The sequence below is a fragment of the Halomonas sp. 328 genome, assembly GCF_015645095.1.
Classification (GTDB): Bacteria; Pseudomonadota; Gammaproteobacteria; order Pseudomonadales; family Halomonadaceae; genus Bisbaumannia.
The window spans coordinates 1-55,387 of record NZ_JADOTW010000013.1; the positions used below are offsets into that span (position 1 = coordinate 1).

A 55,387-nucleotide genomic window follows, 5' to 3' on the forward strand; every position below is an offset into this window, starting at 1 on the left:
TGAAACCGCTCAGCGCCGATGGTAGTGTGGGGTCTCCCCATGCGAGAGTAGGTCATCGTCAGGCACTTATTCAGAAAAGCCCCGATCATCATCAGATGGTCGGGGTTTTTCGTATTTGGCTAACCAGGATAACGCTAGGGGCCGCTTCGCGGTCCGGCCCCTCGCTGGCTCGGGGCGTTCGACCGCCCTCGTGGCGGTGCCACGAAAGGCCGGGCGGTCTCACCCCCATGGAGAGTCCTGGAGTGCCGGCCACCGGAGCCCAGCGCGATCCTAGTCAGGCACGTATTGAGAGAAAACCCCAGCGTCGAAAGAGGCTGGGGTTTTTTCGTCTGGGACCGCCTGCGAGGTTTACAAAGCCATACAAAGGGTTGCCATCGAGTCGGTGTCCACTCTGCTAAGGTGAATGGCGGTATTGTCCTTGCAGTGATCTCAGGAGGAGACGATGAGCGGCATGATGCGTTTACTGGCGATGGCGGCCTTGGTGGCCATGATGGGACTGGGCCTGGCGGCATGTCAGGACGATCCGGGCCCGGCGGAAGAGGCGGGCCAGAATATCGATGAGGCCATGGAGGGGGCGGGAGAGAGCATCGAAGAGATGGGAGAAAGTGTCCAGGAGGCCGCCGAGGGCAATTAACCCTGGGAGAGAAGGGACATATGACAAAGGCCGGGCAGTTGCCCGGCCTTTGTCATTGGAGTCGATGAGGGGATTTTTCAGGCGGCGTTGTTCTGCTCGATGCCCTGGAGGTACCAGGGGGCCTCGTCACGGAGCTCGCGGATCAGGTGCCAGGTCTCGTTGAACTCGTTATGTTCGCCATTCTCGTCGATGATGCCGTGGAAGATCACCGTGGCCTCGGCCTGGCTACCGATTTCCTGGACGCTGCCCAGCTCGGCGAACAGGCGCACGATCTCGGTCCGGTTATTGGCGGGATGCTGGGCGCGCTCCTCGCGCAGCAGGTTATAGAGCTCGGGGGTGACGTAGTCCTGAATCTGGGCGAAGTCGTTGTTGTCCCAGGCCCGTTGCAGGGTCATGAAGTGCTCCTTGGCGCCACCGAGGAAGCGCTCTCGATCGAACCACTCCGGCTCGCTGGCCAGTCCGCCGAGGCTGCCGGCAGCCGGCATGGCATCGCTCTGGAAGGCGTGGGCCTGAGCCTGGTTCTGGGTCGGCTGCGCGGCGCCTGCGGCGACGGCGGTGCGGCGGCGAGCCAGCAGGCGGAATAGCAGGAAGGCGATGCCGGCGATCAGCAGCAGGTCCATCATGCGTAGCTCATCGAAGGCGCCGCCAAAGAACAGGGCGGCGAGCAGGCCACCGGCGAGCAGGCCGCCGAGCATGCCGCCCATGCCGCCGGCGCGTGGGGTGCCCGCCGCCTGGCCCTGCCGGGGCTGGCCCTGGGTCGCATTGGCGGTGGTGGGGGGCGAGGCGGAGCGCGAGACGCTGCCGACATTGCCCCCGCCGCCCATCCGGCGGGCCTCGGCATAGTCGACGGCCAGGCCGAAGCCGAGCACACCGACCAGGAGCATGATGAATAAGTGGCGCATGGGGTCTCTCCAGAGTTGAAGGATAGTGAGGTGTCAGAAAGTCTTGGGCCCTCTATTCTAGCCACTAGGCGTCGTGACGGAACCAATTATCGGGAGAGAGAGCATGCGCTTGGAGCATGAAGAGAGTCTTTTCTTGATCATCGACCTGCAGGCTCGCCTGCTGCCGGTGATTCATGGAGGCGAGCAGGCGGTGGAGGAAGCCGGTTGGCTGGGTGAGGTAGCCCAGAGCCTGGGGGTGCCGGTGTGGGTGACCGAGCAGAACCCGGAGGGCTTGGGCGGTACCGAGCCGCGGCTGGTGGAGCGCCTGCCGGGAGCTCGCTACTTCCAGAAGGTGCATTTCGGTGCCCATGACGAGGTGACCTTCGCCGAGGCGTTACGCGACGGCGGCAGGCGCCAGGTGGTGATCTGTGGCAGCGAGGCGCATATCTGCGTGATGCAAACGGCCCTGGGACTGCTGGATGCGGGTTATGAGGTCTATTGGCTGGTGGAGGCCACTGCCAGTCGACGCCCGGAGGAGGCGCGTCTGGCTCGGGAGCGGGTCACCGCCATGGGCGCGATTCCGGTGAGTGCCGACATGGTGGCCTACGAGTGGCTGCACCGCTGTGATGATGAGCGCTTCAAGGCCGTGCATCGGGCCTATCTCAGGGAGCGGTCGGACCGCTCCCTGCGCTTCTTCTGAGCGTCCTCAGGCCGCTCCTTCCGGGCGGGTGAAGACCAGGGTATCGCCCTCCGACAGGCCGGCATCGAAGCGATAGCCGGCCACGTCGAAAGCCTTGAGCTGCTCCGGCTCCTCCAGGCGCTGGCGAATCATCCAGGCGGCCATCAGGCCGCGGGCCTTCTTGGCATAGAAGCTGATGATCTTCAGCTTGCCGTTCTTCTCGTCCTTGAACACCGGGGTGATGATCCGCGCCTGCAGCTTGCGGCTGTCGATGGCCTTGAAGTATTCGTTGGAGGCCAGGTTGACCAGCACCGGGGTGCCGCTGGCGGCCACCGCCTTGTCCAGCTCGGCGGTGAGCAGCGGCTTCCAGAAGGCGTAGAGGTCCTTGCCCGCCCCGTTCTCCAGTTTGGTGCCCATCTCCAGGCGATAGGGCTGGATCAGGTCGAGGGGGCGCAGCAGCCCGTAGAGCCCGGAGAGAATGCGCAGGTGGCTCTGGGCGAAGGCGTTGTCCTCGTCGTCGAAGTTCGCCGCCTCCAGGCCCACATAGACATCGCCCTGGAAGGCCTGGGCGGCGGGCTTGGCGTTGTCGGGGGTGAAGGGCGGTGCCCAGTCGGCGAAGCGGGCGGCATTGAGGCCGGCCAGCTTGTCGCTGATCCCCATCAGCTCACTGAGGCGCTGGGGAGAGTAGTCGCGCAGGATCTCGATCAGTTCCTGGCTGCGCTCGAGGTAGTCCGGCTGGGTGTGGATGCCGGTGGTGGCCGGGGTCTCGAAATCCAGCGTCTTGGCGGGCGAGATCACGCTCAACATGGGGCGCTCCTGGGTCCTGATGAAGTTGTCGTCGAGTATATCAGGCGTCCGTCATGCCGGGGGCTATCGTGGCGATAGCCCCCACGCGGGTCTCAGGGGCAGGGGTTAGGCTGGCGCCGATGCACCGCCTCGATGGCCTCCAGCACCGCCGGCTCGAGCTTCAGGGACTCACTGGCCAGGTTGCTCTCCAACTGCTCCATGGTGGTGGCACCGATGATATTGCTGGTCAGGAAGGGGCGGGAGTTGACGAAGGCCAGGGCCATCTGGGCCGGGTCCAGGCCGTGCTCTTGGGCGATCGCCACATAGGCGCGAGTCGCCTCCATGGCGCTCTCCGAGTTGTAGCGCTGGAAGCGCTCGTAGAGGGTCAGGCGTGCCTTGGGGGGCCAGTTGCCGTCGAGGTATTTGCCGGAGAGTACGCCGAAGGCCAGGGGGGAGTAGGCCAGCAGGCCGACGTTCTCGCGGTGGGCGATCTCGGCGAGGCCGACCTCGAAGGTGCGGTTGAGCAGATTGTAAGGATTCTGGATGCTGGCCACCCTGGGCAGGTCGAGTCGCTCGGCCAGGCGCAGGCTCTGCATCAGTCCCCAGGGCGTCTCGTTGGAGAGGCCGATGGCGCGGACCTTGCCGCTATCCACCAGCTCCTTGAGGGCCGAGAGGCTCTCCTCCAGGGGCGTGGCGACTTCCTCCTCCTTGGGTTCGTAGCCCAGACGGCCGAAGAAGTTGGTGTAGCGGTCGGGCCAATGCAGCTGGTAGAGGTCGATATAGTCGGTCTGCAGGCGTTCCAGGCTGGTCTCTACCGCCTGGTGGATCTGCTCGCGGGTCAGGCGCGAGCCGCCGCGCAGGTAGTCCATGCCGGGGCCGGCGATCTTGCTGGCGATGATCACGTCATCCCGGGAGCCTCGCGCCTTGAGCCAGCTACCGATATAGCGCTCGGTACGTCCCTGGGTGTCGGCCTGGGGCGGTACCGGGTACATCTCGGCGGTATCGATGAAATTGATACCGAAGGCCACCGCCCGGTCGAGCTGCTCGTGAGCCTCGGCTTCGCTGTTCTGCTCGCCGAAGGTCATGGTGCCCAGGCACAGGCGACTGACGTCGATTCCGGTGTCGCCAAGCGGTCGGGTCTGCATGTATCCACTCCTGATCTCGCGAAAGTCTAGGCATGGTAGCCAGGCCCCGGGCCGGCGGCAAACTCGGTCGGGGTGGCCCACCGCCTTTCGAAGGGTTGAGTCGCCCTGCCGAGGGGCGTATGCTTGCGGCCCGTTCGCCAGAACAGCGGGTTCTGGCGATGCAGTGACGCTTGGCTGCTGGCCTATGCTGTAGGAGTGCCGGCCCCATTTCTTCGCTACCCAGGAACGCAAGGTTGTTTGCCATGCCGCAGGCATCTTCACTGTTCACGCGCCTTGAATATCGACTGGCGGAGCAGCTCTTCCACATGCGCTGGTTGCCGCGTTCGCCGCGTACCCAGCGGTTGACCATGCATCTGTTTCAGCGCTGTGCCGATGCGGGTCACCCCGCCGCCCTGTCGCTCTATGGACATATGCTGTTTCACCGTGGCGTGTCCCCCCAGGACAAGGCGCGGGGCGCACGCTACGTGCTCGAGGCCGCCCATAGCGGCGATGTGCGAGCCCAGTATCAGGCGGGCTGCATCTACGAGCATGGCTGTGCCCAGTATCCGCGTCGCGATGACAATGCCGTGACCTGGTACGCCCGGGCCGGCGAGGCGGGTCACCCCCTGGCCGCCGAGCGCCTGGCCGATGCCTACCGCAAGGGACAGCTTGGCCTGGCGGTGGACGCCGAACAGGCCGCCTATTGGCAATCCCTGGCCGATCGCCAGTTGGAGCCCGCCCTCTGGTCGTCCCCCGACCTGCCGGATGCCCCCGCCTCGCGGCACTGAAGTCGACCCGGCGCCGCTAACCCAGTAGGCTGAGAAAAATCTCCGGGCTCACCCTGAGCCCGGCCGCCCCTTGTTAACCAGAGGAAGCCCGAGTGACGCTGCCGACACTGCTGGATATCGAGGCGTCCGGGTTCGGGCGTGGTAGCTACCCCATCGAGGTCGGCATCGCCCGGGCCGATGGCAGTAGCTGTGCCTTCTTGATCCAGCCCTTGGCGGAGTGGGTTCATTGGGACCCCAAGGCCGAGTTGCTGCACGGCATTTCCCGGGCACGACTGGCCCGAGAGGGGCATCCGGTGGATGAGGTGGCGCGCTGGCTCAATGATGAGCTGGCCCAGGTGGGGGTGGCTTATAGCGATAGCTGGGGCTACGACAACACCTGGTTATCCCTGCTCTTCCACCATGCCGGGGTGCTGCCGCGCTTTCGTCTCGAGGCCCTGCGGCGCCTGCTCGACGAACGGCAGCAGGCGCTATGGAAGACCACCAAGGAGGCCCTGGTGGTGGAGCTGGGCATCCATCGCCATCGGGCCGGCGACGACGCCCGCCTGCTTCAGCAGACCTATGCCCGCACCCGCGAGCTCTCCCGGGGTGACGCCGCCGGCTAGGATTGGTCTGAAACGTCGGCGAGCGCACGGCCCATCCGTTTCAATACCCTAACCCGCCAGGCGGGTCTCCAGTGCCTCCAGCAGTGCCTCGGGCGTGGTCGCGGAGAGCAGTTGCTCGCGGGTGCGCTGATCCAGGAAGCCTTCGCCGACGATGCCATCCAGGAACTGCAGCAGCGGGGCGTAGAAGCCACCGCTGTCGAGGACGCCCAGGGGCTTGTCGTGGAGCCCCAGGTAGTGCCAGGTCCAGATCTCGAACAGTTCCTCCAGGGTCCCGATACCGCCGGGCAGGGCGATAAAGGCATCCGCATGGGCGGCCATGGTGGCCTTGCGCTCGTGCATGTCGGTGACCCGGATCAGTTCGCTGAGCCCCAGGTGGGCCTGCTCCCGGGCCACCAGATGACGCGGCATCACGCCGATCACTCGTCCCTCCGCTGCCAGGGCGGCATCGGCGAGACGCCCCATCAGGCCGACGCGGGCCCCGCCATAGACCAGGGTATGGCCGCGCCGGGCGATCAGCCGGCCCAGGGCCTCGGCGACCTCGCGGTGACGGGGGTCCTCGCCATCCCGCGAGCCCAGATAGACACAGATACTTGCCATGCCTCACTCCTTGCGTTGGGGGGCGGCCCCTGGCCGCCACGTCCTTATAGTGCCCGCAAAACGCGGAAGGGGCACCCGGCGGTGCCCCTTCCCGATCGCCTCGCCGGACTTAGCGGCTGCTGCGGCTGGCGTCGCGGCGCATGGCATCACGCAACAGCTTGATGCCGACGCCGCTGATGACGAACATGCTGCCGATCAGGACCAGGCTGGCGATCACATGGGTATCGAAGTACATGGTATGGGCTCCAATTAGGGGACAGGGGAAGGGAACTCAGGGCAGGCAGTCGGCGACGCCGTACTCGGCATCCAGCCACTGACCGATAATGTTGTCGCCACACAGGTGGTGGGCATACTGGGTATGCAGGCAGCGCACCTGGTCCCAGTTGGCGATGCCGCCGATACCGCGGCTGCGCAGCAGCTCCGCATAGCCCAGGCGCTCGGCCTCGGCCTGCTGGGCAGGGCTCATGGAGGCCCAGCGGCGTGCCACATAGTCCTCATGGCTGCGGTGGTAGGCGGCCAGGAAGTCGCGATCTTCCTGAAGGCGTGCCTCCAGGCGCTTGATCACCCCGGCAGCCTCGATATGCGAGAGCTCTACCTTGAGGCGCTCGGAACAGAGCCAGAAGAGGGTCGGAAAGGGTTTGCCGTCGACCAGCGAATGCATGCGCAGCACCAGGGGCGTGCCCTCGCCATCGGTGGCGGTCACGGCCTGAATGCCGCGGGGGGCGCGGCCGAGCTGTTCGGTGATGATCGCCAGTTGGCGCTCATCGGGAATCTGATCGGTGGGGATCACCATCTTGGGGGTCTCGCAGAAACTTGTTCGAGCGCCCCACGGCACGAAAGAAGGCTTGATTGAGCTGGGCCGGCGTGGGCACATAGCGCCACTGCCGTTCACAGTAGTCGAGGGCCCGGGCCATCAGCGCATCGTAGAGGCGGTTGAAAGGGGCATCATAATCGTAAGGGTCGGCCCCGAACAACCGGATATGGGGATAGTCGGCGAAACGCTCCACGAAGTAGCGTTCCAGATCCGCCTCCACGGCACGGTGGACGGCGCCGTTGTCGGGGTCGAGCCACAGGTTGTAGCGGATGGCCATGGTGGGCTCCCGTCCCGGGTCATATGCCTATGACAACATCGCGTTGGCAATGGCTCAAGGGCGCGCCAGTTCGACGAAGCGGGCCCGGCACAGCCGCGCCAGGTCGGCGGGGGCGAGAGCCACTTCCAGGCCGCGCTTGCCGGCGCTGATATGCAGCTCCGGGAGCGCCTCGGCACGGCGGTCGATCAGGGTCGGCAGGCGTTTCTTCTGTCCCAGGGGACTGATGCCGCCGACCACATAGCCGGTGGCTCGCTGGGCCTCCTCGGGGTCGGCCATCTGGGCCTTCTTGGCGCCGGCGGCCCGGGCCAGGGCCTTGAGGTCGAGCTGCTGGGCCACCGCGACCAGGGCCACCACCAGGCGGCCATCATCGAGGCGGGCCAGCAGCGTCTTGAAGACGCTCTCCGGGGGCAGCCCCAGGACCTCGGCGGCTTCCAGTCCGTAGGCGGGGGCGCGCGGGTCGTGGGCGTAGCTCAGCACCCGGTGGGGGATGCCGGCACGCTCCAGGGCGCGGATGGCCGGCGTCACGGCGTGGCCTCGGCGATGGCGTCCTGGAGGTGCGCCTCCAGGCGCTGGCGCAGTTCACCCTCGATGGGCAGCGAGCACTTGGCGGCGTGGTCATAGTGGACCATGACGGTATGACCACGGGCGCCGAGCCGTCCTCCCTGCCAGGCCTCCTGGGTCACGGTGAGGGAGCTGTTGCCCAGCCGGGTCAGGTAGGTACGAATCGTCACCGGCTGGCCATAGAAGAGCTCGGCCAGGTACTCCACCTCCAGCTTGGCCAGGATCAGGCGCCACTTGCGGGGATCCAGGTCCGGCGTGAAGAGGCGAAAGAGGTCGGTGCGTGCCTGCTCGAACCAGACCGGCAGCCGGGTGTTGTTGATATGGCCCAGCGCATCGGTATCGGTGAAGGCCGGGGTGAGGTCGGTGGTGAACATGGCGGTTTCCTTGGCGACGAAAGTGCCAGCATTAACCCGAGCAAACGCTAGGTCAAGTCGACATCAGGCTGAGGTCCGGCTAGATCAGGCGCAGCCCCTGGCGGTCGGTCCAGGCCGCCTTCAGGGCCTGGGCCAGGGGCTCCTGAAGGTGGGCCGGCAGGGCCGCCAGGGCGGTGTCGAAGTCGGCGAAGTCGCGGTTGCGCAGCCAGCAGTAGGCCCAGGCGCAGGCCTCGTCGAAGCTCTCCGGGGTGGGGCGGGCCGGCATCTGGATCAACAGGAAGGCGGCCGTCTTGGCGGCCCAGAGGGGAATGGCCTCGGCGGCTTCGGGGTGGCTCCAGGCGGCCAGTTCGTCGGCATCGGGCGTCGCCTCCGGCTCGCCGAGCTTGGCGACCCGGGCCGTCTCGGCGAGGATCAGGGCCAGGCGCTGGGGATCGCCCTGGCCCAGGCGACGCCACTGGTCGATCAGGGCGGGCAGGCCGCGACGGACCTTGGCGTAGAAGGGACTTTCCTGCATGGTCGAACCTTTATGAAATGGTGCGATGGCGCCAGCAGTGAACTGACGAGGAGCAGACATGGCCTTCGATTTTGCCACGCCCGTCGAGCGACGACACCCCGAGGTCCGGGGCGTCGACGCCTGGCCATCCCAGAAATGGCACCACTACGGCGAAGAGGCATTGCCGCTGTGGGTGGCGGATATGGACTTCACCTCGCCTCCGGCGGTGATCGAGGCCCTCCAGGCTCGGGTCGCCCATGGGGTCTACGGCTACGGGCTGGTGCCCGATGGCCTGCGCCGCGCCCTCTGCGACTGGAGCGCCGAGCACTATGGCTGGAGCATTCGACCCGACTGGCAGCACTGGCTGCCGGGGGTGGTGCCGGCGCTGCAGCTGGCGGCCCTGGCCCTGACCGAACCCGGCGAGGGCATCCTGACGGTCACGCCCATCTATCCCCCCTTCCTCAAGGTGGCCGAGCGTAGCGGGCGGCTGGCCCAGCAGGCCCGGCTCGCCGAGCCGGTGGCCCCCGGCGAGCCCTGGCGCCTCGACCTGGCGGCCCTGGAGGCGGCGATCACCCCGCAGACCCGCCTGCTGCTCTGGTGTCATCCGCATAACCCCACGGGCCGGGTCTGGTCCGACGCGGAGCTGGCCGGGCTGGCGGCGCTGGTGGAGCGTCACGACCTGCTGGTGGCCTCCGACGAGCTGCACTGTGACCTGCTGCTGGAGGCGGGTGGCCGGCACCGCCCCCTGGCGGCGGCCTATCCCGAGCTGGCGGCACGTATCGTCACCCTCTGGGCGCCCTCCAAGACCTTCAACCTGGCGGGGCTGACCACCGCCTGTGCGGTGATCCCCGACGCCGAGCTGCGTCGGCGCTTCGTGGCGCGTTGCCGGGGGCTGCAGCCGGACATGAATGTGTTGGGGATGGTGGCGGCGGAGGCGGCCTATCGCGAGGGGGAACCCTGGCGACAGGCGCTGCTGGCGGTACTGCGTGACAACCGTCGGCGCCTGGCAGCGGCGGTGGCCGAGTGGCCCGGCGTGGCGATGACGCCGCCCGAGTCCACCTACCTGGCCTGGCTGGATATGCGTGAGGCGGGGCTCGGCGAGTCGCCCCAGCAGGCGCTGCTGGAACGCGCCGGTGTCGCCCTCTCCGATGGTGCCGCCTTCGGCTGGCCGGGTTTCGTGCGGCTCAATTTCGGTACCACGCCGGCGCAGCTGGCGCAGGCCATCGAGCGCCTCGACCCCTTGCTGAAATAGACGACGGCCGCCCGAGGGCGGCCGTCCCGTCCTGGCCGGTGGCTCAGTAGAGCAGGGCGAAGAGCTTGCGGCGATAGGTGACGGTGAGAGGGTGCTCGGCGCCCAGGGCATCGAAGACCCGCAGCAGGGTCTGGCGTGCGGCATCGTCGCCATAGGCGCGGTCCTGCTTCATCAGCGCCAGCAGGGCCTCCAGGCCGGCTTCGTAGTCGCCGTCCGCGACCCGGCGCAGGGCGCGCTGGAACTGTGCCTCGCTGTCGTTCCGGTCACCGAGTGCGGCGAGGGCCTGATCGTCGGGAGCCTCCTGGCGAAACTCGAGGCTGGCGCGCACGCCACGGGCCTTGGGGGCATCGCGGTGCTCCGGGGGCAGGTTGTCGAGCAGGGCCCTGGCATCCTCGACGCGGCCCTCGGCGAGCAGCGCACCGGCCAGGTCGATCTGGTAGTCGTGGTGCTCGGGGTGCTGCTGTACCAGCTGCTCGTAGAGCGCCCGTGCGCCGGCCGCGTCGCCCGCCTCCAGGGCTGCCCTGGCCTGCTCCTCGGGGCTCGCCGGCGCCTCCGCCGGTGGCTGCAGGTACTGTCCCAGCCATTCGCGGATCTGTCCCTCCGGCAGGGCGCCCTGGAACTGATCGTAGAGCTGGCCCTGGAGGATCAGCTTGACGTCTGGCACGGAACGGATACCCAGCTGGGCGGCGATCTCCTGATTCTCGTCGATATTCAGCTTGGCCAACACGAAGGCGCCCTGATACTCCCGGGCCAGCTTCTCGAGGACCGGCATCAGGTTCTTGCAGGGCTCGCACCAGGGAGCCCAGCAGTCCAGCAGCACCGGCGTCTGCATCGAGCCCTCCAGCACCACCTGCTGGAAGTTGCTCATGTCGATATCGACGATATAGGCGCTGGGGTCGGCCTGAGATTGCGGGCTGGAGGCTTGCGGCTCGGAGGTGAGGGGGGCACCGCTGCGCGGGTCGACGATCTGCATGGGCTCTGCCTTGTGAATAGCTCGGGTTTCCTCACAAGATGCGGGTGACCGCGGCGGGATTCAAGGCCGGAGGGGAGGCAGGACGAGAAAAGCCGGGGCGAGGCGCGCGGCTCCCTGGGCGTCACGGATAGCGTGTACAAGGAATAAACGAAACAAGAGTGGGGATTCGGCAGCGGGGACCGGGCTGAGCCAGTGACCTTCCCGGGGTGGTGAAGAGCCGAGCCCGACGAGCTACCAGACCGTTCCACATCGGCAACGAAAAAAGCCAGCTCCCGTAGGAACTGGCTTTTCTCTATGTTTGGTAGCGGGGACCGGGCTGAGCCAGTGACCTTCCCGGGGTGGTGAAGAGCCGAGCCCGATGCTTTTCTCGCAAAGCAAAAAGGCAGTCACCTTGTTAGGTAACTGCCTTTTCAAAATTGGTAGCGGGGACCGCCGACCTGGAAACCAGAGTGAACCGATGACCGTCATCGGCTCGGCAACGAAAAAAGCCAGCTCCCGTAGGAACTGGCTTTTTTCTATGTTTGGTAGCGGGGACCGGATTTGAACCGATGACCTTCGGGTTATGAGCCCGACGAGCTACCAGACTGCTCCACCCCGCATCAACGTGAGGCACACTATACGGATTTTCTGACGCAGGTCAAGCGTTGAGAGGGCGCAGGCAATGAAACGCTCGTCCCGTTGCGCGGCGGCATTACATACTGACCGAGCGAGTCATCAACTTGACTCGTGGGTCGACGACACTGGCTCTGCCCCATGGGGTACCACGTCGTTCTCCAGGGCCACTTATATAAGGGAGTTACTCTATGACCGATACTGCACCCGTCGCTTGGGTCACCGGGGGCACCGGTGGTATTGGCACCGCCATCTGTCGCGCCTTGGCCAAGGAAGGCTATCGGGTCGTGGCGGGATATCACAACGCCGAGAAGGCCAAGGGCTGGCTGGCCCAGCAGCAGGCCGACGGCTTCGACAATATCGTCCTGTCGGGCATCGACCTGGTGGATTTCGCCTCCTGCGAGGCCGGGGTGCGCGAGATTCGTGAGCAGCATGGCCCCATCAGCGTGCTGGTCAACTGTGCGGGGATCACCCGGGACGGCACCCTCAAGAGGATGACCCCGGAACAGTGGCACGAGGTCATCGATACCAACCTCAACAGCGTCTTCAACACCTGTCGCAGCGTGATCTCGGACATGCTGGACCAGGGCTACGGGCGTATCGTCAATATCTCCTCGATCAATGGCCGCAAGGGACAGTTCGGCCAGGTCAACTATGCGGCGGCCAAGGCGGGGATGCATGGGTTGACCATGTCCCTGGCCCAGGAGACCGCCAGCAAGGGCATCACCGTCAACACCCTGTCGCCGGGCTATGTGGCCACCGACATGATCATGAAGATCGCCGACGAGATCCGTGAAGGGATCCGCCAGGGGATACCGGTCAAGCGGTTCGGCACCCCCGAGGAGATCGCCCGGGCGGTGGTCTTCCTGGCCGACAAGGAGTCGGGCTTTATCACCGGCGCCAACCTGGATATCAATGGCGGCCAATTTATGGGCTGAGCCCCGTCTTTTCCCCAACTGTCCGCGAAAACGCGAGGCCCAGGCCTCGCGTTTTGCGTCTGAACCGGGCGGCATCAGGGAGGCGGCAGGTGCAGCAGGCGGGCCAGCAGGGTATCGAGGTCATGGACCTCCCGCTGCCAGAGCTCGGCGGGCATCGGGCCGGTGGCGAGCAGCTCACGAAGCACAATATGCACCTCCTCGACCCGGGAGAGTTCGCGGCCGAGCCCCTCGTTGAGGCGCTCCACCTGGATCGCCAGGCGCAGCGGTTCGTCCTGCTGTCCCACCGGCTCGCCGGCGAGCAGGGCCAGGTGCACCCGCAGGCGAATCAGTCGTTCTTCCACCTCCTGGGGGGGCGATGGCTGGCGACGGGCGGCATTGCGTCGTTGATGGGCCTGGTGCATATCGCCCTCCAGGGACTCTGCCGGGACCGGGGGCGGTGATTCCCCGGCGAGGGCCGCGGCATCCGCCGCCAGGTGGGCATCCAGCAGCGGGCGCAGGGCTTGCCAGCGTGCCACCTCCTCGCTGACCGCCAGGCGCAGCAGGCGCTCGCGGCGGGCGCGTACGATGCCACTCCAGCGCCGGCGCATGCCTTCGCTACGCCGTCCCGGCGGGAGCGGCTCCAGGGCCTCGGCCTCGGCGATGGCCTGGTCCAGGGTGGCGGCATCGCCGCTGGCCTGGGGGTGCCAGCCATCGAGGCGATCGATCAGGGCCTGCATGCTGTCCAGGTGTGTCTTGGCACGCCGGGCGCGATCGTCCCGCTCCGCCTCCCGGTGAGCGAAGAGCTGGTCGCAGAGGCCACGGAATTCCCGCCACAGCATCTGCTCTTCGCCCTTCGGGGCCCGACCCAGGCTCCGCCAGCGTTGCTGGAGGCGCTTGGCCTCGGCGGTGCGACGATCGATGGGGGCCGCATCATCGAGCAACGCTCGAGCGGCGTCGATCACCTCGCGCTTGGCGCTGGCGATCTCCTGGGCACGGCGGTCGATCAGTCCCTGCAGGTCATGGCGGACGCGACCGAAGCGCCGCCCGATGGATTCCGCCTGCTCCCGGGGAACCGGGGCGTGGTGGCGCCACTGCTCCCGGGCCCGGTCACGAATCTCGCGCAGGGCATCCGGATCCGCCCCCGGATCGGGATGGGCCAGCAGGGCCTCGAGCTGCTCGCAGAGGGCCTCGCGGGCTTCCAGGTTGCGCTGGCGCTCGGCCTGCCGCGCCGCCTTCCAGGGGGCGAGTCGCTCGTGGATCCGGTCCGAGGCGGCCCGGAAGCGCTCGGCCAGCTCCCTGGTGGCGGCGGCGCTGCCCAGTTCCTTCCACTCCTTGACCAGGCGGCGGTGCTGGTGATCCAGCTCACGATCGCCGAGTTGCGTCTCCTCGGCCAGGGCCTCGATGGCCTGGCATAACTGATCGCGCTTGGGACCGGCCACGAAACCACGCCAGTCGCGCAGCTCCGCGAGCTGGGCGCCGAGTCGCCGGAAGCGGGCCAGGGCGGGTGCGTAGGCCTCCCCGGTGACCCCCTCCAGGCGGTGGCGCAGGCTCTGGTGCAAGCGGCTGGCGCCCTTGAAGGCGCCCCGCTCCAGCAGCTGTTGCAGCTCGTCGAGCTCCTTGTCGAGCCAGGCGCTGGAGGGGGGCAGGCTCGAGTCGGCGGTATCGGTGCGTTCCAGGGCGGCCCGGGCGCGCTGGAGCAGCGGGGTCGGGGGCAGGTGGTCGGGCCAGGGGCAATCGGCCAGGACCTCGGCCAGGGCCGCCGAGTCGGCCTGGCTGAGCGCCTGCTCGATGGCTTCCGCCGGCCCCCGCAGCGCCTCCCAGGCCTGGGTGATGGTGTCGTAGTCGCTCAATACCTGGTCGTAGCGGTGGCGCAGCTCGGCGTCCGGGGCGTGCTGATCGGAGAGTGCCTGCCAACGCGTGGCCAGCAGGCGCTTCTGGGATTGCAGGCTGGCGATATCCTGGGCGGTCAGCAGGTCACTGTTCTGCAGGGCCGAGAGGCTCTCCTCCAGGGCCTCGACCAGGTCGCGCCGGGCCTGGTCGGCATCGGCCTGGCGTTGGGTGGCCGCCTGGTGGGCCTGATGGCGTGCCTCATGGTCGCTGAGGGTCTTGCGGCAGCGTAGGCAGGCTTCCTGGTAACGCAGCTCCTGGGCCTTGCTGGGGGGCGCCTGGAGCGCCTCCCACTCCCGCTGCAGGTGTCGAAAGCGTCCGCCGAAGAGGGGCTCCCAGGGGGACTGAGCCTGCTGCTCGATGGTCTCCAGCAAGCGCTCCCGGGCGGCCAGGGCTTCCTGGGCCTGGCTTTCGCTGGCGCGTCGTTCGGCCAGCGCCTTGCGGGCCTGGCGGGCCACCTGCTTGTCACGCCGAGCCTCCCGTGCCAGACGGGTCAGCCCGGCCTCGCTGGTAACGCGTTCGGCGGCGGCGCGGCGCACGCCGGCGATGCCGTTGTCACAGGCCTGGCGAATCAGCCGGGATTCGTCGTCGATTCGCGCCAGGGCGGTCAGGCGCAACTGTTGGTTATCGCCCTCGAAGGCCAGGGCCTCCAGCAGGTCGGTGTCTTCGAGGCCCTCGACCAGGGTCAGGCGCTCGGTCAGGGGCAGGTCGCCGTCGCGACCGCTGAGCAGTTCCAGCAGACGGTGGCGTAACTCCGGACAGGCGGCCTCCGTGCTCAGCCAGGCGAGCAGAGGCCCGGGGGTATCGAGCCGAGACAGGGCCGCTTGTCGTACGCTGGGGGCCGGGTCACGGGCCAGTCGCTCCAGTTGCTGGCGCTCTGACGTCTTGCCGGGCTCGAGCCTGAGGGCGGCCTGGCGGCGTATCTCGGGGTCTGGATGCTGCCAGCGTGGTGCCAGCCAGCGGCGCAGCCAACCCGAAGCGATCCATCCTGACATAATGGGTGGGGTTCCTGAACGAGTCGGTCGCGGCCAGGTGGCCGCAACGCATCAAGGGGCAATGTCACTTAATCTAAGCATGCGATATGTCACGGCGAAAGTCTCCTTGCGCCAACGGCTTGGCGGCTTCCCGACGATCAACGTGGATATCATCGGTTGCAGGAGTCGGCGCACTCGCTTAGCTTTACTCCCATTATCCGATGCGGAGTCCGGCGATGAGTCTGAAGGCGGATCGGGCCAGCCTGGCCTTTTCCTTCAAGGGGGGCATGCTGCCCATGACGGTCATGGAGCTGACCAGTGCCGACCCCGAGCGCATTCGTGAGCAGCTGGCGGGAAAACTCAGCCAGTCTCCGGCCTTTTTCCAGCACACCCCGGTGGTGCTCAGCGTGGAGCGGCTCGAGGAGCCTCACCTGGCCCTGGAGCGCATCTGCGCGGTGTGTCGGGCCCACAAGCTGCTGCCGGTGGCGGTGCGCGGCGGCACCGACCCGGTAAAACAGTCGGCCTGGGCCCTGGGGCTGGGCTGGTTTCCCCCCCAGGAGGTCCGTGGGCGGTCGCTGGAGAGCGTGCCCGCCAGCGAGGCGGAGGTCGCCGATGTCCCCGTGGCCCCGGTCGACTCGCCGACGGCCGAATCGCCCCGCCCGATGGGGCGTATCTACCGTGGCACGGTGCGTTCCGGCCAGCAGGTCAGTGCCCAGGAGGGCGACCTGGTGGTGATCGGCGCGGTGAATGCCGGGGCCGAGGTACTGGCCGCGGGCAGCGTGCATGTCTATGGGGCCCTGCGCGGTCGTGCCCTGGCGGGGATTCATGGCAACGCCGCGGCGGGCATCTACTGCCGCGAGTTGCATGCGGAATTGCTGTCGGTGGCGGGGAACTACAAGCGGCTCGAGGATATCGACCCGCGCCTGCTGGGGGCCGCCGTGGAAGTGCACCTCAGCGATGATCAACTGGCGATCGCCGCCCTCGACTGACACGTCGAAGACGGCGGCGAGCCGATCGGAACCCAATCTGCAACAGGAAGCGTAACTTGGCCAAGATCATTGTAGTGACCTCAGGCAAGGGCGGGGTCGGCAAGACCACCAGCGCCGCGGCCATTGCCACCGGCCTCGCCCTGCGAGGCAACAAGACGGTGGTGATCGATTTCGATGTGGGACTGCGCAACCTCGACCTGATCATGGGCTGCGAGCGTCGCGTGGTCTATGACCTGGTCAATGTGATTCAGGGGGAGGCGGGCCTGGCCCAGGCGTTGATCCGTGACAAGCGGGTCGACAACCTGCATATCCTGCCGGCCTCCCAGACCCGCGACAAGGATGCCCTGACCCCGGAAGGGGTGGAGAAGGTGCTGGAGACTCTCTCCAGTGACTTCGACTATATCCTCTGTGATTCCCCCGCCGGCATCGAGCGAGGCGCCCAGCTGGCGATGTATTTCGCCGACGAGGCCATCGTGGTGACCAACCCCGAGGTCTCCTCGGTGCGCGACTCCGACCGCATCCTCGGCCTGCTGGCGGCCAAGACCCGCCGCGCCGAGCGGGGCGAGGAGCCGGTCAAGGAGCATCTGCTGATTACCCGCTATAACCCGGAGCGGGTCGACTACGGTGATATGCTCACCCTGGAGGACATCCGCGAGATCCTGGCCATCGACCTGATCGGCTTGATTCCCGAGTCCGAAGCGGTGCTGCGGGCCTCCAACCAGGGCATCCCGGTGGTCCATGATCAGAAGAGCGATGCCGGCCTGGCCTACACCGATACGGTCTCCCGGCTGCTGGGCGAGGAAGTCCCGCTACGCTTCCATGAAACTCAGAAGAAAGGTCTGTTGAGCCGTATGTTCGGAGGAGGTCGCCGTTGAAACTCCTGGATTTTTTCCGTGGTGAACGCAAGAAGAGTGCCTCGGTGGCCAAGGAGCGACTGCAGATCATCGTCGCTCACCAGCGTGGTCAGCGCGACCAGCCGGACTATATGCCGATGCTGGAGCGGGAACTGCTGGAGGTGATTCGCCGCTACGTCAAGGTCGACCGGGACGCCATCAATATCAGTCTCGACAAGGACGACGACTGCTCGATTCTCGAGCTGAACGTGACCCTGCCCAAGGGCTGATTGCCCCATCGATGGCGATGGACCCAGCCGATGCCGGGGGATGGGCTGAGCCCGGCGGGGGTCTATGCTAGGCTGGGCCCACTTTCGGCCCTGTCTGGAGATCGTTCATGGCGCAGTCCGACGCCGCACCGCGCACTTTCCTTTGGCATGACTACGAGACCTTCGGGGCCGATCCGCGCCTGGATCGCCCCTCCCAGTTCGCCGCCATCCGCACCGACGCCGAGCTCAATGAGGTCGGCGAGCCCCTGACCCTCTATTGCAAGCCGGCGGACGATTACCTGCCCCATCCCCAGGCCTGCCTGATCACCGGGATCACGCCCCAGGCGGCGCGACGTCGCGGCCTGCCGGAGGCGGAGTTTGCCGGCCAGGTCAACGCCGCCATGAGCGAACCGGGCACCTGTGCGGTGGGCTACAACAGCCTGCGCTTCGATGACGAGGTGAGCCGTCACCTCTTCTACCGCAACCTGCTCGACCCTTATGCCCGGGAGTGGCAGAACGGCAACTCCCGCTGGGACCTGATCGATGTGGTGCGGGCCTTCCACGCCCTGCGTCCCGAGGGCATCGAGTGGCCCAAACGAGAGGATGGCGCCCCCAGCTTCCGTCTCGAGGATCTCACCGCCGCCAATGGCATCGAGCATGCCGGGGCCCACGACGCCCTGGTGGACGTGCGCGCCACCATCGCCCTGGCGCGACGGCTGCGGGAGTGCAATGCGCGGCTCTTCGACTACCTGCTGGGGCTGCGCAGCAAGCGCGAGGTGGCGCGCCGTCTCGACCTGGCCTCCCGCAAGCCGCTGCTGCATATCTCCCAGCGCTACCCGGCCAGCCGCGCCTGCGCCGCCCTGGTGATGCCCCTGGCGGAGCACCCCAGCAACCCCAACGGGGTGATCGTCTATGACCTGGCGGAGGACCCGGAGCCGCTACTGACGCTGAGCCCGGAGGCGATTCGCGAGCGGGTCTTCGTGGCCGCCGACGAGCTGGCCGAGGGCACCGCCCGGGTCCCCCTCAAGGTGATCCATATCAACCGCAGCCCGGTGATCATGCCGGTGAGCTTCCTCAAGGACGTCAATGGGCCCCGGGCCGGCGAGTATGGCGAGATCGTCGCGCGCATGGGCCTCGACCTGGCGGCCTGTCGGCAGCATTGGAAGCGCCTCCAGGAGGCCCCGGAGGCGGCCCGCAAGGCGGCCCAGGTCTTCGCCGAGGCGCCGCCCGAAGGGCCTCAGGACCCCGACCTGATGCTCTACTCCGGGGGCTTCTTCTCCCCCGCCGACCGCCAGCAGATGCAGCGGGTGCGGGACAGTGATCCCTGGGACCTGGTGGAGGCGCGTTTCGCCTTCCAGGACCCGCGCCTGGAGGAGATGCTGTTCCGCTATCGGGCGCGCAGCTATCCGGAGACCCTGACCAGCGAGGAGCAGGCCCAGTGGGAGGCCTATCGCTGGAATCGCATGAATGATGCCCGCCTCGGTGGCCTGACCCTGCAAGGCTTCGCTCGGGAGATCGAGCGGCTCAATCAGGTCAGCCTGGACGATCGCCAGCGGCAGATCCTCGAGGAGCTGGTGATGCATGTGGAGGCGATCGTGCCGCCCCAGGCCTTCGGCTAGCCTGATCCGAACGCTGACGGCGCTCGCCGACGTTTCGGCGATAGCCTTAGGTGGGGTGCAGACACCAACGCCCGGCCAGGGAACCCTCCCTGGCCGGGCGTTTTTCTTGCGTCCGTCTACTCCTCGCCGTCGTGCTCCGGCAGCGGTGCCAGGGAACGGCTCAGGGCCGGGACATCGCTGGGCGCGTCGCCGGGATCGAAGGCCACGTTGAGCGGGGCGCGGCTGCGCAGGGCCTGCCAGGCCCGGCGCAGCCGTTCGCTATCCACTGCCATCACCTCGGCGGCCAGCCGCTCACGGCGGTCGAAGGTATCGTCGCCCAGGGCCAGGCCACGCCACAGCCGGTCGGTGAGCTGGCCGAGGGAGGTGTCTCGGGCCAGCAGCTGGTCGCGCACCGCCTGACGGTAGGGGGCCAGGGTATCGTCGTCCAGGCCCGCCAGGGTGGCATCGAAGGTCTCGAGGAAGGCGTCGATGCGCTCGCCGATGGCCTGGCTCCCGGTCTCCGGCGATTGCACCAGCAGGGCGATGCCCGGGGCATCCAGCAGCGGCCGGTAGCCGGCATTGACCACATAGCCCAGCTGCTCTTCGGTGCGCAGTCGCGTATAGAAGGGGGTGCTCAGCAGTTGGCCCAGCACCGCCAGCTCGGCCTGGCTGGCCAGGGAGCGGTCGGGGCCCTGCAGGTAACGCAGCAGCAGCGACTCCTGGCGCTGGCTATCGGGCCGCAAGGGGGGCAGCTGTCGGGCGGCCAGGGGCGTCAGGGCGGGAATGGCCTCGGCGTCCAGGCGAGGGGTCAGGGCGTCGAAGACCATCTGCGCCTCGCGGCTGGCCGGCTCGGCACCCAGGTCGCCGATGGCCATGGCCTCGATGCGCAGGGCCTCCAGGAAGTCGCGACGATAGGCACGCAGGGCGTCGCCGTCCAGCGCTTCCAGGGCCTCCAGCAGGGCGGTGGTGGGCCACTGGGGGCGAATCAGCGCCTCGCCCAGGGTGCGGTTGGCCTGCAGGTAGAGGGCCGCCTGGGGGGCGTTGCGCCACTCCCGGGCCAGGCGCTGCTTGACCCGGGCCAGGCTCTCCTCGGTGATCTCGCCTTCGATCAGCTGGGCCAGGGCCTCGCGCATCACCAGCGGTTGGCGATCCCGCCAGCCCGAGAAGCTCAGGGTCAGGCCGCGGGCGTGGGCGTAGGCCGTGAAGTGCTGGCCGGCCAGCCGCGCCGGGTAGAAGGCCTCGTTGAGGCTGTCGTCGAGCCAGCCCGCCAGCAGCTGGGTCAGCGCCGCCTCCCGGGGCGACTCGGCGGCGGCGGGGTGCTGAAGGCTGAAGCGCCACTCGACCTGAGGCGTGCGGAAGCCACTATGGGCCTGGTGCCAGAGACGGGCTCCCTGGGCCTCCAGGCGCAGTTCGGGGCGCGGATCCTGGTGTCCCAGCAGCTCGAGATCCTGGGCGATAAAAGGGTTGCGCTGGGGCAGGGCCAGGCCGTTCAGGGGCGTCGCCTCGGGCCACTCGACCCGGGGCTCGGCCCGATAGGGGGCGTGGAACCAGGGGGACGTCGCTTCGCCCTCCACCTCGGGGCCACTGTAGAGGCGGATCAGCCGCTCCGGCGTCAGGGCCTGCAGGTAGGGAGCCAGGCGCTCGGCGTCGAAGTCATCCATGCGGTAGGGGGCGTAGAGCACGTCCTCTGCCGGGTAGTAGGCCAGGTTCATGGCCAGGCGGGTCACGCCGCGGATCGGGGCGCCGTGCTGCAGGAAACGGAACTGCTGTTCCGCCAGGCGCGCCTGTTCCTCGTAGCGCCAGGCCTCCAGGCCCTGTTCGCGGATTTCCTCGATGGCGGCGAACAGGCTGGCCTGGAGGGTGTCGAGGCGTTCGGCGCCCTCCGGGGTCAGGCTGAGGGTCACCGCGAAGAGGGCCTGTTCGCCATCGCTGCGGGTCACGCCGGCGGAGAGGGCATCGGCCAGGCCCGCCTCACGCAGGACCGCCAGCAGGCTGCCCTCGCCCTCATGGCCCAGCAGGTTGGCCAGGAAGTCCACCGGCTTGAAGGGGTAATCGCGGATCGGGTCGGGGATGGGGAAGAGGAAGCGGACCTGCTGGCGATCGCGCAGCGACTGGGTCTCCAGGGCCAGCGGCAGGGGCTCATCGAGGACCAGGGGGACCCCGGTGGCGGTCGTCTCGAGGCCACGATCGCGAATGGCACCGAAGCGATCCCGGACCAGGGTTTCCAGCTCATCCAGTGGCTGGGGCGCGATCAGCGCCAGGTGCATCACCCGGGTGTCGTAGTGGCGCTCGTAGAAGTCGATCACCCGCTCGCGCAGGCTGGGTTCCCCGTCGGCGGGGTCGGCCAGGGTCTCGCGGCTGCCCACCGAGAAGCCGGTGCTCGGGTGCTCGGGGTTGAGGAACTGGTCGAGCACATCGAACTCGCGGCGCGCCTCGTCGCGAATCCGCGCCTGGTACTCGGAGTGCACGATATTGCGTTCGCTCTCCAGCTGATCGGCGTTGAACAGCGGGGCGATAAAGAACTGGCTGAAGCGGTCCAGGGCGCCGGGCAGCGCCTGGGGCTCGATATCGAAGAAGTAGTTGGTGTCATGGGGCGCGGTAAAGGCGTTATGGCTGCCGCCATGGCGGTTGATATAGCCCTGATAGGCATCCGCCTCGGGGAAAGGCTCGGTGCCGAGGAAGAGCATATGCTCGAGGAAGTGGGCCAGCCCCGCCAGGTCCTCGGGATCATCGGCGCTGCCCACGCTGACGTTCATGGAGGCGGCGGCCTTGTCCGCCTCGGGGTCGTGTACCAGCAGGGCGGTGAGGCCGTTGTCCAGGGTCAGCAGGCGATAGTCGCGGATGTCCTGGGGACTGGTATGGGGCGTGGCGACCTCGGCGATGGGCGGCTCGGGCGCGTCGGCCTGGACCAGTCCGAAAGCGCCGACCCATAGGCTGGTCAGCAGCGATAGTGCGCTGCGGTGGGCGGCGGTAAGCGAGATGGACATTAGCTCTCCTGTGCGGGGGTCTCGCGCAGCATGGGGCCGGTGGGGTAGCCACAGGCCCACTCCTGGTGCTTGGGATCGTTCACTCGTCTTGATACCGGAAAGGCGCCCAACAGTTCCCCGGGGGCCGGGGCCAGCAGGGCCCGAGCCCGCTCGAGGGGCGTGGCCGGGTCGAGCCATTCGAGGGCCAGGGCGGCATCGATCACCGCCGGGAGGCGGTCGCTCAGGGGGGCCAGCAGCGGTGGCGTGGCCACCGTGATCAGGGCGCAGGAGTCGGCATGCTCGGTGAGACTGGTGTGGTAACGGCACCATAGCCCGGCCAGCAGCAGCGGGCCGCGGTCGGCCCGGGTGACCAGGAAGGGCTGCTTCATGCGCGGCTGGGGCTTCCACACATAGACGCCGCTGGCCGGGATCAGGCAGCGGCGGGTGGCGAAGGCCTCGCGGAACATGGGGCGCGACTCCAGGGACTCCGCCCGGGCGCAGTGGGGGGCGTGGTCGAGCACCTCGAGCCAGGGCGGGGTCAGGCCCCAGAAGGCGGTCGCCAGGGTCGGAGCGCCGGCGCTAAGACGTAACATCGACAGCGGCCGGCGAGGCGCCAGGTTGGGGCTGGTGATCGGGGGCGCCTCGAGGCGCAGGCCCGGCAGCAGACGTTCCAGGTCCAGAGGGGCGATATGCAGGCGGCCTGCCATGGTGGCTCCTGAGCGGCGGAGGGCCTCAAGGGTAGCGACTTCACCGGGCGCTGAAAAGCGCTCATCCCCGCGCCAGGCTTGCGTTTGTGGCCGGTAGCGATATGCTGGTCGGAAACAGTGTTCGATTCTACCTTTCCACCCATCGCGACGAGGAAGCCCATGGCACGTCCCAGACAGCATGCCCCCGAGGCGCTGCATGCCCAGGTGATGGCGGCCTGTGACGCCTGGCTGCAGGAGCGCCCGGTGCATGAGCTGTCACTGCGCGCCCTGGCTCGCGATGTGGGCTGTGCCCCCAGCACCCTGCTCAAGCTCTACGGCAGCTTCAACAACCTGCTGCAGCACGTCAATCTCGAGACCCTGGCGCGGCTCAAGTCGGCCATGGAGCCGGCGGAGACCACCGCGACCCTGGAGTCCCAGCTGCGCACCCTGGCCCTGGCCTACTGGCGCTTCGCTCGCCACGAGCCCTACCGCTGGCAGCTGCTCTTCGACTATCCCCTGGCTCAGGAGGGGGAGCTGGACCGGCGCCAGAGCGACATGATCGAGGCGCTTTTCCTGCGCGTGGAGACCGGCCTCAAGGCCTACCAGCCGGGGCTCGGCGACCTGGAGGCGCGGCGCATGGCCCGCACCCTCTGGGGCAGCGTGCATGGCCTGGTGCAACTGGGCCTCAACGAGCGCCTGGGGGTCTGGCAGGGCCAGCCCCTGGAGGTGACCGAGCTGCTGGAGCAGCTGCTGGTCACCATCCTCGCCGGCCTGCGTCATGGTCCCTACGCTCCGTGAGCCGTGAGCGTCACCCCCTCAAGGGGCCCTGTCTCGGCCTGGCGCGTCACCTGATCCTCCTGCTGGTGCGGCTCTGCTATCGACTGCGGGTCGAGGGGCGCGAGCACCTGCCAACCCGGGGGGCGGCCCTGGTGGTCTGCAACCATGTCAGTTTCGTCGATGCCCTGGTCCTGGGCGGCGCCAGCCCGCGTCCGCTGCGTTTCCTGATGGACCGGCCCATCTACGAGTCCCCCTGGCTCAACTGGTGGTTCCGCCTGGTGGGGGCGATCCCCGTGGATGCCGATCGTCGCGATCCGGGCAGCGTGCGGCGTGCCCTGGAGGAGATTCGCTGCGCCCTGGACAGCGGTGAGGTGGTGATGCTCTTCCCCGAGGGGCGCCTCACTCCGGATGGTGAGATCCACCCCTTCCAGCGCGGCCTGGAGCGGATCCTGGCCCGCAACCCGGTGCCCGTGGTGCCCGCCGGCCTGGGCGGGCTCTGGGGCTCCTGGACCTCCCATCAGGGCGGGCGGGCTCTGGCCAAGTGGCCGCGGCGCTTCCGTGCCCGGATCGGACTCTGCTTCGGCACGCCCCTGGCGCCGACGGAGGCCAGCCTGGCACGCCTCGAGATCGAGGTGTGCGATCTCAAGTCCCGGGCCGAGGCCTGGGTCGAAGCGCCGACCTCGGCTACCCTTAGAAAACACTGAGTTCCCGCGCTCCATGGCCCGGCCAGGCGACGGGATTCCGACGCTGGACCCTGATGAGAACCGATCCATGAGCAAGCAGCCGCTGATTATCTTCGATACCACCCTGCGCGATGGCGAGCAGTCGCCGGGTGCCTCCATGACTCGCGACGAGAAGGTGCGCATCGCCCTGATGCTGGAGAAGATGCGCGTCGACGTCATCGAGGCGGGTTTCGCCGCCGCCAGCCCTGGCGACTTCGAGGCGGTGAAGGCGGTGGCCGAGAGCGTCAAGGGGAGCCGCGTCTGTTCCCTGGCCCGGGCCCTGGATCGGGATATCGAGGCCGCCGGCGAGGCCCTGGCCGGCGCCGCCCAGGGGCGTATCCACACCTTTATCGCCACCAGTCCCATTCATATGCAGTACAAGCTGCAGATGACGCCGGATCAGGTGGTGGAGCGGGCCGTGGCGGCGGTGACCAAGGCCCGTGGCCTGTGCGACGACGTGGAGTTCTCCTGCGAAGATGCCGGCCGTTCCGAACTGGACTTCCTGTGCCGCATCGTCGAGGCGGCCATCGACGCCGGCGCCTCCACCATCAATATTCCCGACACCGTGGGCTACGCCCTGCCGGTGCCCTTCGGCGAGATGGTGGGGGAGCTGATCCGCCGGGTGCCCAACAGCGACAAGGCGGTCTTCTCGGTGCACTGCCATAACGACCTGGGGCTGGCGGTGGCCAATTCCCTGGCCGCGGTGAATGCCGGGGCCCGCCAGGTGGAGTGCACCATCAACGGCCTGGGCGAGCGGGCCGGCAACGCCTCCCTGGAAGAGATCGTCATGGCGGTGCGTACCCGCCAGGATATCCTCGACGTGGAGACGCGCATCGACGCCACCCATATCGTGCCCACCTCGCGGCTGGTCTCCACCGTCACCGGCTTCCCGGTGCAGCCCAACAAGGCCATCGTCGGCAAGAACGCCTTCGCCCATGAGTCGGGGATCCACCAGGATGGGGTGCTCAAGCACCGCGAGACCTACGAGATTATGCGTGCCGAGGACGTGGGCTGGCACACCAATGCCATTGTGCTGGGCAAGCACTCGGGGCGCAACGCCTTCCGCTCGCGGCTGGGCGAGCTGGGCATCCAGTTTGCCTCCGAGGCGGAGCTCAACGATGCCTTCGTGCTCTTCAAGCAGCTGGCCGACAAGAAGCACGAGATCTACGACGAGGACCTCCAGGCCCTGGTCACCGACACCCGGGCCGCGGCGCGGGCCGAGCGGTTCCGGCTGGCGGCCATGGAGGTCACCTCCCGGACCGGCGAGACCCCCCTGGCCCGGGTCGTGCTCAGCCACGATGGCCAGGAGCACCGCGTCGAGGCCCAGGGCAGCGGGCCGGTGGATGCGGTCTACAAGGCCATCGAGCAGATCGCCGACAGCCAGGCGGAGCTGGAGCTCTACTCGGTGAACGCCATCACCAGTGGCACCGATTCCCAGGGCGAGGTCACGGTGCGCCTGCAGAAGGGCGGCCGCATCGTCAACGGCCTGGGGGCGGACACCGATATCGTCATCGCCTCCGCCAAGGCCTATATCAATGCCCTGAATGCCCTGGCCAGCCGCGGCGAGCGCACGCACCCCCAGGGCGTCCACGAAGGGCCCTGAGGCCGCTCGCCGAGCCGAAGCAGAAACGCCGACGGCGCCCCGAGGGGCGCCGTCGGCATTGGTGGGGCGAGCCTAGCGGCGGCGGGCCGGTCGCCGGGCGTGCTGCCAGCAACGCGCCGAGGTGATCAGCTTGTCCTTGACCTGGAGGATCTCCATGCGGGTGGTGCCCACCTGCAGGCAGGCGGGGCCGTCGGGGAAGGACTCCAGGTGCTCGAGGATCAGGCCGTTGAGGGTCTTGGGGCCATCGGTGGGCAGCTGCCAGCCCAGCGACTTGTTGATCTCGCGAATATTGGCGGTGCCCTCGATCAGGTAGCTGCCGTCGTCCTGAAGGTGGATCTCCTGGTGCATGCCCGCCACGTCGGTGGTGAATTCGCCGACGATCTCCTCGAGGATGTCCTCCAGGGTCACCAGGCCCTCCACGTCGCCGTACTCGTCCACCACGATGCCGATGCGCCGCTTCTGCTTCTGGAAGTTGAGCAGCTGGGTGTGCAGGGGCGTGGACTCGGGAATGAAGTAGGGCTCCCGGGCCTCCTGGACGATGGCCGCCTTGGTGACCTCCGGCTTGGCCAGGAAGCGCGCCGCATTGCGCAGGTGCAGCATGCCGATGATGTTGTTGATATCGCCCTTGTAGACCGGGATGCGCGTGTGCTGGCTGGTGCGGATCTGGGTGAGGATGCTCTCCAGGTCATCTTCCAGGTCGATGCCGACGATCTCGTGGCGGGGCACCATGATGTCGTTGACGGTGACATTCTCCAGGTCGAGGATCGATAGCAGCATCGCCTGGTGGCGCTGGGGGATCAGGGTGCCCGCCTCGTGGACGACGGTGCGCAGTTCGTCCCGGGTCAGGCTGTCGGCGCTGCCGTCGATCTGCTTGACCCCGGTCAGGCGCAGCAAGCCATTGGAGATGGCGTTGGTCAGCCATACCAGCGGATAGAGCAGCTTGAGCAGCGGCTCCAGGATCACCGAGGCGGGGTAGGCAATGCGCTCCGGCTTGACCGCCGCATAGGTCTTGGGGGTCACCTCGGCGAAGATCAGGATGACGATGGTCAGCACCAGGGGGGCGATGGCCGGGCCGGTCACCTCGCCGAAGAAGTGGATCGCCAGTACGGTGGCGATGGCGGCGGCGAGGTTATTGACCAGGTTGTTGCCGATCAGGATGACGCCGATCAGGCGATCCGGACGGGCCAGCAGACGCAGCACCCGTTGGGCCCGACGCTCGCCGCCGTTGGCGCGATGACTGAGGCGGTAGCGGTTGATGGACATCATGCCGGTCTCGGAGCTCGAGAAGAAGGCCGACAGCAGGATCAGCAGCGCCAACAGGCCGAACAGCAATCCCACGGGGAAGTCGTCGCTCAAGATGGAAGAGTCCTTTATGGCGTTTCAGGCACGTTTGTAGAGAAACGGCGCGTGGCCTGTCAAGGCGGCTCAGGGCCCCCGGAAGATCACTTCCAGGGCGAACTTGCTGCCGAAATAGGCCAGCAGCAGCAGTGCACAGCCCCCCAGGGTCCAGCGCACCGCCTTGAGGCCACGCCAGCCGAGCCAGTGGTGGCCGGCCAGCAGGATCGAGAAGATCACCCAGGCGGCCAGGGAGAGCAGCGTCTTGTGGGCCAGGTGCTGGGCGAAGAGGTTGTCGAGGAAGAGGAAGCCGCTGAGGATCGCCAGGGTCAGCAGGCCGACCCCGGCCCAGACCAGCTCGAAGAGCACCCGCTCCATGGTGGTCAGGGGAGGCAGGGCCTGGACGATGCCACGCGTATGGTGGTGGCGCAGGGCCTGGTTCTGCACGCCGAGCAGGATCGCCTGGACGGCGGCGATGGCCAGCACGGCGAAGGCCAGGGCGGAGCTCACCACATGCAGGGCGATGCCCGGGGTCAGGCCGGCGCCAGGGGGCGGGCTGGGCAGGCCCACCGCCAGTAGCAGGGTCGCGGCGGCCAGCGGGAAGAGTCCCACCGCGCCGTTGAGCACCGGCTTGAACAGGCTGATGGCCAGCAGCAGGGCGGCGATCAGGGCGCCGGCCACGCTGGCGGTGGCTCCCAGGCCCAGGCGCAGTGACTCGGCATCACCGAACAGCGCGCCCAGTACCAGCAGGTGGCAGGCCACGGCCAGGCCGCCCAGGGTCAACACCAGGGGCGGACGCTGGGGGACGCGCCGCGCCAGGGCCAGCGCCTGCCAGGAGGCGGCGCCGCAGTAGAGGATGATGGCGATTAAGGCAAAGGGAAGCGCCTGCATAGCGTTGCTGTCCATGGGCCGCCCGGGGCGGCGAAGTGGCGAGAAGAAGAGCCGCGATCCTGGCGTTACTATACCGAAGCCCCGGGGCGCCGCCCAGCCATGCATGGAGACCGGAGCCATCAAGGCGTATAATCGCGCCAAACGCCAAGGCACCCTTGCCGGAGAGGCCCATGTTCGAAAGTCTATCGGAGCGTCTATCGCGGACGCTGAGGTCCATCAGCGGTCAGGCCAAGCTGACCGAGGACAATATCAAGGAGACCCTGCGCGAGGTGCGCCGGGCGCTGCTGGAGGCCGATGTCGCCCTGCCGGTGGTCAAGGCCTTCATCGATGCGGTGCGCCAGCGCGCCGTGGGTCAGGAGGTCTCCAAGAGCCTGTCGCCGGGGCAGCAGTTCGTCAAGATCGTCCAGCAGGAGCTGGAAGCGGTCATGGGCGAGGCCTTCGATGGCCTCAGCCTCAAGGGCTCGCCGGCGGTGATCCTGATGGCCGGCCTGCAGGGGGCGGGCAAGACCACCTCCGTGGCCAAGCTGGCCCGCTACCTCAAGGAGCGCGAGAAGAAGAAGGTGTTGGTGGTCTCCGCCGACGTCTATCGTCCCGCGGCCATCGACCAGCTGGAGACCCTGGCCGGGGAGATCCAGGTCGACTTCTTCCCCTCCTCCAGCGACCAGCGCCCGGTGGCCATCGCCGAGGCGGCCATCAAGCACGCCAAGATCCAGTTCCATGACGTGGTGATCGTCGATACCGCCGGTCGCCTGCATGTCGATGCCGACATGATGGACGAGATCCAGGCCCTGCATCGCGCGGTGACGCCGCAGGAAACGCTGTTCGTGGTCGATGCCATGACCGGCCAGGACGCCGCCAACACCGCCAAGGCCTTCCACGAAGCTCTGCCGCTGACCGGGGTGATCCTCACCAAGGCGGATGGTGATGCCCGCGGCGGGGCGGCGCTCTCGGTGCGCCATATCACCGGCAAGCCGATCAAGTTCATGGGCATGGGCGAGAAGACCGATGCCCTGGAGCCCTTCCACCCGGATCGGGTGGCTTCGCGGATCCTCGGCATGGGCGACGTCCTGTCGCTGATCGAGGAGGCCGAGCGCACCGTCGACAAGGGCAAGGCCGCCAAGCTGGCCAAGAAGGTCAAGAAGGGCGAAGGCTTCGACCTGGAGGACTTCCGCGACCAGCTCCAGCAGCTCAAGAAGATGGGCGGCATGGGCGGCCTGCTCGGCAAGCTGCCGGGCATGGGGCAGATGGCCGAGATGGCCCAGGGCCCCGGCCCGGAGAAGGAGCTCGGCAAGCTCGAGGCGCTGATCAACTCCATGACGCCCCAGGAGCGCCGCAAGCCGGAGATCATCAATGGCTCCCGCAAGCGGCGCATCGCCGCCGGGGCCGGCCTGCAGATCCCCGACCTCAATCGCCTGCTCAAGCAGCACAAGCAGATGCAGAAGATGATGAAGAAGGCGGGCAAGAAGGGCGGCATGCAGAAGATGATGCGCGGCATGTCCGGCATGATGGGCGGCGGTGGCCCGGGCGGCCCCGGCGGAATGGGCGGGCCCGGTGGCATGGGCGGCCCGGGGGGCATGGGTGGCCCCGGCGGCTTCCCCTGGCGTTGATGCCGGGGGCTGTCAAGGAAAAAGGTTCCCAAACGGTGCCGCTTTCCGTAGAATGTCGCGTCTTCATGACTGGGTCGTGAGTCCGCTCGCGCCCTGAAGACCCCAATATTTCAGCAATCCAACCGAAGGACTGTTTAACGCCATGGTTACCATTCGTCTGGCACGTGGTGGCGCCAAGAAGCGTCCCTTCTATCACCTGACCGTGACCGACTCTCGCAAATCCCGCGACGGTCGTTTCCTGGAGCGCGTCGGCTTCTTCAACCCGGTGGCCCGTGGTCAGGAAGAGCGTCTGCGCGTCGACCTGGAGCGCGTCACCCACTGGCAGGATCAGGGTGCCCAGCTCTCCGACCGCGTCGCCGAGCTGATCAAGGAAGCCCGCAAGCAGGCCAGCGCCTGATTGTGAGCCCGGTGCAGGAAACCGCCATGACCTCTCCCCAGGGCCGCGATGAGGCTCAGCATGTCGTGCTGGGCAAGCTGACCAGCTCCTATGGGGTGAAGGGGTGGCTCAAGGTGTACTCCTACACCAGCCCCATGGAGGGCATTCTCGACTACCCCGAGTGGTGGGTGCGTCACGAGGGTCGGGTAACGGTTTATCGCCTGACTCAAGGACGTCGCCACGGCAAGGGACTGGTCGCGAACCTCGACGGGGTGAACGACCGCGATGCCGCCGAGCGGCTGGCCGGGGCAGAGATTCTGCTGCCCAAGTCGGCGCTGCCCGAGCTGCCCGCGGACGAGTATTACTGGCATCAACTCGAAGGTCTCGAGGTGGTGACCGCCGAAGGGGAAGCCCTGGGGCGGGTGGCCTACCTGTTCGAGACCGGCGCCAACGACGTCATGGTCGTGCGCGGTGCCGCCGACGGCAAGGAGCGCTTGCTGCCCTTTTTGCCCGACGAGGTGATACTCGACGTGGATCTCGATGCCGGCCGCATGACGGTGGCCTGGGATCCCGATTTTTGACCCTAGGGTCGACCGCCCGAGGCGGACGCCCAGGGCCGATGCCTGGAATCGATTGCCGTGTGGATAGGTGTTGTCTCGCTGTTCCCGGAGATGTTCGACGCGATCAGCCGTTATGGCGTGACCGGTCGAGCGGTCAAGCAAGGGTTGCTGGAACTGGAATTCTGGAATCCCCGGGACTTTGCCACCGACAAGCACCGCACGGTGGATGATCGCCCCTATGGGGGCGGGCCGGGCATGCTGATGAAGGTCGAGACGCTGCGTCAGGCGATTCATGCCGCGCGCGCCGAGGCCGAAGCGACACAGGGCCAGCCGGCCCGCGTGATCTATCTGTCGCCCCAGGGGCGACCTCTGGATCAGCGCGGTGTTCAGGAACTGGCTGCGGCGGGGCCATTGATCGTGGTGGCCGGCCGTTACGAGGGCATCGACGAACGCATCGTCGAGGCCGATATCGATGAAGAGTGGTCCATCGGCGACTATGTGCTGAGCGGCGGCGAGCTGCCCGCCATGGTGCTGATCGATGCCGCCGCCCGGCTGGTGCCGGGAGTGCTGGGACACCAGGACTCGGCGGTGGAGGACTCCTTCAACGAGGGACTGCTGGATTGCCCTCATTACACGCGCCCGGAGATGATCGACGGGCGGGCGGTGCCCGAGGTACTGCTGAGCGGCAATCATGGTGCCATTCGTCGCTGGCGCCTCAAGCAGTCCCTGGGACGCACCTGGCTCAGGCGCCCCGACCTTCTCGAGGGTCGCGACTTGAGCCGAGAGCAGCGACAACTGCTCGACGAGTTTATCGACGAATACGCCAGTCAGGCGGCGGTGCGAGACACCCCCGAGGCCCCCTGAGCCAGGGCAGACTCGCGTCACACATCCGATTCCCGCCTCGCGTGCCACGCCGAGCGTCGGGATCACGGCCACCCCCGGGTGGCGATGACATATCGAGGAGCTAGCAATGAGCAGCAAGAACAAGGTGATCCAGGCGATCGAGAACGAGCAGATGGCCAAGGAAGTCCCGGCCTTCGCCCCCGGCGACACCGTGATCGTCCAGGTCAAGGTCAAGGAAGGTAACCGCGAGCGCCTGCAGGCCTTCGAAGGCGTGGTGATCGGCAAGCGCAACCGCGGTCTGAACTCCGCCTTCACCGTGCGCAAGATCTCTCACGGTGTCGGCGTCGAGCGGACCTTCCAGACCTACAGCCCGCTGGTCGACTCCATCAGCGTCAAGCGTCGCGGTGACGTGCGTCAGGCCAAGCTGTACTACCTCCGCGAGCGCAGCGGCAAGTCTGCCCGCATCAAGGAAAAGCTGGCCTAAGTCGGGCCAGGTCGCGACCCGGCAGCGCCGAGGTCGCCGGGAAACCCCGTCACCGCTCGCGCGGGGCGGGGTTTCCCTGCATTTGAGGCCCAGTCATGTCCGATGCTGCCCTGATCGACGCCTTCCTCGATGCCCTGTGGCTCGAGCAGGGGGCCAGTGAACATACCCTGGCCGCCTATCGCCGTGATCTCGTCGCCTGGGCGGGCTACCTGGCCGAGCATCGGCAGAGCCTGCTGGCCCCCGGCGCCGAGACCCTGCCCGAGTGGCTGGCGGCGCGCCGCGAGGCGGGGTACCAGCTGCGCTCCAATGCCCGGCTGCTGTCGAGCCTGCGGCGTTTCTATCGCTGGGCGCTGATGACCGAGCGGCTCGGCGCCGACCCCCTGGCCGGGGTGCGCCTGCCCAAGGTGCGGCCCAGCCTGCCGAACACCCTGGACGAGGTCGAGGTGGAACGGCTGCTGGCGGCCCCGGACACGAGCACTCCCCTCGGGCTGCGGGATCGCGCCATGCTGGAGGTGCTCTACGGCTGCGGCCTGCGGGTCTCGGAACTGGTCAACCTGAGTCTGGCCAGCGTCAACCTGCGCCAGGGGGTGGTGCGGGTGCTGGGCAAGGGCGACAAGGAGCGGCTGGTGCCCCTGGGCGAGGAGGGCATCGTCTGGCTGGAGCGCTACCTGCGTGGCGGTCGGGGAGCACTGATGCAGGACCCCGCGCGGCCGGCGCTCTTCCCCGGTCGCGGCGATGCCTGCCTGACCCGTCAGGCCTTCTGGCATCGCATCAAGGTCCATGCGCGGGTTGCCGGGATCCAGCGGCCCCTGTCGCCGCACACCCTGCGCCACGCCTTCGCCACCCATCTGTTGAATCATGGGGCCAATTTGCGTGTCGTACAGCTGTTGCTCGGTCATAGCGACCTGTCGACGACCCAGATCTATACCCATGTGGCCCAGGCACGCCTGGAACTGCTGCATGCCGAACATCACCCGCGAGGCTGAACATGCAACGAGCGTCACGATTCGCCCTGGGCGGCCTGTTGGCCGCCGCCTTCGCCGCCCTGGCCCCCCTGGCCCTGGCCACCACCCCCGAGGCCCTGGCGGAACGCCTCCAGGTGCGCGGCGAGCCGATGCCGGTGGAGAGCGTCACCGCCACGCCCCTGACGGGCTTTTTCGAGGTGCGCCTGGAGAACGGCGAGACCTTCTACAGCGACAGCAGCGGGCGCTTCTTCCTGGTGGGAGACATCTACGAGAATGGCGAGGCGGGGCTGGTCAACCTCACCGAGCAGGCTCGCAACGGTGAGCGGGCCGAGCGTCTGGCGCAGGTACCCGATGCCGAGCGGGTGATCTTCCGCGGTGCCGAGAGCCGGGCCACGGTGACCGTCTTCACCGATACCACCTGTCCCTTCTGCGTGCGCCTTCACGAGGAAGTGCCGGCGCTCAATGAGATGGGAATCGAGGTACACTATCTGGCCTTTCCGCGCAGCGGCATGGGCTCCCGGGGTGCCCGTGAGCTGCAGCAGATCTGGTGCGACGCCAATCCCAGCGAGGCGATGAACCTGGCCAAGGGGGGCGCTACCCTGGAAGGGGCCGCGGACTGCGACAATCCGGTCGAGGCCCAGTATCATCTGGGGATGGAGCTCGGCGTCCAGGGAACGCCGGCCATCGTGCTGCCCGATGGGCAGCTGGTGCCGGGCTATGTGCCCGCCGAGCGGCTGGCCGCCATGCTGGGCCTCGATGGCTAGGCGCCGCGCTTAGCGCCGGGGCCCCGGCCCCTGGCGTCATGATCAAGATGTTGAAGAGTGGCGGGCGTAGGCCGAGGCCGGAACCGCCACCGCTGGACCGCCGTCCGACGACCCGGGCGGAAACCGAACACTAAAGCAAGGGGATATCACGTTGAAACCGGTGAGAGTGGGAATCTGTGGCCTGGGTACCGTCGGTGGCGGCACCTTCAATGTCCTGACGCGTAACGCCGATGAGATCGCCCGGCGGGCCGGACGGCCCATCGTGATCGAGCAGGTGGCGATGCGTCGCGACAACCCGGACTGCGACACCACCGGCGTCAAGACCACCGCCGATGTCTTCGAGGTGGCCCGCAACCCCGACGTGGACGTGCTGGTGGAGCTGATCGGCGGCTACGAGGCGGCCCGAGAGCTGGTGCTCACCGCCATCGAGCATGGCAAGCACGTGGTCACCGCCAACAAGGCGCTGATCGCCGTGCACGGCAACGAGATCTTCCAGGCCGCCCACGAGAAGGGCGTGATCGTCGCCTTCGAGGCCGCCGTGGCCGGTGGCATCCCGGTGATCAAGTCGCTGCGCGAGGGCCTGGGCGCCAATCGCATCGAGTGGGTCGCCGGCATCATCAACGGCACCGGCAACTATATCCTCACCCATATGCGTGACGAGGGGCGGGCCTTCGAGGATGTCCTGGCCGAGGCCCAGGCCCTGGGCTACGCCGAGGCCGACCCCACCTTCGACGTGGAAGGCATCGATGCCGCCCACAAGCTGACCATCCTCGCCTCCATCGCCTACGGCGTGCCGCTGCAGTTCGAGAAGGCCTACACCGAGGGCATCTCCCGGGTCACCGCCGAGGACGTGGAGCAGGCCGATAACCTGGGCTACATCATCAAGCACCTGGGGATCTCCAAGCGCACCGAGCAGGGGCTGGAGCTGCGGGTCCACCCGACCCTGATTCCCAAGGAGCGCCTGCTAGCCAATGTGCATGGGGTCAAGAACGCCATCGCCGTGATGGGCGACGCCGTGGGCCCGACCCTCTACTACGGCGCCGGTGCCGGCGCCGAGCCCACCGCCTCGGCGGTGGTGGCCGACCTGCTCGACGTGGCCCGGGACATCACCACCGCCCACCACTACCGGGTGCCCTACCTGGCCTTCAGCGGCATCGACGAGGACGTCAGCCAACTGCCGATCCTGCCCATGGAGGAGATCAGCACCGCCTACTACCTGCGGCTGCTGGCGGTGGATCGTCCTGGCGTGCTGGCCCGGGTGGCGACCATCCTCTCCGAGCAGGGCATCTCCATCGAGGCGCTGATCCAGAAGGAGGCCACCGAAGGCGAGCTGGTGCCGATCATCCTGCTGACCCACCGCACCCGCGAGCAGCAGATGAACGAGGCGATCCGCCAGATCGAGTCCATGGCCGATATCGCCGGCCCGGTGACGCGGATCCGCGTGGAATCCCTGGACGAACACGAATAAGCCGGGCTCCGCCCGAGCGGTAAACCGAAAGCGAGACGCCGGACGTTGGAAGAGAAGCAACCCCAGCAGAGACTGGAGCGCTTCTAGCTACTACCGCTATCTGTCGCCGGATCGGCTCCGAGCGAGCAAAGGAATCGAACAATGCGCTATATCAGTACCCGCGGGCAGGCGCCCGCGCTCTCCTTCGAGGACGTGGTGCTCACCGGCCTGGCCAGCGATGGCGGCCTCTATGTGCCCGAGACCGTACCGCAGCTCTCCCACGAGGCGCTGGCCGAGATGGCCGGGCTCTCCTATGCGGAGATCGCCTTCCGGGTGATGAAGCCCTTCGTCAACGGCGAGATCGATGACGACACCTTCCGCGACATCGTCAAGGAGGCCTATGCCACCTTCAGCCATGACGCCGTGGTGCCGCTCAATCAGCTCGACGCCAACCACTTCCTGCTGGAGCTCTTCCACGGTCCGACGCTCGCCTTCAAGGACGTGGCCTTGCAGCTGCTCGGCCGTATCCTCGATCACTTCCTGAAGAAGCGCGGCGAGCGGGCGGTGATCATGGGCGCCACCTCCGGCGACACCGGCTCCGCGGCCATCGAGGGCTGTCGCCACTGCGACAACCTCGACATCTTTATCCTCCATCCCCATAACCGGGTCTCCGAGGTGCAGCGCCGCCAGATGACCTCGGTGCTGGCGGACAACGTCTTCAATATCGCCATCGAGGGCAACTTCGATGACGCCCAGGCGATGGTCAAGGCGAGCTTCGCCGACCAGGGCTTCCTGAACGGCACCCGGCTGGTGGCGGTCAACTCCATCAACTGGGCGCGGATCATGGCCCAGATCGTCTACTACGTGGCCTCCGCCGTGGCCCTGGGCGCCCCGCATCGCAAGGTGAGCTTCTGCGTGCCCTCGGCCAACTTCGGCAATGTCTTCGCCGGCTACATGGCCTACCGCATGGGGCTGCCGGTGGAGCGTTTCGTGATCGCCACCAACGCCAACGATATCCTGCACCGCACCCTGGCCGACAACGACTTCTCCAAGAAGGAGCTGGTGGCGACCCTGGCGCCCTCCATGGATATCGTCGTCTCCTCCAACTTCGAGCGCCTGCTCTTCGAGGCCTACGAGCGCGACGGCGATGCCGTGGCCGCGCTGCTGGAGCGCTTCCAGGCCGAGCCGACCGCCCTGGCGGACGCGCCCCTGGCCAAGCTACGCGAGATGTTCGCCAGCCATGGCGTGGATGACACCACCATCCTGGAGGTGATCCGCGAGGCGCATCACCGCACCCAGGAAATCCTCGATCCGCACACCGCCACCGGCTACCGGGCCGCGGAGCGCGAGCGGGGCGACGAAGCCGTGCCGATGATCACGCTCGCCACCGCTCACCCGGCCAAGTTCGCCGAGGCGGTGGTCAAGGCGGGCTTCCCCGGGGTGCCGCTGCCGCCGCATATGGATGACCTGCTGGAGCGCGAGGAGCGCTACACGGTGCTGCCGGCGGAGCTTTCCGCGGTGCAGCAATTTGTCGCCGATAATCGTCGCTAAAGCCGGAAGCCGGAAGCCGGAAGCGAGGGGCACCGGGGACAGGCCTGAAGGGGGTCCTATGCCAGGGATGGCATCGGTAGCGCCCAGGGAGGGGTTCACAGCGCCCCGAACAGGCCTGTCGCCGGATCAGCCCCGAGCGGGCATATGCCCCTCAACATCGTGTGCCTACCTGCAGGAGCCTGATTTGAGTGCCGCCAGTGATCCCGTGGAGTTGAGTGAGCGGCTACGACCGCGGATTCAGCCGCGTCCCTTGAACCAGGCCCTCTATGCCCGGGCCCAGCAGGAGGGCCTCTCGGAGCTCCAGGCGCGGATCCTCGCCGGGCGCCTCGACGACTACCGTGGCGAGCTGGCCCCGCTGATCTCGCCCAGTCTGCGCCACCTGGCCCATCCCGAGCGGCTGGCCGATGGCCGTCGAGCCGCCGAGCGCATCGCCCAGGCGGTGGCCGAGGGCGAGCATATCGGCATCCTCACCGACTATGACGTGGACGGCATCACCTCCCATGTGGTGATCCGGCGGACCCTGCACGAGCTGTTCGGGGTGCCCGAGGCCAAGCTGCATAGCCTGATCGGTCACCGTATCCATGACGGCTACGGCATCAGCCTGCCGCTGGTGGAGCGCACCCTGGCACTCTCGCCGCGGCCCAGCCTGGTGATCACCGCCGACTGCGGCAGCTCGGATGAGCCGCGCATCGCCCGCCTGGCCGCCGAGGGGGTCGAGGTGGTGGTCACCGATCACCACGCCCTGCCCCTGGAGGGCCCGCCGGCCTCGGCCTATGCCACCGTCAATCCCACCCGGGACGACTGCGACTACCCGGACCCGACCATCGCCGGCTGCATGGTGGCCTGGCTGGTGATGTCGCTGACCCGCGGCGTGCTGATCGACTGGGGCGTGCTGCCCGAGGCCACCCCCAAGCTCTCTCCCTGGCTCTCCTATGTGGCCCTCGGCACGGTGGCGGACTGCGTGTCGCTGGGCGGCAGCCCCGCCAATCGCGCCGTGGTCAGCCATGGCCTGGCGCTGATCAACCGCCAGGAGGCCGCCTGCTGGCGCACCATGGCGGCGCGCCTGGGCCCCGATAGCCTGCCCTTCGACGCCGAGACCCTGGCCTTCCAGATGGGGCCGCGCATCAATGCCCGCTCGCGGCTCGACGACCCCTATGCGGCCCTGCACTTCATGCTGGCCGCCGATGACGCCACCGCGGCGCGCCACCTGGAGACCCTCGATCAGGACAACCAGTCGCGCAAGGCGATCGAGGCGGAGATGACCGAGCAGGCCAAGGCCCTGGCCCGGGCGCCGCTGGCCGAGGACGCTCCGGCCCTGGTGCTCTTCCTGGAACAGGGCCATGCGGGGGTGCAGGGCATCGTCGCCTCGCGGCTGGTGCAGGCCTACGGCCGGCCGACCCTGGTGCTGACCCCCGCCGCGGCCCCGGGCATGCTGACCGGCTCCGGACGCTCCATCGAGGGGCTGCACCTGCGCGACGCCCTGCAACGCGCCCATGAGCTGGCCCCCGAGGCACTGCCGCGTTTCGGCGGCCACCGCGGTGCCGCCGGGGTGGGGGTGCCCCGGGAGCGGCTGGACGCCTTCCGCGTGGCCGTGCTGACGGCGGTGGCGGAGCAGCTCGGCGGCGCCGAGCTCTACCCCAGGGTGCTGACCGACGGGGCCCTGGCCCCCGAGCAGCTCAGCCTCGCCACCCTGGAGAGCCTCGACGCCCTGGGCCCCTATGGCCGGGAGTTCGAGGCGCCGCTCTTCGAAGGGGATTTCCTGGTGGAGTCGCTGCGCCCGGTGGGCGCCGACGGCAGCCACCTGATGATGGACCTCTCCCTGGGGCGCATGAGTCATCGGGCGATCTGGTTCCGCGCCCTGACCCCTGGCGAGCTGCCCGCCTTCGGCCTGGGCGACCGCCTGCGTTGCGCCTACAAGCTCAATCGCAACCGCTGGAAGGGACGCGAGTCGCTGCAGCTGATGGTGGAGCACGCCGAGCCGATCTAGGCGGGGCTCAGTAGCTCGGCCAGATCCCCGGGGTGGCCAGCTCCAGCAGGTGGTCGTCGGGGGCGCGGGGGTATCAAGAGCAGGCTCTCACGCTTTATCGAGCGTCGGCTCAGTATCTCGGCCCTTAGTATCTCGACCCTTAGTCGCTCGGCCCTTAGTAGCCTGGCCAGATCCCCGGGGTGGCCAGCTCCAGCAGGTGATCGTCGGGGTCGCGGAAGTAGATGCTCTCCCCGCCCCGGGGCCAATGGGTGCGCCCCTCGATGGCGATATGGTGGCGTGCCAGCCGGGCTTGCCACTCCGCCAGTCTCTCCCGATCGATGGCGAAGGCGAGGTGGATGTGCCCGCCGCCGCCGTGGGGCGGGATGGTGCCCATCTCCCCGGGCAGCACCACCGTCTCCTCGGTGGCCCCCTTCAGGAAGAGCAGCAGCACCGAGCCTGCGCCGACCTCGTAGGCGGTAAAGCGATGATCGGCGGTGACGGGGGCCAGCCCCATCACCGTTTCGTAGAAGTCCCGGGCGGTCGCCATCTCCGCCACATAGAGGGCGCTTTCCAGTACGCCGTTTAACTTGGCCATCGGCCTGCCTCCTAGCTCCTGGCGTTGCTTTTAGCGTAGCCAGAACCACCAGACGATGGCGGCGATCAGCGCCAGGCCCGCCAGATTGATCAACCAGGTCATGACGTGGCCTCCTGTGAGGGGGTGGCGCGGGGCGGGGCGCCCGGCGTGCCGAGCCTGAGCAGCCGCAGGCGATTGGCGTTGCTGACCACGGTGATCGACGAGAGCGACATGGCGGCCCCGGCGATCATCGGCGACAGCAGCAGGCCGGTGAAGGGGTAGAGCACCCCGGCGGCGATGGGGATGCACAGGGTGTTGTAGCCGAAGGCCCCGATCAGGTTCTGCTTGATATTGGCGAGCGTCGCCCGGCTGATCTCGATGGCATCGGCCACGCCGTGCAGGGAGCCGCGCATCAGGGTGATGCCGGCGCTCTCGATGGCCACGTCGGTGCCCTGGCCGATGGCGAAGCCCACATTGGCCCGGGCCAGGGCCGGGGCGTCGTTGATGCCGTCGCCGACCATGCCCACCACCTCGCCGGCGTTCTGCCGTCGCTCGATCTCGGCATGCTTGTCCTCGGGCAGCAGGCCCGCCCGGAAGTCGTCGATGCCCACCTCGGCGGCGATGGCGGCGGCGGTGTGGCGGTTGTCACCGGTCAGCATTACCACCCTGAGGCCATCGGCCTGCAGGCGGCGGATCGCTTCGACGGTATCGTGGCGCAGGGGATCGCTGATCCCGAAGAGGGCGGCCAGTCGTCCGTCCACGGCGAAATACACCACGGTACGCGCCTGGGCCTCCAGGGCATCGGCCTGCGCCCTGCCAGCGCTCAGGTCGATACCCGCCTCCTCCAGCAGGCGGGCGTTGCCCAGCAGCAGTGGCCGGCCGGCGTCGTCGACGGCCCGGACGCCGCCGCCGGTAATGCTCTCGAAGTCGCGGATCTCGGTGGTGGTATCGCCGATCCGCGCCTCGCAATGGCCCAGCAGGGCGCTGGCCAGGGGGTGCTCGGAACCGCGCTCCAGGGCCGCCACCAGGCGCAGGACCGGCGCCTCGTCAGCGGCCAGGATCTCCGCCTCGGTGACGCTCGGCTTGCCCTCGGTGAGGGTGCCGGTCTTGTCCACCACCAGGGTGGTAAGCCGGCTGGCGGTCTGCAGCGCCTCGCCGTTTCTCACCAGCACGCCCCGCTCGGCGGCCTTGCCGACGCCGATCATGGTGGAGATGGGCGTGGCCAGGCCCAGGGCGCAGGGGCAGGCGATGATCAGCACCGTGGTGGCGGTGACCAGCATATGAATGACCCGCGGCTCGGCGCCGATATTGAACCAGGCCAGCGCCGTCAGCACGGCGACGATCATCACCGTCGGCACGAAGATGCTGGAGACCTTGTCGGCCAGCTCACCGATGGGGGGACGGGAGTTCTGGGCGCTGGCCACCTGCTCGGTGATCTGCCCGAGCCGGGTGCCGGCGCCGACCCGGGTGGCGCGATAGACCAGGCCGCCGCGGCCGTTGACGGTGCCGGCGCTGACCTCGTCGCCCTCACCCTTGGCCACCGGGGCCGGCTCGCCGGTGAGCATCGACTCGTCGATATGGCTGCTGCCTTCCACCACCACGCCATCCACCGGCAGGCGCTCGCCGGGGCGCACGCGAATCTGGTCGCCCTCGCGCACCGCATCGATCTCCACCTCCCGCTCTTCGCCATCGCGAATCACCCGGGCGCTGCGGCTCTGCAGGTCGAGCAGGCGCTTCAGGGCCTCGCTGGTGCGCCCCCGGGCCCTGAGCTCCAGGGCATTGCCCAGCAAGACCAGGCCGATCACCATCGCCGAGGCCTCGAAGTAGATGCCGTGGGCCACGGCCGGCAGCCAGGGGGCGAAGGCCACCACCGCCATGGAGTAGAGCCAGGCGGTACCGGTGCCCATGGCGATCAGGGTATCCATATTGGCCTGATGGTGACGGAAGTTCTTCCAGGCGTTGATAAAGAAATGGCGGCCGGGGCCGGCCAGTACCGCCAGCGTCAGCAGGCCGATCACCAGCCAGAAGAGTCGCCCCGGGCCCACCGGATGGGGGTGAAAGACGAACATGCTGGCCATCAGCGGCACGGCCAGTGCCAGCGACCAGGCACTGCCGCGCAGGCGGCGACGATACTCCTCGGCATCCTTGGCGGCGCGGGCGGCCTCGGCCTGGCGCAGGTCGAGGATTTCCTCGGCGTCATAGCCCGCCGAGCGCACGGCCCGGATCAGGGCCTCGGCCTCGACGCGGCCACGGACCTGGGCGGTGCGAGTGCCGAAGTTGACGCCGGCGTTGACCACCCCCGGGGTGCGCTCCAGGGCCTGCTGCACGCTCTTCACGCAGCTGGCGCAGGTCATGCCGGTGATCGAGAGCCGCTGGGTCGCATGCCCCGCCGTCGCCGGGGCGCCGGGGCGCGCTTCGGCGATGGCCGGTTCGTCCTTGTCGGCAGCCTCGGTGGCCTGCGGTGCGTCACTCGATGCCGTCTCGGGGGGATAGCCGGCCCCGGCGAGGAGGGCGTCGAGGGCTCGGCCGTCCAGCGAGGAGGTGACGGTGAGGCGCTTCTCGGCGGGCTCCCCCACCACCTCGGCCCCGGCATCCCGGGCCTGAATCGCCTCGCGTAGGCGCTTGACGCAGCCCTGGCAGCTGATGCCAGGGACGGTGCGCTCCAGTGAATGACGAGGGCTCATGGCGTCTCCTTCCGGGGGTGGGGATCGGGTGAAGCGTCATTTGGCGACTCGGGGAAGCTCTCGATCAGGCGACACAGGCTATGGCCATCCGGGGTGCCGTCGGGCATCTCTGCCCAGGCCGCCAGCGCCTGCTCCATGCGGGCGGCCAGGGCCTGCAGTTCCTGGATGCGGGCGTGGATCTCCGGCAGCCGGCTGGCCAGCAGGTCGCGGACCAGGGGGCAGGGGGAGTCGCCCTGGTCGGCATGGGCGAGGATGTCGCGGATCTCGGCGATGCTGAAGCCCAGGGTGCGGGCACGCTGGATAAAGCGCAGCCGCTCCAGGTCCCGGGTGCCGTAGCGCTGATAGCCGTTGTCCGGGTCGCGGGAGGGGTGCAGCAGTCCCTCCCGGGTGTAGTGACGGACCGTCTCGCCGGTGACCTCGGCGGCTCGGGCCAGCTCGATGACTTTCATGGCGTCTCTCGCGGGGCGAAGGTTACCAGGGAGTGTAAGACCTGTGTGTTACACCTAGGTCAAGCACCGAATATCGGGTCGACAAGGGCTCTTGGTGTATTCGACAACTCATTGAAAGTTCAAGAAATCAAACAGTCGTGCGACCAAAGTATTAGCAAAAAAGGCATTAAAACGAACGTTTGGCCTTGATCTGTCCCTGGGGTTGCGCCAACACTGGGAGCACGTCATCGCCCGCCGGCGCGGGTTTATAACAACGCACAGCTCACCCCTGAAAAGGATGTCGTGATCATGCAGAACAAGCTCAACAAGCTCTCCTGGGCCGTGGCCATCGCCGCCGCCACCTTTGCCGGTCAGGCCCATGCCGGCGGTTATCAGATCAACGAACAGAGTGTCAGCGGCCAGGGCTATGGCCACGCCGGACGTAGCTCCAACGTCAATGACGCCACCATCGTCTTCGGCAACCCGGCGGGCATGTCCTTCCTGGATCGCGCCCAGGTCACCGCCGGGGGTACATACCTTAACGTCAATAGCCGGATTCGGAATGTGCAGGCCAATGCCATGCTCGATAGTGGCTTTGCCATGACTGGAGATCCGGCTAATGCTAGCGGCCAACAAATTCCTGTCGGCGATATTCCGGGAACCAATCAGGGCGATATGGTACCGGGGACCCTGGTGCCCTTCGCCTTCTATGCCCAGCCGCTGAACGAGCGCCTGGCCTTCGGCTTCGGCGTCTATGCCCCCTTCGGCTCCAAGACCGATTATGAAGATACCTTCCAGGGCCGCTACTTCGGTGACTATACCGAAGTGCGGGTGATCAGCGCCCAGCCGACCCTCTCCTACCGCATCAACGACCAGTGGGCGGTGGGGGCCGGTATCACCTATAACCGGGTCGATGGCGAGCTGCGCCGGCGGGTGCCGGGAGATCCCGCCCAGCCCTTCGACCCCTCCGCGGATGTCGATTCCCGGGTCGAGGGGGATGACGATGGCTGGGGCTATAACCTGGGGGTGATCTTCCAGCCGGTGCCGGAAACCACCCTGGGCCTGACCTATCGCTCCAAGGTCAGCTATACCCTGACCGGCGATTTCCGGGCCACGGCACCGGATGGGAGCGTTGCACTCGATCCCAATACCGGTGCCCCGCTGCAGGATAGTGCCAGCCTCGACCTGACCACCCCGGAGACCGTCAACTTCTCCGTGACCCAGCAGATGTCGGATCGCCTGAAGCTGATGTTTGGCGCCTCCTGGACCCGCTGGAGCCGCTTCGACCAGATCCTGGTCACCGGCAGCCAGGGGCAGCAGATCACCCAGGAAACCCAGAACTACTCCAATGCCTGGGCCTTTGCCCTGGGCGGCGAGTACCAGCTGATGCCGCAGCTGGCGCTGCGCGCCGGGGTGACCATCGACCGCACCCCCACCGATGACGAGTTCCGCAGCGTGCGGATTCCCTCCGATGATCGGCGGATCTTCTCCCTGGGGGCCGGCTGGAGCCCGACGGATGACCTGACCCTGGACTTCGCCTACTCCTACCTGACCGAGCGGGGCACCCAGGTCAGCCAGGAGCGTGATGACCTTTATGCTGGGCTTGGCGGAGCGACCTACTCCGCCGACTACAAGAACGAGGCCCATGGCTTCGGGGCCCAGCTGACCTACCGCTTCTAAGTCAGCAGCCGTTAGTGCAGTACGCGACACCCGGCCTCGGCCGGGTGTCGCGCGTCTGGGGGTCAGGCGGCTTCGCCGTCGAGGAAGGCGGCCGCCATCAGCGCCCGGGTATAGGCCTGGCGAGGGGCGCGGAACAGCGACTCGGTGTCGCCCTGTTCCACCACCTCGCCGTGACGCATCACCACCACCTCGTCGGCCAGGGCCCGCACCACCGCCAGGTCGTGGCTGATAAAGAGGTAGGTGAGGTCGTGCTTGCGCTGCAGGTCGCGCAGCAGCTCGATCACCCGGGCCTGCACCGAGCGATCCAGGGCCGAGGTGGGCTCGTCGAGGAGCAGGAACTCCGGCTTGAGCACCAGGGCCCGGGCGATGGCGATGCGCTGGCGCTGACCGCCGGAGAACTCGTGGGGGTAGCGGTGACGGTGGTTTGGGTCCAGGGCCACCTCCTCCAGGGCCTGGACCACCCGGGCATCGCGCTCGGCCCGGCTCAGCAGGGGCTGGTGGACCCGTAGCCCCTCGCCGACGATCTCGCCCACCGTCAGGCGCGGCGACAAGGAGCCGAAGGGATCCTGGAAGACCACCTGCATCCGCGAGCGCAACGGGCGCATCCCGGCCCGGTCGAGGCGGGTGAGGTCGGTCGCGTCATAGCGGATCTCGCCACGGCTCTCCAGCAGCCGCAGCAGGGCGCGGCCCAGGGTCGACTTGCCGGAGCCGGATTCGCCGACGATGCCCAGGGTCTGGCCCCGACGCAGGCTCAGGTCGATGCCGCGCACCGCCTCGAAATAGCGCTCGGGGCCGAACAGACGCTTCTTGAGGGGGAAGCGCACCCGCAGGTCCTTGGCTTCCAGCAGCCGCGGCGCCGACTCGGGCACCGGTGCCTTGCGGCCCCGGGGCTCGGCCTCGATCAGCAGCCGGGTGTAGGGGTGGGCGGGCTCGGCGAAGAGCGACGCGGTCTCGCCCTGTTCCACCACCTCCCCCTGGCGCATCACGCAGACCCGGTCGGCCAGGTGGCGCACCACCCCCAGGTCGTGGGTGATAAAGAGGATCGCCATGCCGTAGCGGGCCTGGAGTGACTTGAGCAGGCCGAGGATCTGCGCCTGGACGGTGACGTCCAGGGCGGTGGTGGGCTCGTCGGCGATCAGCAGTCTGGGCTCGCAGGCCAGGGCCATGGCGATCATCACCCGCTGGCGCTGGCCGCCGGAGAGCTCGTGGGGGTAGCCGGCGTAGCGGCGCTCGGGCTCGGGGATGCCGACCTGTTCGAGCAGCTCCAGCACCCGGGCCTTGGCGGCGGCGCCGCGCAGCTCGGTGTGCTTGTGCAGCACCTCGCGGATCTGGGGGCCGATGCGTTGCAGCGGATTCAGCGAGGTCATCGGCTCCTGGAAGATCATGGCGATCTCGTTGCCGCGAATATGGCGCAGCCGGCGCGGCGTCACCGTCAGCAGCTCCTCCTCGCCCTGGCGGCCCCGCCACAGGATGCGCCCCCGGGGCCGGGCCAGGTCGGGGAGCAGGCCGAGGATGGCGGTGGAGGTCACCGACTTGCCGGAGCCGGATTCGCCCACCAGGGCCAGGGTCTCGCCGGGATGGATCGCCAGGCTGACCTCCTTGACCGCGGCCACCGGGCCCTGGGGCAGGTCGAAGTCGACCCGCAGGTTGTCGATCTCGAGTAGCGCTCGGGTCATCTCTTCCTCCATCAACGGGTCTTGGGGTCCAGGGCATCCCTCAGGCCATCGCCGAGGAAGTTGAGGCACAGCAGGGTCAGGGCCAGGAAGGCCGAGGGCACCAGCAGCATCCAGGGGGCGGTCTCCATCAGGTCCTTGCCCTCGCTGATCAGCACGCCCCAGCTGGTCAGCGGCTCCTGGACGCCCAGGCCCAGGAAGGAGAGGAAGCTCTCCAGCAGGATCACCTTGGGCACGGTGAGGGTGACGTAGACGATCACCGGCCCCAGGGTGTTGGGGATCAGGTGACGGGTGACGATGGTCCAGCCGCGTACGCCCAGGGCGTGGGCCGCCTCGACGAACTCGCGGCGCTTCAGGGCCAGCACCTGGCCGCGCACGATGCGCGACATGTCCAGCCACTCCACGGCACCGATGGCGGCGTAGATCAGCAGGATATTGCGGCCGAACACCACCATCAGCAGGATCACCAGGAACATGAAGGGCAGCGAGTACATGATGTCCACGAAGCGCATCATCAGGGCATCGGCGCGGCCCCCCAGGTAGCCGGCGATGGCGCCGTAGAGCACGCCGATCACCAGGGAGACCAGGGTCGCCACCAGGGCCACCGAGAGCGAGATCTGGCCACCGTAGAGGGTGCGGGTCAGCAGGTCGCGGCCATTGGCGTCGGTGCCGGCGTAGTGGCCGGCGGCGATGTCCGGGGGCGCCATGAAGGCGCTCCAGTTCACCTCGTCGAGCCCCCAGGGGGTGAGCCAGGGGCCCACCACGCAGGCCAGGGTGATCAGGACGAGCAGGATCAGGCTGGCCATGGCGGCGCGGTTCTGCTTGAGCCGGCGCCAGGCCTCGCGTCCCAGGCTGTCGCCCGCCGCGGCGGGGGCCTGGTCTTGGGTCAGGGCGGTATCAGTCATCATGGCGAATCTGCGGGTCCAGGGCGGAGTAGAGGAGGTCGACGACCAGGTTGAGCAGCACGATCAGGGCGCCGTAGAAGACCACGGTGCCCATCACCAGGGTGTAGTCCCGGTTGAGGGCGGCCTGGACGAAGTAGCGGCCGATGCCGGGGATGCCGAAGATCTGCTCGATCACCACCGAGCCGGTGATGATCCCGGCGATGGCCGGCCCCAGGTAGGAGACCACCGGCAGCAGCGCCGGGCGCAGGGCGTGGCGCAGGATCACCGCGGTCTCGGTGAGCCCCTTGGCGCGGGCGGTGCGGATATGGTGGCTGCCCAGCACCTCGATCATGCTGGCGCGCATCAGCCGGGCGATATAGGCGATCTGCTGGATCGACAGGGCGACGATCGGTAGCACCATGTTGCGCCAGTGGCCGTCGTTCCAGCCGCCCACCGGCAGCCAGGCCAGGAAGACCCCGAACACCAGGGCCAGCAGCGGGGCGATCACGAAGTTGGGCACGGCCACCCCGGCCAGGGCGGTGCCCATCACCAGGTAGTCGAGGCCGGAGTTGCGCTTGAGGGCGGCGATCACGCCCAGCGGCAGGCCGATGGCCAGGGCCAGGGCGATGGCCCACAGGCCCAGTTCCAGGCTCACCGGGAAGCCCTGGGCGATCAGTTCGGTGACGCTGAAGTCCTTGTACTTGAAGGAGGGGCCGAAATCGCCCTGGAGCAGGTTGCCCAGGTAGATCAGGTACTGCTTCCACACCGGCTGGTCCAGGTGATAGGCGGCCATCAGGTTGGCCTCGATCTCCGGCGGCAGGCTGCGCTCGCCGTCGAAGGGGCCGCCCGGGGCCAGGTGCATCAGGAAGAAGGCAAGGGTGATGACGATCAGTAGCGTCGGCACGGCATAGCAGAGCCGTTTCAGGGTATAGACGAGCATGAGGTCCCCCTGGCCCCGGAGGGTCCGGGGCCGGCATGCGGGTGAAGGAGGCGAAGGGGCCGTCGCGGAAGGCCGCGATGGCCCGGTTCGGGGCGCGTTGGCGTTACTCCTCGAAGCTCACCCTCCGGAAAGGGTAGATAGCCTCCGAAGTGGTTTCCCTCCGCCATGACGAGAGCGACGGGGTCATTGTCCGTCTTCGAAGCTCACCCACCGGGAGCGGTGGATATCCTCCAGGTTGTTCTCCCAGCCCGCGAGGGCCGGGTTCACCAGGTTGCGGGAGACGTAGTAGTAGATGGGCAGCACGGCACTGTCGCCCAGGGCCAGGGCCTCCGCCTCGCCCATCAGGGCGGCGCGGGCGGTCAGGTCCTGGGTCTCGGCGGCCTGGGCCATCAGGGCGTCGAAGTCGGCCTGGCTGTAGGCGCCATAGTTGTTGGCCACGCCGCTCTCCAGCAGGCTCAGGAAGTTCTGCGGGTCGTTGTAGTCGCCGATCCAGCCGGCCCGGCCCACGTCGAAGTCGCCGCGCCGCAGGTCGGCATAGTGCACCGCCACCTCGGAGTTGAAGAGCTCCACCTCGACGCCCAGGGGGCGCCACATGGCGGCGATGGCGATGGCCACGGTGCGATGATCCTCGCTGGTGTTGTAGCGCAGCTTGAGGCTCAGGGGGTTGTCGGGGCCGTAGCCGGCCTCCCGCATCAGCTCGCCGGCCCGGGCCAGGCGCGCCTCCTCGTCCAGGCCGTTGAGCGGCGAGGCCAGGCTCTGGTGGTGGTTGGCCCCCGGCGGCACGAAATGGTAGGCGGGCTGCTCGCCGGTGCCGAGGATCTGCTCGGTGATCACCTCGCGGCGCACCGCCAGGCTCAGGGCCTCGCGCACCCGCGGGTCGGCGGTGGGGTGGCCGTCCCGGGCGTTGAGGGCGTAGTAGTAGATGCCGAGATAGGGGGCGGTGTGGGTCGCCTCCGGCAGGTTCTCCTGGAGCCAGTCGTATTGCTGGGTGGGGAAGTCTCGGGCCACGTCGATCTCGCCGGCGCGGAAGCGGTTGAGGGCGGTGTTGCGCTCCTCGATGGGGAAGTAGATCACCTCGTCCAGGGCCACGTTCTCGGCATCGTGGTAGTGGGGGTTGCGCACCGCCTCGATGCGGGTCTGGGATTGCCAGCGCTGCAAGGTGAAGGGGCCATTGGAGACCAGAGTGCCGGCCCGGGACCAGCGGTCGCCATGCTCCTCGACCACATGCCGGGGCACCGGGTAGGCGGTGTAGTGGGAGAGCTGGTCCAGGAAGTAGGGGGTGGCCCGCTCCAGGGTGATGCGCAGGGTCTGGTCGTCCAGGGCCTCGACGCCCAGGCTTTCCGGTGCCATCTCGCCCGAGTAGACCGCCTCGGCGTGGCGGATCGGGTAGAGCAGGTAGGCGTAGTCGGCGGCGGTGGCTGGGTTCAGGATGCGCCGCAGGGCGAAGACGAAGTCGTCGGCGGTGAGCGGGGTGCCATCGGACCAGCGGGCCGACTCGCGCAGGTGGAAGGTGTAGACGGTGCCGTCCTCGGAGATCTCCCAGGACTCGGCGACGCCGGGAATCCGTTCACCGTCGGCGGCCTCGGTGATCAGCCCCTCGAAGAGGTCGCCTACCACGTCATTCTCCCAGGTACCGCTGATCTTGTGGGGGTCCAGGGAGGCGGGCTCGCCCATGATGGCGATGCGCAGGGTGTCGGCGTGGAGGGGGGCGGCGGCCAGGCCCAGGGTCAGGGCCAGCGACCCCAGCAGGGTGCGCGACTGAAGCATGATGATCTCTCCTTGATTTGTTCTTGTGCGGCGGGATCGCCGCCGCCCCACCATCAATAGCCTCGCCGGGTCCCCCGGGTCTATTTGAAATTCCGCATACGCGCATGACGATTTTCGATAGGCCGCGGCCCGGCGCGACGGGATAGCTGCGCGACGGCCGTTTCGCTACAATAATGCCCTTTCCGTACCGCCCGGCTCCGATGCCCTGTCGGGGCAGGGCGGGCGCTTGTTCACCGCAGATTCAGGCGAGACGCCCCCATGCTGGAAACCAACCCCATTCACAACCTCATCAAGGACCTGTCCGAGCGGACAGACGTCCTGAGGGGGTATCTTTGACTATGCCGAACGCAAGGATCGGCTAGAAGAAGTCACCCGCGAGCTGGAAGACCCCAACGTCTGGAACGACCCGGAGTACGCCCAGAAGCTCGGCAAGGAGCGAGCCTCCCTGGAACAGATCGTCCAGACCATCGACGAGCTCGACCAGGGCCTCGGCGACAGCCGCGACCTGCTGGAGCTGGCCGAGATGGAGGAGGACGAGGCCACCGTCGAGGAGGTGCGCAAGGAGCTCGAGGGGCTTCAGGAGGCCCTGGCAAAGCTGGAGTTCCGGCGCATGTTCTCCGGCGAGATGGACGAGAACAACGCCTACCTCGATATCCAGGCCGGCTCCGGCGGCACCGAGGCTCAGGACTGGGCCAATATCCTGCTGCGCATGTACCTGCGCTGGGCCGAGCACCACGGCTTCAAGGCCGAGATCATCGAGGCCTCCGCCGGCGAGGTGGCGGGCATCAAGTCGGCGACCATCCATGTCCAGGGCGACTACGCCTTCGGCTGGCTGCGCACCGAGACCGGGGTGCACCGCCTGGTGCGCAAGAGTCCCTTCGACTCCGGCGGGCGGCGTCACACCTCCTTCGCCTCGGTGTTCCTGTCGCCGGAGGTGGATGACAGCTTCGAGGTGGAGATCAACCCGGCGGACCTGCGCGTCGATACCTACCGCTCCAGTGGTGCCGGCGGCCAGCACGTCAACACCACCGACTCGGCGGTACGCATCACCCACGAGCCCACTGGCATCGTGGTGGCCTGTCAGAGCCAGCGCAGCCAGCACGCCAACCGCGACTTCGCCATGAAGCAGCTCAAGGCGAAGCTGTGGGAGCACGAGATGCAGAAGCGCAACGCCGCCAAGCAGGAGGCGGAGGAGTCCAAGGCCGATATCGGCTGGGGCAGCCAGATCCGCTCCTATGTGCTGGATGACCAGCGCATCAAGGACCTGCGTACCGGCGTGCAGACCAGCAACTGCGACAAGGTGCTGGACGGCGACCTGGACCAGTTCATCGAAGCCAGCCTTAAACAGGGGCTCTGACCCCTGCCCATTGTGGCGGGGCGGAGGCCTCGCTGCGATGGGCGCTTCTTCTCCGTTTCCGCCCGCCCTCTTTGCACAAGCTCAACTCGACTACAGGTAGCGACATGGCCAACCAGAGCCCCTCTACGGATAGCCCCCAGCAGGACGAGAACCACCTGATCGCCGAGCGCCGCGCCAAGCTGGCCGCGCGCCGCGAGAAGGCCGTTGCCCAGGGGGCGAGCGCCTTCCCCAATGACTTTCGCCGTGACAGCCAGGCCGCCGAGCTGATGGCCAAGCTCGGCGACAAGGCGAAGGAGGAGCTCGAGGCGCTGGGACGCCAGGCGGCGGTGGCCGGGCGCATCATGCGCAAGCGTGGCCCCTTTATCGTCATCCAGGACGTCTCCGGACAGATCCAGCTCTACGTGGACAAGAAGGGGCTGCCGGCCGAGGTGCTCGAGGACGTCAAGGGCTGGGACATCGGCGATATCGTCGCCGGGCGCGGGCCGGTGCACAAGTCCGGCAAGGGCGACCTCTATGTGATGATGGAAGAGGCCAGGCTGCTGACCAAGAGCCTGCGTCCGCTGCCCGACAAGTTCCACGGCCTCACCGACATGGAGGCGCGTTATCGCCAGCGCTACGTGGACCTGATCATGAACCCCGACTCGCGCCAGGTCTTCGAGGCCCGTGCCCGGGTGATCAGTGCCATGCGCCGCTTCTTCGAGGCCCGCGGCTTCATGGAGGTGGAGACCCCCATGCTGCAGCCGATCCCCGGCGGCGCTACCGCGCGCCCCTTCAAGACCCACCACAATGCGCTGGACATCGACATGTACCTGCGCATCGCCCCCGAGCTCTACCTCAAGCGCCTGGTGGTGGGGGGCTTCGAGAAGGTCTTCGAGATCAACCGCAACTTCCGCAACGAAGGCCTCTCCACTCGGCACAACCCCGAGTTCACCATGATCGAGTTCTATCAGGCCTACGCGGACTACAACGACCTGATGGACCTCACCGAGGCGATGCTGCGTAGCCTGACCCAGGAGGTGCTGGGCACCACCACCGTGGTCAACACCGTGCGCAACCGTGACGGCGAGGTGCTGGAGACCTTCGAGTACGACTTCGGCCGGCCGCTGCGCCGCCTGAGCGTCTTCGACTCGATTCTCGAGTACAACCCGGACATCCACGCCGAGGCGCTGGCCGACGAGAGCGCCGCCCGCCAGATCGCCGAGCGCCTGGATATCGACGTCAAGGATGGCTGGGGCCTGGGCAAGGTCCAGATCGAGATCTTCGAGAAGACCGTGGAGCATCGCCTTCATGAGCCCACCTTTATCACCGAGTACCCCACCGAGGTGAGCCCCCTGGCGCGGCGCAAGGACTCGAATCCCTTCGTCACCGAGCGTTTCGAGTTCTTCGTCGGCGGTCGCGAGATCGCCAACGGTTTCTCCGAGCTCAACGACGCCGAGGACCAGGCCGAGCGCTTCCGCGAGCAGGTGGCCGAGAAGGAGGCCGGCGACGACGAGGCGATGTACTACGACGCCGACTACGTGCGCGCGCTCGAATACGGCCTGCCGCCCACCGCCGGCGAGGGCATCGGCATCGATCGCCTGGTGATGCTGCTCACCGACAGCGCCTCGATTCGTGATGTGTTGCTGTTCCCGGCCATGCGCCCCGAGGTTGATTGAAGGGGCTTGCCTCCTTCCGCGCCCCTGAGGGGACAGGGCTATCATGCTTGGAATGGCTAAGGGGCGCTGGGGGCAGGTCGGAGCAAAGCGTCTTTTTCAGGGGTGAGGAAGGCCCTTCCGAACGGGTAGGCCATGGATGGCCTACCCCGGTCCTGCAAGCGGAGCAGGATGCGAGAGCGCCGCAGGAAAAAGTCGAGCGCCCAGGGAAGGGTTCACAGCGTCTTTGCGAGGGTCCGGCCGCCGGGTGCCTGTCCCCAGAATAGCCCCGGGCCTCAGCAGGTAGCCTGGTCGGAGGACTGAACCCAAGGGGAAGTATTGGTAACCGGGGGCCCTTGCGCCCATAATGCCCAGGAATCGTCATCGAGGAGAGTGCGATGAAACTGCTCAACCGCTCCGCCCTGAGCGTCAAGCCGACCCAGCCCTTCCTGGACTGGATCAACTCCCTGGAGCCCACGGTGGGCGAGGACGACCTGACCCTCGATGACGTCGATCGGGAGAGCACCGTCTACCTGATCCCCGAGATGGACACCCCGGAGGCCCTGCAGGCCTTCGTTCGCGAGCGTTACCTGGAGATCCTCGAGACCGAGCTGCGGGCCTGGGAAGAGGACGAACGGCTCTGGCCCGAGACCCTCGACTGGGCGCTGTTCCAGCGCTTCCTGCGGGTCGAGCACAGCTACCTGGCCATGGACCTGGACGACGAGGCGCCCCTGGAGATCTCCGAGTTCGACGATGCGTTGTTGATGGAGACCGACCAGGACTAGGACCAGGACGTTGTCGGGTGTAACGCCGACCTCCTCCCGATCCAAGACCGGCCATGGCCGGTCTTTTCGTTGTGCTGGCATCAATGGAAGCCCATGAGTCGACTCTTCTCCACGCGTCCCGGCGATGATGGCCTGCCGGGCCCCGAGCGCCGCCTGGCGGTGCTGACCCTGGTGCTGGGCACCCTGATCACGGTGGTGGACGTCACCATGATCAACGTGGCCCTGCCCTCCATCGCCCGCGACCTGGGCATCTCCGAGGCCCGGGCGGTATGGGTGGTGACCAGCTTCCAGCTGGTATGTGGCGCCAGCCTGCTGCTGTGCGCCGCCCTGAGTGAGCTGATGACCCGGCGCCGCCTCTACCTGGTGGGGCTGCTGCTCTTTTCGGTGGCCTCCCTGGGGGCGGCGCTCTCCAGCCGGCTCGAGCCCCTGCTGCTGTTCCGTGCCCTCCAGGGCCTGGGCGCCGCCGCCACCCTCTCCATCGGCCCCTCCCTCTATCGCCAGGTCTTCCCCTCGCGGCTGCTGGGAGCGGCCATGGGCTTCAGTGCCATGGTGGTGGCGGTGGGCTATGCCTCGGGGCCGGCCCTGGGCGGGCTGGTACTGGCGGTCGCCGACTGGCCCTGGCTGTTCGCCCTCAATGTGCCCCTGGGACTGGTCGCCGCCGCGGTGGCCTGGCGGGCCCTGCCCGCCGAGCCGCGCCGGAAGGGGGGCTTCGACCTGGCCGGGGCGCTGCTCTCGGCGGCCATGCTGGTGGGCTTCTTCCTGGCCATGGACGCCCTGGGTCATGGCGACGCCTGGGGGCTGGCGCTGCTGGCCCTGAGCCTGGCCTGCGGCGCGGGCTTCCTGGCCCGCCAGCGCCGCGCCCGCCACCCGCTGCTGCCGCTGGGGCTCTTCCGTGAGCCGCGCTTCGCCCTGGGCATCCAGGCCCAGGGGCTGACCTTTATCGCCCAGGGCCTGGTCTTCGTGGCGCTCTCCTTCTATTACCAGAAGGAGCTCGGCTACTCGCCCCTGCAGACCGCCTGGCTCTTCACCCCCTGGCCGCTGACCATCATGCTCACCGCGCCCCTGGCCGGACGCCTGGCGGACCGTGTCAATCCGGCCCTGCTGGCCAGCACCGGCCTCGGGCTGCTGATGAGCGGCCTGGCGGCCCTGGCGTTGCAGGGGGCCGAGGCGAGCCTCGCCGACAGCCTGTGGCGCATGGCGCTATGCGGCCTGGGCTTCGGGCTCTTCCAGGCCCCCAACAACCGCGAACTGATGAGCAGCGTGCCCCGGGAACGCAGCGCCAACGCCTCCGGGGTGATGAGCACCACCCGCACCCTGGGACAGTCCCTGGGGGTGGCCGTGGTCGGCCTGGTGCTGGCCACCGGCTGGCTGGCCTCGGTGCAGGCCACTCTCTGGCTGGGCTGTCTGGCCTGCCTGCTGGCATTGCTGGCCAGCCTGCGGCGACTCTCCCTGAGCGAGGCGGCGCGCCGCGAGGCCCATCGTCGGCGCCTGGCCGAATGAGTACAATGGTGACTCCTCCCATCCCCACAGCGAGACTCCCATGAGCGTACAGGCGTCCATCGAAGCGAAACTCCAGGCCCTCGAGCCCAGCGTGCTGGTGGTGGAGAACGAGAGCCACAAGCACCATGTGCCGCCCGACTCCGAGACCCACTTCAAGGTGACCCTGGTCTCCGAGCGCTTCGGCGGCATGCTGCCGGTCAAGCGCCACCAGCAGATCTATGCCCTGCTGGCCGACGAGCTGGCCGGTCCCGTTCACGCCCTGGCGCTGCACCCCTACACCCCGGAGGAGTGGGCCGCCCGGGGTGGCGAGCGCCCCGACTCCCCGAACTGCCGCGGCGGCGGCCGGTGATCAACGAACCGCAGCGCCTCCAGTACCTGGAGGCCATGGGGCTGACCGCCTGGACGGCCCGCTACCGGCTGCCCGGGGCGGCCGAGACGCCGGCCTGCGACTGGCCCGAAGAGGCGTCGGCCCCTGCCCAGGCGCCCCAGGCCCGGCTGCAGGCGTTATTGCAGGAGCCGGTACCGCGCCGTGAGGTCCCCGAGGCGACGCCCGGTGCGCCTAACGAGCCGGCGCCCCGGGGCATGACCGAGCCGGGGCCGGGGCGGGCCAAGGCCCTGTTGGGCGAGGCGCCCCAGGCCCCGGCGGCCAAGCCGTCGGAAGCCCAGGCTCAGACGCCGCCCGCCGAGTCCACTTCCGCGGTGGAACCCCGACAGGCGCTACGCTTCTCCGTGCAACTGATGGCCCTGGAGGGGCGCTGGCTGCTGCTCCTGCCCGAGGCGCCGGATGCCGCGCAGCAACGCCTGCTGAATAACCTGGGGCGTGCCGCCGGCCTGCCCCTGGCGGCGCCGGCCTTGCAGCGCTTCGACTGGCCGCTGATGGAGGGGCTGCCGGTGGAGGCGCCCCTGGAGGAGGCCCGGGAAGGGCTCAAGGCCTTTATCGCCGGGCGTGGCTGGCGCCCGGAACGGCTGCTGGCCTTCGGCCTCTCGCCGGAACTGGATCAGGTGCTGGCCATCGACGGCGAGCAGA

General features: G+C 68.0%; 53 protein-coding genes and 1 tRNA gene (1 of these 54 cut by a window edge). 30 read left to right on the top strand and 24 right to left on the bottom strand.

Annotated elements, in window-relative coordinates:
• Positions 1-451: 451 nt before the first annotated feature.
• Positions 452-634, top strand: coding sequence for a hypothetical protein (locus IHD13_RS07965; protein WP_326838328.1), 183 nt, complete (start codon positions 452-454; stop codon positions 632-634).
• Between the two features lie 77 nt (positions 635-711).
• On the opposite strand, the gene IHD13_RS07970 is transcribed toward IHD13_RS07965, so the two are convergent.
• Entirely contained in the window at positions 712-1,536 is an 825-nt protein-coding gene (locus tag IHD13_RS07970; protein ID WP_195860512.1) for a Tim44 domain-containing protein, read from the bottom strand.
• Positions 1,537-1,639: 103 nt separating this feature from the next.
• Here IHD13_RS07970 and IHD13_RS07975 point away from each other — a divergent pair, with 103 nt between their 5' ends.
• Complete coding sequence (locus tag IHD13_RS07975; RefSeq protein ID WP_195860513.1) at positions 1,640-2,215, top strand: isochorismatase family protein; 576 nt, start codon at positions 1,640-1,642, stop codon at positions 2,213-2,215.
• Positions 2,216-2,221: 6 nt separating this feature from the next.
• Here IHD13_RS07975 and yaaA read toward each other — a convergent pair whose 3' ends face one another.
• Together yaaA and IHD13_RS07985 are read right to left on the bottom strand one after the other, a co-directional pair.
• Positions 2,222-3,001 carry a peroxide stress protein YaaA gene (gene yaaA, locus IHD13_RS07980; protein ID WP_195860514.1) on the bottom strand — a complete coding sequence of 260 codons (780 nt, stop codon included), beginning with the start codon at positions 2,999-3,001 and terminating at the stop codon, positions 2,222-2,224.
• Positions 3,002-3,093: 92 nt separating this feature from the next.
• The gene (locus tag IHD13_RS07985; protein WP_195860515.1) at positions 3,094-4,125 is read right to left on the bottom strand and encodes an NADP(H)-dependent aldo-keto reductase; all 1,032 of its coding nucleotides are present in this window, start codon (positions 4,123-4,125) and stop codon (positions 3,094-3,096) included.
• Positions 4,126-4,367: 242 nt separating this feature from the next.
• Here IHD13_RS07985 and IHD13_RS07990 point away from each other — a divergent pair, with 242 nt between their 5' ends.
• Both IHD13_RS07990 and IHD13_RS07995 read left to right on the top strand, forming a co-directional pair.
• On the top strand, positions 4,368-4,892 hold the full coding sequence (locus tag IHD13_RS07990; RefSeq protein ID WP_195860516.1) for a tetratricopeptide repeat protein: 525 nt from the start codon (positions 4,368-4,370) through the stop codon (positions 4,890-4,892).
• Between the two features lie 92 nt (positions 4,893-4,984).
• Positions 4,985-5,494, top strand: a complete 510-nt coding sequence (locus IHD13_RS07995; protein ID WP_195860517.1) for a 3'-5' exonuclease — start codon at positions 4,985-4,987, stop codon at positions 5,492-5,494.
• 48 nt (positions 5,495-5,542) lie between these two features.
• Here IHD13_RS07995 and IHD13_RS08000 read toward each other — a convergent pair whose 3' ends face one another.
• The 7 genes from IHD13_RS08000 to IHD13_RS08025 all read right to left on the bottom strand — a co-directional run bounded on the left by IHD13_RS08000 (position 5,543) and on the right by IHD13_RS08025 (position 8,631).
• Positions 5,543-6,091, bottom strand: coding sequence for a TIGR00730 family Rossman fold protein (locus IHD13_RS08000; protein WP_195860518.1), 549 nt, complete (start codon positions 6,089-6,091; stop codon positions 5,543-5,545).
• Positions 6,092-6,200: 109 nt separating this feature from the next.
• Positions 6,201-6,326, bottom strand: coding sequence for a hypothetical protein (locus IHD13_RS18455; protein ID WP_268246225.1), 126 nt, complete (start codon positions 6,324-6,326; stop codon positions 6,201-6,203).
• Between the two features lie 36 nt (positions 6,327-6,362).
• The gene (locus IHD13_RS08005; RefSeq protein WP_195860519.1) at positions 6,363-6,884 is read right to left on the bottom strand and encodes a DUF501 domain-containing protein; all 522 of its coding nucleotides are present in this window, start codon (positions 6,882-6,884) and stop codon (positions 6,363-6,365) included.
• On the bottom strand, positions 6,853-7,182 hold the full coding sequence (locus tag IHD13_RS08010) for a hypothetical protein (RefSeq protein WP_195860520.1): 330 nt from the start codon (positions 7,180-7,182) through the stop codon (positions 6,853-6,855). Before IHD13_RS08010 ends, IHD13_RS08005 begins: the two co-directional genes overlap by 32 nt.
• Before the next feature lie 54 nt (positions 7,183-7,236).
• The gene (gene ybaK, locus IHD13_RS08015) at positions 7,237-7,707 is read right to left on the bottom strand and encodes a Cys-tRNA(Pro) deacylase (RefSeq protein ID WP_195860521.1); all 471 of its coding nucleotides are present in this window, start codon (positions 7,705-7,707) and stop codon (positions 7,237-7,239) included.
• Positions 7,704-8,117 carry an acyl-CoA thioesterase gene (locus tag IHD13_RS08020; RefSeq protein ID WP_195860522.1) on the bottom strand — a complete coding sequence of 138 codons (414 nt, stop codon included), beginning with the start codon at positions 8,115-8,117 and terminating at the stop codon, positions 7,704-7,706. The genes ybaK and IHD13_RS08020 overlap by 4 nt, the downstream gene beginning before the upstream one ends.
• A 79-nt stretch (positions 8,118-8,196) precedes the next feature.
• On the bottom strand, positions 8,197-8,631 hold the full coding sequence (locus IHD13_RS08025; RefSeq protein WP_195860523.1) for a hypothetical protein: 435 nt from the start codon (positions 8,629-8,631) through the stop codon (positions 8,197-8,199).
• A gap of 58 nt (positions 8,632-8,689) precedes the next feature.
• Here IHD13_RS08025 and IHD13_RS08030 point away from each other — a divergent pair, with 58 nt between their 5' ends.
• Complete coding sequence (locus IHD13_RS08030; protein ID WP_195860524.1) at positions 8,690-9,862, top strand: MalY/PatB family protein; 1,173 nt, start codon at positions 8,690-8,692, stop codon at positions 9,860-9,862.
• Positions 9,863-9,905: 43 nt separating this feature from the next.
• Here IHD13_RS08030 and IHD13_RS08035 read toward each other — a convergent pair whose 3' ends face one another.
• On the bottom strand, positions 9,906-10,835 hold the full coding sequence (locus tag IHD13_RS08035; protein ID WP_195860525.1) for a thioredoxin family protein: 930 nt from the start codon (positions 10,833-10,835) through the stop codon (positions 9,906-9,908).
• 522 nt (positions 10,836-11,357) lie between these two features.
• Positions 11,358-11,434: transfer RNA gene (locus IHD13_RS08040), tRNA-Met, on the bottom strand.
• A gap of 204 nt (positions 11,435-11,638) precedes the next feature.
• Here IHD13_RS08040 and phbB point away from each other — a divergent pair.
• Positions 11,639-12,385 carry an acetoacetyl-CoA reductase gene (phbB, locus tag IHD13_RS08045; protein ID WP_195860526.1) on the top strand — a complete coding sequence of 249 codons (747 nt, stop codon included), beginning with the start codon at positions 11,639-11,641 and terminating at the stop codon, positions 12,383-12,385.
• A gap of 74 nt (positions 12,386-12,459) precedes the next feature.
• Here the strand turns inward: phbB and IHD13_RS08050 are convergent, their stop codons facing one another.
• Entirely contained in the window at positions 12,460-15,246 is a 2,787-nt protein-coding gene (locus IHD13_RS08050; protein WP_195860527.1) for a DUF349 domain-containing protein, read from the bottom strand.
• A 215-nt stretch (positions 15,247-15,461) separates the two neighbouring features.
• On the opposite strand from IHD13_RS08050, the gene minC reads away from it, so the two are divergent.
• From minC to sbcB, 4 genes are all read left to right on the top strand, one after another.
• Positions 15,462-16,214 carry a septum site-determining protein MinC gene (minC, locus tag IHD13_RS08055; protein WP_195860528.1) on the top strand — a complete coding sequence of 251 codons (753 nt, stop codon included), beginning with the start codon at positions 15,462-15,464 and terminating at the stop codon, positions 16,212-16,214.
• A 56-nt stretch (positions 16,215-16,270) separates the two neighbouring features.
• Positions 16,271-17,089 (top strand): septum site-determining protein MinD, encoded by an 819-nt coding sequence (gene minD, locus IHD13_RS08060; protein WP_195860529.1) that lies wholly within the window; start codon positions 16,271-16,273, stop codon positions 17,087-17,089.
• Positions 17,086-17,337: a cell division topological specificity factor MinE gene (gene minE, locus IHD13_RS08065; RefSeq protein ID WP_195860530.1), complete on the top strand. Its 252-nt coding sequence runs from the start codon at positions 17,086-17,088 to the stop codon at positions 17,335-17,337. The genes minD and minE overlap by 4 nt, the downstream gene beginning before the upstream one ends.
• Before the next feature lie 107 nt (positions 17,338-17,444).
• The gene (sbcB, locus tag IHD13_RS08070) at positions 17,445-18,935 is read left to right on the top strand and encodes an exodeoxyribonuclease I (RefSeq protein ID WP_195860531.1); all 1,491 of its coding nucleotides are present in this window, start codon (positions 17,445-17,447) and stop codon (positions 18,933-18,935) included.
• A gap of 116 nt (positions 18,936-19,051) precedes the next feature.
• Here the strand turns inward: sbcB and IHD13_RS08075 are convergent, their stop codons facing one another.
• Both IHD13_RS08075 and IHD13_RS08080 read right to left on the bottom strand, forming a co-directional pair.
• Positions 19,052-21,901, bottom strand: a complete 2,850-nt coding sequence (locus tag IHD13_RS08075) for an insulinase family protein (protein WP_195860532.1) — start codon at positions 21,899-21,901, stop codon at positions 19,052-19,054.
• A complete protein-coding gene (locus tag IHD13_RS08080) occupies positions 21,901-22,587 on the bottom strand; it encodes an SOS response-associated peptidase (protein WP_195860533.1) in 687 nt (228 codons plus the stop codon). The genes IHD13_RS08075 and IHD13_RS08080 overlap by 1 nt, the downstream gene beginning before the upstream one ends.
• 159 nt (positions 22,588-22,746) lie before the next feature.
• Between IHD13_RS08080 and IHD13_RS08085 the strand changes: the two genes are divergently transcribed.
• From IHD13_RS08085 to IHD13_RS08095, 3 genes are all read left to right on the top strand, one after another.
• On the top strand, positions 22,747-23,364 hold the full coding sequence (locus IHD13_RS08085; RefSeq protein WP_195860534.1) for a TetR/AcrR family transcriptional regulator: 618 nt from the start codon (positions 22,747-22,749) through the stop codon (positions 23,362-23,364).
• The gene (locus tag IHD13_RS08090; protein ID WP_195860535.1) at positions 23,361-24,047 is read left to right on the top strand and encodes a 1-acyl-sn-glycerol-3-phosphate acyltransferase; all 687 of its coding nucleotides are present in this window, start codon (positions 23,361-23,363) and stop codon (positions 24,045-24,047) included. The genes IHD13_RS08085 and IHD13_RS08090 overlap by 4 nt, the downstream gene beginning before the upstream one ends.
• Before the next feature lie 67 nt (positions 24,048-24,114).
• The gene (locus IHD13_RS08095) at positions 24,115-25,668 is read left to right on the top strand and encodes a 2-isopropylmalate synthase (protein ID WP_195860536.1); all 1,554 of its coding nucleotides are present in this window, start codon (positions 24,115-24,117) and stop codon (positions 25,666-25,668) included.
• 72 nt (positions 25,669-25,740) lie between these two features.
• Here the strand turns inward: IHD13_RS08095 and IHD13_RS08100 are convergent, their stop codons facing one another.
• Both IHD13_RS08100 and IHD13_RS08105 read right to left on the bottom strand, forming a co-directional pair.
• The gene (locus IHD13_RS08100) at positions 25,741-27,024 is read right to left on the bottom strand and encodes an HlyC/CorC family transporter (RefSeq protein WP_195860537.1); all 1,284 of its coding nucleotides are present in this window, start codon (positions 27,022-27,024) and stop codon (positions 25,741-25,743) included.
• 69 nt (positions 27,025-27,093) lie between these two features.
• Positions 27,094-27,894: a cytochrome C assembly family protein gene (locus tag IHD13_RS08105; protein WP_195860606.1), complete on the bottom strand. Its 801-nt coding sequence runs from the start codon at positions 27,892-27,894 to the stop codon at positions 27,094-27,096.
• Positions 27,895-28,064: 170 nt separating this feature from the next.
• Here IHD13_RS08105 and ffh point away from each other — a divergent pair, with 170 nt between their 5' ends.
• The 10 genes from ffh (at position 28,065) to IHD13_RS08155 (ending at position 38,478) form a co-directional block, all read left to right on the top strand.
• The gene (gene ffh, locus IHD13_RS08110; protein ID WP_195860538.1) at positions 28,065-29,501 is read left to right on the top strand and encodes a signal recognition particle protein; all 1,437 of its coding nucleotides are present in this window, start codon (positions 28,065-28,067) and stop codon (positions 29,499-29,501) included.
• Between the two features lie 142 nt (positions 29,502-29,643).
• The gene (gene rpsP / locus IHD13_RS08115; protein WP_195860539.1) at positions 29,644-29,898 is read left to right on the top strand and encodes a 30S ribosomal protein S16; all 255 of its coding nucleotides are present in this window, start codon (positions 29,644-29,646) and stop codon (positions 29,896-29,898) included.
• A 26-nt stretch (positions 29,899-29,924) separates the two neighbouring features.
• Positions 29,925-30,458, top strand: coding sequence for a ribosome maturation factor RimM (gene rimM / locus IHD13_RS08120; protein WP_195860540.1), 534 nt, complete (start codon positions 29,925-29,927; stop codon positions 30,456-30,458).
• 57 nt (positions 30,459-30,515) lie between these two features.
• Positions 30,516-31,301, top strand: a complete 786-nt coding sequence (gene trmD, locus IHD13_RS08125) for a tRNA (guanosine(37)-N1)-methyltransferase TrmD (protein ID WP_195860541.1) — start codon at positions 30,516-30,518, stop codon at positions 31,299-31,301.
• Between the two features lie 106 nt (positions 31,302-31,407).
• Positions 31,408-31,764, top strand: a complete 357-nt coding sequence (gene rplS / locus IHD13_RS08130) for a 50S ribosomal protein L19 (RefSeq protein ID WP_195860542.1) — start codon at positions 31,408-31,410, stop codon at positions 31,762-31,764.
• A 95-nt stretch (positions 31,765-31,859) separates the two neighbouring features.
• On the top strand, positions 31,860-32,750 hold the full coding sequence (xerD, locus tag IHD13_RS08135) for a site-specific tyrosine recombinase XerD (protein WP_195860543.1): 891 nt from the start codon (positions 31,860-31,862) through the stop codon (positions 32,748-32,750).
• Between the two features lie 2 nt (positions 32,751-32,752).
• On the top strand, positions 32,753-33,493 hold the full coding sequence (locus tag IHD13_RS08140) for a DsbC family protein (protein WP_195860544.1): 741 nt from the start codon (positions 32,753-32,755) through the stop codon (positions 33,491-33,493).
• A 151-nt stretch (positions 33,494-33,644) separates the two neighbouring features.
• Positions 33,645-34,961, top strand: coding sequence for a homoserine dehydrogenase (locus IHD13_RS08145; protein WP_195860545.1), 1,317 nt, complete (start codon positions 33,645-33,647; stop codon positions 34,959-34,961).
• Between the two features lie 141 nt (positions 34,962-35,102).
• Positions 35,103-36,491 carry a threonine synthase gene (gene thrC / locus IHD13_RS08150; protein ID WP_195860546.1) on the top strand — a complete coding sequence of 463 codons (1,389 nt, stop codon included), beginning with the start codon at positions 35,103-35,105 and terminating at the stop codon, positions 36,489-36,491.
• Positions 36,492-36,675: 184 nt separating this feature from the next.
• Positions 36,676-38,478: a single-stranded-DNA-specific exonuclease RecJ gene (locus tag IHD13_RS08155; RefSeq protein ID WP_230086203.1), complete on the top strand. Its 1,803-nt coding sequence runs from the start codon at positions 36,676-36,678 to the stop codon at positions 38,476-38,478.
• A gap of 154 nt (positions 38,479-38,632) precedes the next feature.
• Here the strand turns inward: IHD13_RS08155 and IHD13_RS08160 are convergent, their stop codons facing one another.
• From IHD13_RS08160 to IHD13_RS08170, 3 genes are all read right to left on the bottom strand, one after another.
• Complete coding sequence (locus IHD13_RS08160) at positions 38,633-39,052, bottom strand: VOC family protein (protein WP_195860547.1); 420 nt, start codon at positions 39,050-39,052, stop codon at positions 38,633-38,635.
• A 98-nt stretch (positions 39,053-39,150) separates the two neighbouring features.
• Positions 39,151-41,715, bottom strand: coding sequence for a heavy metal translocating P-type ATPase (locus IHD13_RS08165; RefSeq protein ID WP_195860548.1), 2,565 nt, complete (start codon positions 41,713-41,715; stop codon positions 39,151-39,153).
• Positions 41,712-42,164 (bottom strand): MerR family transcriptional regulator, encoded by a 453-nt coding sequence (locus IHD13_RS08170; protein WP_195860549.1) that lies wholly within the window; start codon positions 42,162-42,164, stop codon positions 41,712-41,714. Before IHD13_RS08170 ends, IHD13_RS08165 begins: the two co-directional genes overlap by 4 nt.
• Positions 42,165-42,452: 288 nt before the next feature.
• Between IHD13_RS08170 and IHD13_RS08175 the strand changes: the two genes are divergently transcribed.
• Positions 42,453-43,823 carry an OmpP1/FadL family transporter gene (locus IHD13_RS08175; protein WP_195860550.1) on the top strand — a complete coding sequence of 457 codons (1,371 nt, stop codon included), beginning with the start codon at positions 42,453-42,455 and terminating at the stop codon, positions 43,821-43,823.
• A gap of 62 nt (positions 43,824-43,885) precedes the next feature.
• On the opposite strand, the gene IHD13_RS08180 is transcribed toward IHD13_RS08175, so the two are convergent.
• From IHD13_RS08180 to IHD13_RS08195, 4 genes are all read right to left on the bottom strand, one after another.
• On the bottom strand, positions 43,886-45,499 hold the full coding sequence (locus IHD13_RS08180; protein WP_195860551.1) for an ABC transporter ATP-binding protein: 1,614 nt from the start codon (positions 45,497-45,499) through the stop codon (positions 43,886-43,888).
• Positions 45,500-45,510: 11 nt separating this feature from the next.
• Complete coding sequence (locus IHD13_RS08185) at positions 45,511-46,404, bottom strand: ABC transporter permease subunit (protein WP_195860552.1); 894 nt, start codon at positions 46,402-46,404, stop codon at positions 45,511-45,513.
• On the bottom strand, positions 46,394-47,320 hold the full coding sequence (oppB, locus tag IHD13_RS08190) for an oligopeptide ABC transporter permease OppB (RefSeq protein ID WP_195860553.1): 927 nt from the start codon (positions 47,318-47,320) through the stop codon (positions 46,394-46,396). The genes IHD13_RS08185 and oppB overlap by 11 nt, the downstream gene beginning before the upstream one ends.
• A 183-nt stretch (positions 47,321-47,503) precedes the next feature.
• Positions 47,504-49,087, bottom strand: coding sequence for a peptide ABC transporter substrate-binding protein (locus IHD13_RS08195; protein ID WP_195860554.1), 1,584 nt, complete (start codon positions 49,085-49,087; stop codon positions 47,504-47,506).
• Between the two features lie 258 nt (positions 49,088-49,345).
• Between IHD13_RS08195 and prfB the strand changes: the two genes are divergently transcribed.
• The 6 genes from prfB to IHD13_RS08225 form a co-directional block, all read left to right on the top strand.
• A protein-coding gene (gene prfB, locus IHD13_RS08200) for a peptide chain release factor 2 (RefSeq protein ID WP_338578749.1) occupies positions 49,346-50,444 on the top strand; the annotation gives its coding sequence in 2 pieces (ribosomal slippage) (positions 49,346-49,420 and positions 49,422-50,444; 1,098 coding nt in all).
• Between the two features lie 104 nt (positions 50,445-50,548).
• Positions 50,549-52,099, top strand: coding sequence for a lysine--tRNA ligase (lysS, locus tag IHD13_RS08205; RefSeq protein WP_195860555.1), 1,551 nt, complete (start codon positions 50,549-50,551; stop codon positions 52,097-52,099).
• A gap of 374 nt (positions 52,100-52,473) precedes the next feature.
• Positions 52,474-52,860, top strand: a complete 387-nt coding sequence (locus tag IHD13_RS08210) for a hypothetical protein (protein WP_195860556.1) — start codon at positions 52,474-52,476, stop codon at positions 52,858-52,860.
• A gap of 93 nt (positions 52,861-52,953) precedes the next feature.
• Positions 52,954-54,360 carry an MFS transporter gene (locus IHD13_RS08215; RefSeq protein ID WP_195860557.1) on the top strand — a complete coding sequence of 469 codons (1,407 nt, stop codon included), beginning with the start codon at positions 52,954-52,956 and terminating at the stop codon, positions 54,358-54,360.
• A 40-nt stretch (positions 54,361-54,400) separates the two neighbouring features.
• Positions 54,401-54,709: a BolA family protein gene (locus IHD13_RS08220; RefSeq protein WP_195860558.1), complete on the top strand. Its 309-nt coding sequence runs from the start codon at positions 54,401-54,403 to the stop codon at positions 54,707-54,709.
• Positions 54,706-55,387, top strand: the 5' portion of a protein-coding gene (locus IHD13_RS08225; protein WP_195860559.1) for a hypothetical protein. It continues 134 nt past the right edge of the window; 682 of the gene's 816 nt are visible here — the first part of the coding sequence; it begins with the start codon at positions 54,706-54,708; the stop codon falls past the right edge of the window. Before IHD13_RS08220 ends, IHD13_RS08225 begins: the two co-directional genes overlap by 4 nt.

Bases quoted from the DNA above. Each gene is read 5' to 3' on its own strand.
- IHD13_RS07985 (WP_195860515.1), bottom strand. From the start codon at position 4,125: ATGCAGACCCGACCGCTTGGCGACACCGGAATCGACGTCAGTCGCCTG.
- IHD13_RS08095 (WP_195860536.1), top strand. From the start codon at position 24,115: ATGAGCAAGCAGCCGCTGATTATCTTCGATACCACCCTGCGCGATGGC.
- IHD13_RS08050 (WP_195860527.1), bottom strand. From the start codon at position 15,246: ATGTCAGGATGGATCGCTTCGGGTTGGCTGCGCCGCTGGCTGGCACCA.
- IHD13_RS08215 (WP_195860557.1), top strand. From the start codon at position 52,954: ATGAGTCGACTCTTCTCCACGCGTCCCGGCGATGATGGCCTGCCGGGC.
- IHD13_RS08105 (WP_195860606.1), bottom strand. From the start codon at position 27,894: ATGCAGGCGCTTCCCTTTGCCTTAATCGCCATCATCCTCTACTGCGGC.
- oppB (WP_195860553.1), bottom strand. From the start codon at position 47,320: ATGCTCGTCTATACCCTGAAACGGCTCTGCTATGCCGTGCCGACGCTA.
- IHD13_RS08185 (WP_195860552.1), bottom strand. From the start codon at position 46,404: ATGATGACTGATACCGCCCTGACCCAAGACCAGGCCCCCGCCGCGGCG.
- rimM (WP_195860540.1), top strand. From the start codon at position 29,925: ATGACCTCTCCCCAGGGCCGCGATGAGGCTCAGCATGTCGTGCTGGGC.
- IHD13_RS08220 (WP_195860558.1), top strand. From the start codon at position 54,401: ATGAGCGTACAGGCGTCCATCGAAGCGAAACTCCAGGCCCTCGAGCCC.
- rplS (WP_195860542.1), top strand. From the start codon at position 31,408: ATGAGCAGCAAGAACAAGGTGATCCAGGCGATCGAGAACGAGCAGATG.
- IHD13_RS08180 (WP_195860551.1), bottom strand. From the start codon at position 45,499: ATGACCCGAGCGCTACTCGAGATCGACAACCTGCGGGTCGACTTCGAC.
- sbcB (WP_195860531.1), top strand. From the start codon at position 17,445: ATGGCGCAGTCCGACGCCGCACCGCGCACTTTCCTTTGGCATGACTAC.
- IHD13_RS07970 (WP_195860512.1), bottom strand. From the start codon at position 1,536: ATGCGCCACTTATTCATCATGCTCCTGGTCGGTGTGCTCGGCTTCGGC.
- IHD13_RS07975 (WP_195860513.1), top strand. From the start codon at position 1,640: ATGCGCTTGGAGCATGAAGAGAGTCTTTTCTTGATCATCGACCTGCAG.
- IHD13_RS08075 (WP_195860532.1), bottom strand. From the start codon at position 21,901: ATGTCCATCTCGCTTACCGCCGCCCACCGCAGCGCACTATCGCTGCTG.
- IHD13_RS08010 (WP_195860520.1), bottom strand. From the start codon at position 7,182: ATGGCCATCCGCTACAACCTGTGGCTCGACCCCGACAACGGCGCCGTC.
- IHD13_RS08165 (WP_195860548.1), bottom strand. From the start codon at position 41,715: ATGAGCCCTCGTCATTCACTGGAGCGCACCGTCCCTGGCATCAGCTGC.
- IHD13_RS08025 (WP_195860523.1), bottom strand. From the start codon at position 8,631: ATGCAGGAAAGTCCCTTCTACGCCAAGGTCCGTCGCGGCCTGCCCGCC.
- ffh (WP_195860538.1), top strand. From the start codon at position 28,065: ATGTTCGAAAGTCTATCGGAGCGTCTATCGCGGACGCTGAGGTCCATC.
- IHD13_RS08080 (WP_195860533.1), bottom strand. From the start codon at position 22,587: ATGGCAGGCCGCCTGCATATCGCCCCTCTGGACCTGGAACGTCTGCTG.
- thrC (WP_195860546.1), top strand. From the start codon at position 35,103: ATGCGCTATATCAGTACCCGCGGGCAGGCGCCCGCGCTCTCCTTCGAG.
- IHD13_RS08140 (WP_195860544.1), top strand. From the start codon at position 32,753: ATGCAACGAGCGTCACGATTCGCCCTGGGCGGCCTGTTGGCCGCCGCC.
- IHD13_RS08085 (WP_195860534.1), top strand. From the start codon at position 22,747: ATGGCACGTCCCAGACAGCATGCCCCCGAGGCGCTGCATGCCCAGGTG.
- rpsP (WP_195860539.1), top strand. From the start codon at position 29,644: ATGGTTACCATTCGTCTGGCACGTGGTGGCGCCAAGAAGCGTCCCTTC.
- yaaA (WP_195860514.1), bottom strand. From the start codon at position 3,001: ATGTTGAGCGTGATCTCGCCCGCCAAGACGCTGGATTTCGAGACCCCG.
- lysS (WP_195860555.1), top strand. From the start codon at position 50,549: ATGGCCAACCAGAGCCCCTCTACGGATAGCCCCCAGCAGGACGAGAAC.
- xerD (WP_195860543.1), top strand. From the start codon at position 31,860: ATGTCCGATGCTGCCCTGATCGACGCCTTCCTCGATGCCCTGTGGCTC.
- IHD13_RS08005 (WP_195860519.1), bottom strand. From the start codon at position 6,884: ATGGTGATCCCCACCGATCAGATTCCCGATGAGCGCCAACTGGCGATC.
- IHD13_RS08160 (WP_195860547.1), bottom strand. From the start codon at position 39,052: ATGGCCAAGTTAAACGGCGTACTGGAAAGCGCCCTCTATGTGGCGGAG.
- IHD13_RS08170 (WP_195860549.1), bottom strand. From the start codon at position 42,164: ATGAAAGTCATCGAGCTGGCCCGAGCCGCCGAGGTCACCGGCGAGACG.
- IHD13_RS08035 (WP_195860525.1), bottom strand. From the start codon at position 10,835: ATGCAGATCGTCGACCCGCGCAGCGGTGCCCCCCTCACCTCCGAGCCG.
- IHD13_RS08210 (WP_195860556.1), top strand. From the start codon at position 52,474: ATGAAACTGCTCAACCGCTCCGCCCTGAGCGTCAAGCCGACCCAGCCC.
- IHD13_RS08195 (WP_195860554.1), bottom strand. From the start codon at position 49,087: ATGCTTCAGTCGCGCACCCTGCTGGGGTCGCTGGCCCTGACCCTGGGC.
- IHD13_RS08030 (WP_195860524.1), top strand. From the start codon at position 8,690: ATGGCCTTCGATTTTGCCACGCCCGTCGAGCGACGACACCCCGAGGTC.
- IHD13_RS08020 (WP_195860522.1), bottom strand. From the start codon at position 8,117: ATGTTCACCACCGACCTCACCCCGGCCTTCACCGATACCGATGCGCTG.
- phbB (WP_195860526.1), top strand. From the start codon at position 11,639: ATGACCGATACTGCACCCGTCGCTTGGGTCACCGGGGGCACCGGTGGT.
- IHD13_RS08175 (WP_195860550.1), top strand. From the start codon at position 42,453: ATGCAGAACAAGCTCAACAAGCTCTCCTGGGCCGTGGCCATCGCCGCC.
- IHD13_RS08000 (WP_195860518.1), bottom strand. From the start codon at position 6,091: ATGGCAAGTATCTGTGTCTATCTGGGCTCGCGGGATGGCGAGGACCCC.
- IHD13_RS07965 (WP_326838328.1), top strand. From the start codon at position 452: ATGATGCGTTTACTGGCGATGGCGGCCTTGGTGGCCATGATGGGACTG.
- minC (WP_195860528.1), top strand. From the start codon at position 15,462: ATGAGTCTGAAGGCGGATCGGGCCAGCCTGGCCTTTTCCTTCAAGGGG.
- IHD13_RS07990 (WP_195860516.1), top strand. From the start codon at position 4,368: ATGCCGCAGGCATCTTCACTGTTCACGCGCCTTGAATATCGACTGGCG.
- IHD13_RS18455 (WP_268246225.1), bottom strand. From the start codon at position 6,326: ATGTACTTCGATACCCATGTGATCGCCAGCCTGGTCCTGATCGGCAGC.